The sequence below is a fragment of the Arthrobacter sp. FW305-BF8 genome, from assembly GCF_021789315.1.
In the GTDB taxonomy this organism is placed as follows: Bacteria; Actinomycetota; Actinomycetes; order Actinomycetales; family Micrococcaceae; genus Arthrobacter.
Map to the genome: position 1 here is coordinate 1 of NZ_CP084563.1, position 56,487 is coordinate 56,487.

The following is a 56,487-nucleotide window of genomic DNA, read 5'->3' on the forward strand; positions in this document are numbered from 1 at the left end:
GCAAAGCGTTCGGATGATGTTTGTATTTTGAGCGCTTAGCCGAACAGGACGGCTGCTTCGTCGTAGCGGTTTTGTGGGACGGTCTTGAGCTGGCCCAGGGCCTCCTCGAAGGCGACATGTTGGATGTCTGTTCCCTTCAGGGCGACCATGGTGCCCCAGTAGCCTTCGACCACGGAGTCGATGGCGGCCATGCCCAGCCGGGTGGCAAGGACCCGGTCGAAGGCTGAGGGGACGCCGCCGCGCTGGATGTGGCCAAGGATCGTGGCACGGGTTTCGATGCCGGTGCGGGCTTCCAGCTCCGGGACCAGCTGGTCCGCGATGCCGCCAAGCCGGGGGCGGCCGAAGGCGTCCAGGCCCCGTTCAGAATGGGCCTCATCCATATGCTCGGGAACGAAGCCTTCGGCGACGACCACCAGGGGTGCGCGGCCGCGGTGGTGGGCTTCCTTTACCCACTGGGTGATTTGCTCGATGCTGACTTTTTGTTCCGGGATCAGGATGGCGTGGGCGCCTGCGGCCATGCCGGCGTGCAGCGCGATCCAGCCCACGTGGCGGCCCATCACTTCGGCGATCATGCAGCGGTGGTGGGATTCGCCGGTGGTGCGGAGCCTGTCGATGGCCTCCGTGGCGATCTGCACGGCGGTGTCGAAACCGAAGGTGTAGTCCGTAGCGTCCAGGTCGTTGTCAACGGTCTTGGGAACACCGACGATCTTCAGCCCGGCATCCGTAAGGCGCTTGGCGGCCGCCAGCGTGCCCTCACCGCCGATTGCGATGATGGCGTCGATGCCCAGGCGGTCCATGTGGGCTTTGATGACCTCCGGGCCGCCGCCGTTGTCGAAGGGGTTGGTGCGGGACGTGCCAAGGATGGTGCCGCCCTGCTTGGCGATACCGCGGACCATGGTGCGGGGGATGTCGATGATGTCGCCCTCCACCACGCCGCGCCAGCCGTCGAGGAAACCCACGAATTCGTGGCCGTGGATGGCGATGCCCTTGAGTACGGCGCCGCGGATGACCGCGTTCAGTCCGGGGCAGTCACCACCGCTGGTGAGGATTCCAATTTTCATGCGTGATTCCTAGGTTCAGTTGCCATGTTGGAAAGGGGCCATCAGAAAAGCCCAAGACAGGCATGAGGCTGATTTCGCCTATCGCCTTCGTGTACTACCAGGTTGTTCGTTCGTAGCTCATGCCGTAGGGAACATTTGGGTCAAGGCTTACGATGACCGTTCCCGGAGCCGTCCGGGTTACCAGAATTCCCTGCTTCCGGTACCTCGCACGAGCAGAGAGTTGTTGGACGGGCGGCCTCCACGGCGGCCTCCAAGTGGGATCGCGTGTGGACGTGGATGGTGATGGAATCGTGCTGCGTGGGTACATGCTCGTGGAAGTCGGTGCAGGTGGAATTCTCTGTCTGCATTTATCCACTGCTCCTATTGTTCATTCGGGGTTGGATATATAGCCTTGGGGGTTGTTCTTTTGCCAGCGCCAGTGGTCTTTGCACATTTGGTCCACGGTCTTGGTGGTGGACCAGCTGAGGTCGGCCAGCGCGGAGGTGGCGTCGGCCCAGAAGGCAGGGAGGTCTCCGGCGCGGCGGCCGGTGATGTCGTAGGGGATGGGCTTGCCCACGGCCTTCTCAAAGGAGCGCAGGACCTCTAGGACGGAGGAGCCCTTGCCGGAGCCGAGGTTCCAGCGGAACACGCCGGTGGTGTCCGCGATATGGTTCAGGGCCGCTATGTGCCCTTCCGCGAGGTCCACCACGTGGATGTAGTCGCGCAGGCAGGTGCCGTCGGGGGTGTCGTAGTCGCCCCCGAAGACTATGAGCTTGTCGCGGCGGCCCACGGCCACTTGGGCGATGAACGGCACCAGATTGTTGGGGATACCCTGCGGGTCCTCGCCAATCCGTCCGGATGGGTGTGCACCCACCGGGTTGAAATAGCGCAGCAGGGCTATGTGCCAGCGCGGGTCGGCAGCGCCGAGGTCGGAGAGGATGTCCTCGATCTGTTCCTTGGTGCGCCCGTAGGGGTTGTTGGCCCCGATCTCCATCTTTTCCACATAGGGGATGGGGTTGCGTTCGCCGTAGACGGTGGCGGAGGAGCTGAAGACGATGGAGCGGACGTCATGCCTGTCCATGACGCGGATCAGGTTCAGAGTGCCTACAAGGTTGTTGTAGTAGTACTTCAACGGCTCCCGCACAGATTTGCCCACCGCTTTGAGGCCAGCGAAGTGGATGACGGCGTCGATGGCTGCGCCGGCAAAGACCTTGTCGATGGCTGCCTCGTTCACGAGGTCGACGTGGTGGAACTCTGCGGTCTTGCCGCTGAGTTCCGCTACGCGGCGCAGCGATTCCTCGCTGGAGTTGACCAGGTTGTCGATGACGACCACGTCGTGGCCGGCTTCCTGCAGGGAAAGAACGGTGTGGGAACCGATGTAGCCCGTGCCCCCTGTGACCAGGATTTTCATGAGCGGGTGTGGGTTGGGTTGGCTGGTATCGCTTCGATGTTCCAGCTCGCGGTATGACTCTGCCCCGGGAGGAGGACTATGAGGTCTGTCCTGGTGTTGAAGGCATTAGGCGGACAGGTCATTGGTTCTACTGCCAGGCCGGCTCTGCTGGATTCCGCATCTGGGAGGTCGGCTGTGTGTATCTGCACCCAGGGGCAGTCCCGACCCCATGTCATCGAAGTTCCGGACCCGTCCCATGTAGTCAGGCGTGCGGTTGAGTAACCTTCGTTGTCACGTACGAGATCAGTGAAGGCATGGTCGAGTGTTATGGAACCGATGGGGCGGGGGGCAACAAAGTCGTAGTGTCGGTCCTCTGAAACGTCGCTAACTCCTGTAGGTATCAAAAGGTCCGGGGTGACTTGCTGCACTTTTCGTGCGGGCAGCTCGAGAATCCAGTCGTCGACCCGGCCCTCCCCGGCGACCAAGTATGGGTGCCCGGCGGCCCCGTAAGGTGCTGAGCCGGGGCCGGTGTTGGTGGCTGTAACAGTGGTGTGCAGCCCGGAAAAGTCCAGCTGGTAGGACACCTGTACGTCCAGGCGGAAGGGGTAACCGCTCCTCGCTTGAACGACGGTGGACAGAATGGCCGAGGACTCGTCGGATTTAACCGGGCACCAGTCTTCCCAGGCCAATAGGCCATGAAGTGCGTGGCCCCGGCTCGGTTCGTTGATACCGAGCTGGTATTCCACGCCTTCGAATTCATACCGTCCCGCGATAACCCTGTTAGGCCAAGGCACCAATACTGCCCCTCGGTAGGCGGGGCGGACCTGATGTTCCGAAAAGGGGAGAATCAGGTCCCTGCCGTTGTAGCGCAAGGAGCGTAACGATGCACCGACGCTGGCTATTTCGGCGGTGTAGGGGCCGCAGCGCAGCGTGGTCTGCCTACCTGAGATCGGAACGGTATCGGCGCTCATCCTGGACATCACGAGGCTGGTCATTCGGAGGCCGCCAGGCGGAAGGTGAGCGTCCGCGCCTCCGGCGCCAAGGCGGACTCGGGCCAGACATCCGGGCCACACGAGCGAGTGCCGAGCCCGTGCTGGGCCGCGTCGAGGTATAACCATGAACGCGTGGCCGCGGGCAGCTCATGCGGGTGCCGGGCCGCGGCGAGCTCCTGGGCCGTGTACCGGCTCAGGGTGAAGCCCGGCAGGCGGCCCCGCGAGTCCGCGAACGCGTCTACCCGTACCCACGGCTCCGAGCCCCGGAGCAGGTCGAGGGAGCGCATACCTCCGCGGTGACCGGTCTCCTGCGGGCACGCATACGGCACGGCGAGCTGATCGATCCCGGCTGCGTACCGTCCCACAAGCGCGGCTTCGAGGCTGTCAGGGTAGGACTCGTGCGGTCCCAGCCCGAACCATGACGCCGCGTCCACGTCGGCGGGCAGCCCGAACCGCACACCGACACGGGGCCACACACCGTCCCAATCGGAGGATGGCAGAATGTCCACCCGCAGCCACAAACCTTCGGGGTCGAGAATCCATTGCTCCTCGACGGTGACGGTGCGCACCTGGTCCGCCGCGGCGTACCGGGTGCGCACGCGGAGGGCACGGTCATCGAGCACTTCGACTGCCTCAACACGCCCGTGCAGCCGGTCCAGACCGGCCGCGTGCCAACGCGCTGCCGACGAAGGCCCGGGAGCTCCTACACCCGGGATGCCGTCTGCGTCTGGTGCCCAAGGGTCGGTGTCGATGTATCCGCCCCGGGATTCGCCGCGGTCATTGTCCGTGGGCGCCCGGAACAGCTCAAGCCGGGGCCCATCCACAGGGAGGCCAGCGAGTGTAACGAGCCGCCCTTCATCGAAGACTGCCGGCCCGAGCTCCAGGAGCCCGGCGCCTTCTCCCGGCCGCCAATTTCCGCCCAGGAGCCCGGCTGCAAACGGCAGCGGGCGCCTCGCGGGCGACGCGAGGCGGCCCTGCGCTGAGGCGACTTCGTGCCCGGAATGCGCCCACCCGGCATCCTGCTCGAGGACCGCCTCGACGGTCACCCATACCTCTCCAGTGCATCCCTCGGCGGACACCGGAAGGGGGACCGCGGCCGAGGCGCCAGGGGTGAGTGGGCCGCCGTCGAGCCCATCGACGGCGAGCTCACCGGAGGCGACTGGTTCGCCGTCGTCCTCGATCCGCCAGCGAAAGACCATGTCTCCCAGATCCGCGCTGTGTCGCAGGTTGGTCACCCGTATAAAGGGCTTGCCGCCCGGCTCGAGCCCGTCAAAGGCAAGTCTCACGGGCGCCACGACGGTCTTGAACTCATATAGTCCCGGCGAGGGCGTGGAGTCGGAGAGGATGAGGCCGTCGAGCACGAAGTTGCCGTCATGGATTTCCTCGCCGAAGTCGCCGCCGTAGGCGAAGTATTCGGTGCCGTCCGCGGTACGGGCGGCGATACCGTGGTCGCGCCACTCCCAGACGAACCCGCCGTGCAGCCGCGGGTATTTCGCGATGAGGTCCTCGTACAGCGATATGTTCCCGGGCCCGTTGCCCATTGCGTGGACGTACTCGCACAGAATAAACGGCTTGGTCCGCTGCCGCGCCCCCTCGGCAGGGGAGCAGCCCAGCAGCGGTGTGGTGTCGCCGTCGCGGCCGATTGTCTCCACCTCGGGCAGTGTCGCGTACATGCGGGAGTACACGTCGGTGTACGCGCCGGCGTAGTCGTTCTCGTAGTGGACTGGTCTGCCCGCATCCCGTGCATGCACCCACGCGGACATAGCGGCGAGATTCTGTCCTGTGCCGGACTCGTTGCCGAGGGACCACATGACGATCGAGGGACGGTTCTTGTCCCGCTCCACGGTCCGTTCGATCCGGTCAAGGAGCGCCTCGCGCCACATCGGCTCGTCGCTCGGGTTCCGGGCCCAGCCGTGCCGCTCGAACCCGTGCGTTTCGAGGTCGCACTCGAGGATTACCCAGAAGCCCATCTCGTCCGCGAGCTCGAGCAGTCGCGGGTGGGGCGGGTAGTGGCTGGTACGGATTGCGTTGACGTTGGAGCGCTTCATGAGCGCGAGGTCCTCGCGGGCGAAGTCCTCGTCGAAGACGCGGCCGAGCGTGGGGTGGGTCTCGTGGCGATTGACACCGTGGAACACCACTTTGCGTCCGTTGACCAGAAATTGGTCTCCCACGATTTCTACGGTGCGGAAGCCGATCCGCAGTGACACCGTCTCGGCCTTGCTGGCCACGGTCGCATCGTAGAGCCGCGGGGTTTCGGCGGTCCAGGGCTCGACGGCAGAAACAGGTACCGGTGCAACATCACCGGGATTGGCCCACTCGACGTCGATGCCGAGCTCGGGTACGCGGAGGCGAACAGGGTACGACGATGCCGGCGCTTTCACTTCCGGTTCCAGGGTCCCCGCCCCGTCGTTGTAGCCGGTCCGGAGCCACACGTCCTCGATGCCATCGGCCGGGCGGGACAAGAGGGTCACCGATCGGAAAATTCCCGGCAGCCACCACTGGTCTTGGTCTTCGAGGTAGCTGGAAGCGGACCATTGATGGACGCGGACTGCGATGGTGTTGGTACCTGTGCTGACGGCGTCGGTGACGTCGAACTCCTGGGCGAGGCGACTTCCGGCGCCCCATCCGATCTCTGTGCCGTTGACCCATACCTTGTACCGGGATTCGACGCCGTCAAAGCGCAGGACGACGCGGCTCTCGCCGCCTGTGTCGTCGGCCTTCCAGCCGTCGGGCAGCTCGAACGTACGGCGATAGTCCCCGGTGGGGTTTTCGTCGGGGACGAACGGCGGGTCGATTGGGAACGGGAACTGCACGTTCGTGTAGATCGGGCGGCCGTACGATCCGTCGCCCTGGAGCACCCAGTGGGAGGGTACGGTCAGCGACGCCCACGAAGAGTCGTCGTACTCCGCAGCGGCCATCGCCTCCGCGGCCTCCCCCGGGGACAGCACCCCACGCCCGCCGGGTGTTCCGGGGACTCCCTTGAGGAGTCGGAATCGCCATTGCCCGTCGAGGGACAGGGACGGGGCGTCGGTGTGAAGCCAGGAACGGGCCGGTTCTCGCCGTCCTTCTCCCGGGCCCGGGTCGGTGACGTAGGCGGTGGAGGCTGTGGCCTCCGCTGGACGGGGGCTCATTTGACGGCTCCTTCTGTGAGGCCTCCACGCCAGAAGCGCTGAAGGACGATCATGGCGATGGCGAGCGGGATGACAGACAGCAGTACGCCGCCGGTGGTCAGCTGGTAGAACTCCGGGAGCCGGTCTGCCTGGCTAAGCCAGTTATTCAGACCTACCGTGATGGGGAACAGCTTCGAGTCGGAGAGCATCACCAGCGGCAGGAAGTAGTTGTTCCAGATGCCCACGAGCTGGAACAAGAACACCGTCACCAGGGCGGGAGTGAGAACCCGCAGCCCCACGGAGTGGAAGATGCGAAGTTCGCCCGCGCCGTCGATTCGCGCAGCCTCCAACAGCGCCGGATCCACTGTTGCCTGCGCATAAACCCGACACAGAAACAGGCCAAACGGCGAGACGAGTGAGGGCAACAGGACGCTCCAGTACGTGTTGGCGATGCCGAGCTGGCTGAAGAACAGAAACAGGGGCAGGGCTGTGGCGGTGCCGGGGACGAGGACGCCTCCGAGGACGAGCCCGAAGATGAGACTGTTGCCCCGGAAGTTGTACTTGGCCAAGGCGTAGCCGCCAGCAGCGGCGAAGTACGTCGCGGCCAATGCGCCAACCCCTGCATACAGAATTGAGTTGAGGAACCAGCGCACAAAGACGCCGTCCCCGTAGGAGAGGACGTTCGCCAGGTTGTCCCATAGGACGAAATTAGGCGCGAACAAGAAACCGTTGGTCGCGAACAGGTCTCCGCTGGTCTTGGTCGCAGCGACCACCACCCAATAGACCGGGACCAGGAAGTAGAGCGCGGCTACGACAAGCAGCCCCGTGACAAGAATCGTTGTGGAGCCCGGGCGTCGGCGCCGCGTCACAGGTGGCTCCCCGGCGACGCTCTGGGGCCGGCTAAGGGTGGGAGTGGCAGTCATGAGGACTTCCTGTTCGTGAACCGGAGGAAGGTGAAGGAGAGGATGAAGGCCGCGAGGGCAATGAGCACGGCCTGGGCTGCGGCGACGTTGTAGTCGTTGTATGCAAAGGCAGTGGTGTAGGCGGAGAGGTTCGGGGTGTATTGGCTGTCGACGGCCGGAGCCACAGTCTGAAGGACTTGCGCCTCGGCGAAAAGTTGAAGCGTGCCGATGATCGAGAACACCGTTGTGAGCACGAGAGCGGGCCGGATAAGCGGCAGCTGAATGGTCCACGCGACACGGAAGGGCCCGGCACCGTCCACGCGCGCAGCTTCATATATCTCGCCGGGGATCGACTTAAGCTGGGCTATGACGATGAGCATGTTGTAGCCCGTGTAGCTCCACGTAACGATGTTGGCGATGGACCACAGCACGGTGTCCGGGCCGAGGAAGTTCACGGTGAGGCCTACGGACGTGGCAGCGTCCACGAGCGGGCTCAGGCCCGGGACGTAGAGAAAAGACCAGAGAATGGTCGCGATGACACCCGGCACGCCGTACGGCATGAAGTAGGCCGCGCGGAAGAACCCGGGCCACTTAGCCGAGGCCGACTCCAGCAGGAGCGCAAGGACTGTACATAGGGCGATCATGACAGGAACCTGGACCACGCCGAAGAGCAGTACGCGGCCGATCGAGGCGAGGAAGCTACCGTCCCCGAGGGCGCGGGCATAGTTCTCGAACCCCGCAAACCCGGAGTGGACGCCCGTCTCGCCGAAGAGGCCACTGCGGGTCACTTTCGTAAAGCTCGAACCGACAGCAGCGATGATCGGGAAGATGAACGTGAGGGCAAAGAGCGCCAGGAAGGGCGCGAGCAGTATCCAGGGTGCACGGGTGACGACGCGGCGCTGCTGCCTTGCCCGTCCGTGCCCCTCCCGCTGGACTGCTGACGGATGTGCTTGTGCGGTATCTGCCGTGGCGCTCATGCCTGCTCCTTCCTAATCGTCAGACCTTTGTTCCTGAAGGCGGTCATGATCTGCTGCTCGGCGGCTGCTACGGTGTCGACTAGGCTCGTGCCCGATGCCTTACGGCGGAACCCGTCGCCCAGGATGTTGAAAGACTGCGTGGTGACGGGCCACCAAGACCAGTCCATGTTCTGCGACTTACTCGCCGGCACGATCACGTCCTGGTTGTAGTTCTGCCCCCCGAAAAAGTCGGAGGGCCTCTCGCGCTTTGCACCGATGATGCCCGGCACGGGCGACCATCCGATGCCACTGTTGGCGATCTCGGCGTCGATGCCGGCCTGCGTGGACGTCATCCAGACAGCGAACTCGAGGGCCTCGCGGGGGTGCTTGCTGTTAGCCAGGACCGCCGCGGTGGAGCCGCCGAGGTAGCTTGAGCCATACCCTCTGGGGTCCCAAATGGGCATGGGCGCCACGCGCCACTTGCCCGCTCCGCCGCTGACGCTCTGCACAAGGGCATCGGCCCAGCTGCCGCTCGTGAGCGACGCGAGCTCCCCCTTCGCAGCCGCCGCGTACCAGCCGGGGGTGAAGGGTCCATAGGCGGTGGTGACGATGCCGTCGTCGATTGCCCGGTCAAAGAAACGCGCGACGTTCAGCGTTGAGTCGTCGGTCATGTTGATGACCCATCCGTCCTCGGCTGGGCGCAGCCAGGAAGCGCCAGCCTGTGCGGCGAAAGAGACGAAGTAGGAGGTGTCCGCGAGAGAAAAGCAGTCGATGTAGGCGTTGGCACCGCGGAGTTCCTTCCCAACGGCTGCCCACTCCTCCCAAGTCACCGGTGCCGCCGCGCCTACCTTGGCCAGGACGTCGGGGCGGTAGAACGTGGCCATCGGCCCCGAGTCCTGGGGGATGCCGTAGACGCCCCCGGAGAAGCTCACCTGGCTCCAAAGTGCGGGGTCATAAAGGTGTGCGTATTCACGGGCACCGTAGCGCGAGAGATCCACGAGCCCGTTGACGAGCATGAACTCAGGAACGGTACGCATTTCAACCTGCGCTAGGTCAGGGCCGCCGCCCGCCGCTAGCGCGGCGTAAAGCTTGGAGTACCCACCACGGTTGCCGCTGGGGATCCAGACCGTCTCAACCTGGACATTGGGGTGGCTCGCGTTCCAGATATCGGCGACCTTCTGAACATTCTTGAGCCAAGACCAGTACGTGAGTGTCACCTTCTCACCGGTACTGGCCGCAGGAATGGCAGGTGCGGCATTGACGGAAACAGTGCCCGGAGTGGCGCATCCGGTGAGAAGGGCAAAGGCGGAGGCGCCGAGTCCACCGCAAAGGAGTTGTCGTCGTGTCAGAGATGGCATGAGTCCCACTTCGTTATGGTCAGCGCCGCGGACACGGCGCCGGGGCCGTGCGGCCCGACGTGACAAGGCTAACACAAAAGCTGAGTGGATGCTCAGTTTTTAATGAAACTAGACTGGATTCCATGACTAAGAAGGCGAACGCACGCTCAGGCCCGCGCGGCCCCTACGCCAAGACCGCTGAGCGCCAACGGCAAATTCTTGAAGCCGCCGTAGAGGTCTTCGGGTCACGGGGCTACAACGGCGGCAGCATCCAGGACGTCGCGGACCGGGCAGGGATCAACCAGACCACGCTCCTCCACCATTTCCCCACCAAGGCTCAGCTGCTCGTGGCGGTGCTCGAGTACCGCGACCGGATCTCCACGAGCACCCCGGGCACACGGGCGCGGTTTGCCGAAACCATCGTGCGGCAGGCGAAACACAATGAGCGGATTCCCCACCTCGTAGAGCTCTACTCCGTCCTCTCCGGAGAAGCCACGACTGAGGACCACCCGGCCCGTAACTACTTCGTCCAACGCTTCGCCCGGCTTCGGAAGGAATACAGTGGGGAGCTGCGGTACCTCGCGAGCATTGGCCGGCTTCGGCCGGGCGTCGACCCAGATGTCGCGGGCCCTACCATCGTGGCTCTATGGGAAGGAATTCAAACCGAGTGGCTCCTCAATCCTGACACCGTGGACGTGCCCGGCATCCTCAAGGGCTACCTCGACCTGATCCTTGTGCCGGAAGAAAATGCAGGGTGGTCATCTGGTACCGAGACCCCCGTGGAAGCGCTGAATACACTTTGAAGACGATGCTTCACTAATCGGTTCCCGATAGAGGCGGCCGCCGTTCCCCGCCACGGGGCCACGGCAACGCCGAGAATGGATATTCGGTCAAGTAGCTATCGGGTAATGCCACGAAGCAGGAGCCGTGTGAGGGTTCCCGCACGCCTTGCCCGTAAAAGTTTCTCTGAGGTCGCCTCGCCCTAGAGCAGCGTTGGACAGGGTGACGGGGAGCGCGGGCAAGTTGCGGCGCCGGTCTGGCGTCAGAATAGCGCGAAATTCCGCATTGTTGACGGTGGCTCATGATGTTCTCAGATCCCACCCTGACAGTTGGAGGGGCAGGAAACCGAGCTGCGGTAGCCCGAGAACTATCAAAATAGTCCGAAGAATCAGGTCTTGATGGAAGTCGCTTAGCGAAGGGGCGGGTGATGTCACCTCCTGCGGTTCGTCAGGTGTCTGAGAACCAGGCCGGAGCTCCACCTACGGGGCAAGTCTTCCCACGTCAGGCGCCCCGACGTCAGGTTGGGGTGTGCCCCAATTGGACAAAAACTCCTGGCCCAGATCTGGGGCACCGGATCCCTGCTTCCGGTTTGAAATCCCGGGAACCTAGATTTTCACCTCGTTCATGGGGATGCGGACGCCGCGTTCCTTGGCGACGTCGAGGGCGCGGTCGTAGCCGGCGTCGGCGTGGCGGATGACGCCCATGCCGGGGTCGTTGGTGAGGAGGCGCTCGAGTTTCTGGGCTGCGAGGTCGGTTCCGTCGGCGACGGAGACCTGGCCGGCGTGGATGGACCGGCCGATGCCCACGCCGCCGCCGTGGTGCAGCGACACCCAGGTGGCACCGGAGGCGGTGTTCAGCAGGGCGTTCAGCATGGGCCAGTCGGCGATGGCATCCGAACCATCTGCCATGGCCTCGGTTTCCCGGTACGGGGATGCGACGGAGCCGGAATCAAGGTGGTCCCGGCCGATGACGATGGGCGCTTTGACCTTGCCGTCCTTGACCAGCTGGTTGAACAGCAGCCCGGCCTTGGCGCGTTCACCGTAGCCAAGCCAGCAGATGCGTGCCGGCAGGCCTTCGAACTCAACCCGCTCCTGCGCCGCGTCGATCCACCGGTGCAGGTGCTTGTTCTCCGGAAAGAGTTCCTTGATGGCTTCGTCCGTGACGCGGATATCCTCGGGGTCACCGGAGAGGGCCACCCAGCGGAACGGGCCCAGGCCCTCGCAGAACAGCGGCCGGATATAGGCCGGGACGAAGCCGGGGAACTCGAAGGCCCGGGTGTAGCCGCCCTTGCGGGCCTCGTCGCGGATGGAGTTGCCGTAGTCGAACACCTCGGCGCCGGCGTCCTGGAATTCCACCATGGCCTGGACGTGCCGTGCCATGGACGCCTGGGCCTTCTTGGTGAACCCTTCCGGGTCCGCCTCGGCCTCCCGGCGCCACTCCTCCACCGCAATACCTTCGGGCAGGTAGGACAGCGGATCGTGCGCGCTGGTCTGGTCCGTGACGATGTCCACGGTCAGTTCGCCGGCCTTGTGGCGGCGGAGGATTTCGGGGAACACCTCGGCGGCGTTGCCCACATACCCGACGGACCAGCCGCGCCGTTCCTCCTTGGCCTTGAGTACTTTGGCGATGGCGGCGTCGAGGTCTGTTTCCACCTCGTCCAGGTAGCGCTTGCCGGCGCGGCGGCGCAGGCGGGTCTCGTCGACGTCGACAATCAGGCACGCGCCGTCGTTCAGGGTGACGGCCAGCGGCTGGGCGCCGCCCATGCCGCCGCAGCCGCCGGTGAGGGTGAGGGTTCCCGCCAGGATGCCGGTCTCGTCCCCGGTGAGCTTGCGGGCGATGGCGGCGAAGGTCTCGAAGGTGCCCTGCAGGATGCCCTGGGTGCCGATGTAGATCCAGGATCCGGCGGTCATCTGGCCGTACATCATCAGGCCCTCGGCCTCGAGCCGGCGGAATTCGGGCCAGGTGGCCCAGTCGCCCACCAGGTTGGAGTTGGCCAGCAGGACCCGCGGCGCCCACTCGTTGGTGCGGAACACGCCCACGGGCTTGCCGGACTGGACCAGCAGGGTTTCGTCCTTTTCCATGGTTTCCAAGGTGCTGGTGATGGCGTCGAACGCGGCCCAGGACCGGACGGCGCGGCCGGTGCCGCCGTAGACCACCAGGTCATCCGGGCGCTCGGCCACCTCGGGGTCAAGGTTATTCATGAGCATGCGCAGCGGGGCTTCCGTCTGCCAGGACTTCGCGGTGAGATCGATGCCGCGGGCAGCTTTGACCGGGCGGGCACCGGTGGTGAAATCGGCGGGTGCCATGGTGGCTCCTTAGGGGAATTGAAGTGAATGAATTCGCGGCTTTTTGGTTTCGGACACGGGGGATTGAACCGCCTTCACAAGGTGTGACGACAAGGACTCAGTGAAGGTGCACGAGTGCTAAGCCAACGGCACTCCACCCGGAGAGTGAACCTATTCCTCCATGTCGGGGAACAGCGCACCGTCATAGCTGGTTGGGACAAGGTCCTGTGTCGTGGGAAGCGTCTCCTGCCCACGCCTGCCCCTGGAAGAGGCGGACGTGCTGGCAGGCAGTGGTTCAGTTCGCTGCTTCATTGTGGTTCACCTGATTGTCGGATTTGTTGGTGATAGCGGAACCAAGAGGGATGGCGTTTAGGAGTTTTAGCTGCCGCTGCGGAAGCGTCTGAAACTGGAGAATGGAAAAGTTACCGTGACGAGGCGCTGGAGTTTGCGATCTCCGCGGTGGTGCGACTGGGCGTCCTCCCGCACGGAGCTTTTTAGAAAGCGCTGGGGGACGTCTGCACGTCCCCCAGCGCTTCTGAAGTCAGGCTAGAGGATGTTTATGCCCCGCGGACGAGGCTGTTGTTTTTGGTTTCGCGCATCAGGATGCCGGTGAGCAGGGTGATGGCGGCGACTCCTACGAGGTAGAAGAGGAACCAGTCCTGGTGGCCTGCCTGTCCCAGGGCTGTGTTCACGTAGGGCGCGGTCCCTCCGAATATGGCTGTGGCGAATGAGAGAGGGCCTGCGACTCCTGCGGCGCGGACTTTGGTGGGGAACACTTCTGCCCAGACTGCCCCGTTGACTCCGAAGAGCAGGGCCATGGCTGTCAGGGATGCGAGCATGGCCAGGAGCAGGGTTGCGAAGGTGCCGTCAACAAGGTTGTAGATGGGGATGGTCAGGAGGACGAATGCTGCGCCGAAGGCTATAACCAGGGGTTTGCGTCCGATACGGTCTCCGAGCCATCCTGCGCCGAGGACGGCTCCGAGGAAGAAGACCTGGGCGATGAGGCTGGCGACGAGTGCGCTGGAAGCTTCCTGCTTGTAGTGGACCTGGGCGTAGGTGGGCATGTAGATCAGCCAGGTGTAGAACATGACTGAGCCGCCTGCTGACAGGCCGAAGACGATGAGGATTGACCGCCAGTAGTGCAGCAGCCCTCGTTTTGCAGGAAGGGCGGAGACGTGTTGGGTGGGCTGATCTTGGGCGGCTGCAGGCTGGGGTTCCTCTGTGTGGGTGGCTTGTTTGAAGGCGTCGGTTTCAGTGAGGCGTCGACGCAGGTAGAGGGCGTAGAGGCCGAGGACGCCGCCGATGCCGAAGGCGATGCGCCAGCCCCAGGCTTTCATGTCCTCGGAGGGAAGGCTTGATGTCAGGAGGAGGCCGGTGATGGTGGCGAGGATGGTTCCGAGGACGACGCTGACCCAGGATGTGCTGCCGAACAGTGCGCGGCGGCCGTTTGGGGCGCGTTCGACCAGGTAGGTCACGGAGGTACCCATTTCGCCGCCGTGTGCCAGGCCCTGCAGGAGTCGGGCGGTGAGCAGGAGGACGGATGCGAGGACACCGACCGAGCCGTAGGTGGGGGCGATGGCGATGGCAATACTGCCAAAGGCCGTGAGCATCATGGCGACGGTGAGGCTCTTGCGGCGGCCTGCCCGGTCTGCGTATGCGCCGAACAGGAAGCCGCCCAGGGGTCGGGTGACGAACCCTACGGCGAAGACGGCCAGGGTCGAGAGGAGCGCGGACATCGGGTTGTCCGGCTTGAAGAACTGGACGGCGAAGTAGGGGGCGAAGATCGAGTAGATGGTCCAGTCGTACCACTCCAGGGTGTTGCCGAAGTTGACTGCGATGAGGTCCCGGATCCTCTTGCCCCTGTCCGCGGCGGGGCTTTCGGCTGCGGCCACGGCGGTCGTTGCGGCGGCGTGGTGGTTGCTCATGCTGCTCGTCCTTCCAGACCCATCTGGGCGTCTTCGTCGGCGCCAGGAACCCGCATTTCAAATGTCTCACGCACGACGGTGTAATCGAAGTAGCCAAGTCGTGCGATGGGTTCGATCTTCTTAATGTCCAGCCGGCCGTCGACGGTGATGACTTCGTCATCGATATGCACTGTCTCCACGGTCGCAAAGATGATGTCCACAGTCCCCACTGCAGAGGCCCCGGGAATGCGGTGCGTGGAATGGTACTTGCATTCGAACTTGACCGGGCTTTCCTGCACCATCGGTACCGGGAAGTTCTCAGCGTAGGTGCGCGTGAGTCCCAGATGCTCAAATTCACTTTCCTCAGGGCCCAGCGCCATCGCGCTCTTGTTCACAGCTTCGCGCAGCGGGTAAGTAGCCATGTTCCAGACGAACCAGCCTGTGGATTCGGCGTTGATGACGGTGTCCTTCCGGCGCCCGTCCGGGTACTGGTTCGCTGAGAACATCACCATCGGCGGGTCAAAGGTCAGGTTCTGCCACTGGCTGTAGGGGGCGATGTTTTCCACCCCGCTGGTGCTCACGCTGGAAAGCCAGCCGATGGGGCGGGGGACGGTGCAGCTTTTAAAGGGGGAGTAGGGCAAGGGGCTGGGCTCGGTTGCTGGGTTGTACTTCACGACATTCTCCATGTGGTGGGGGTCACTGCTACAACCTCAGCGTAGGGCATATATTCCGAATATATCAAGAGTATGCGAGCATCTATTGTGTAGCCTGTAGTCGAAGGGAAGTGGAATGACGAAGGCTGACGAGGCGTATCTGTTACTCGCCGACATGATTGAAACGGGCCGCCTGGAGCCGGGGACCTTTCATACCGAGGTTGGCCTCGTTGAGGAGGTGGGGCTCGGCAGGACGCCGCTGCGGGAAGCCGTCCAGCGCCTGGACCGTGATCACCTGGTCCGCATCAGGCCCGGACGGGGGATCGAAATCCCCTCAAACTCTGTGGATGAACAACTGCGGCGGCTCGAAGTGCGGCGGGCAATGGAGGCTCTTGCTGTGGCTTTGGCATGTGAACGGGCGACATCAGCGCAGCTCGCCGGCATCCAGGCCCTAACTGAGGAGCTGGACGACATCCACGAACTGGAGGACTACGCCCGGGTGGTGCGCGAAACCCACGGCATGCTCTGCCAAGCAGCACACAACGAGTATTTAGCGGATGCGATGACACCGCTACAGGGCTTATCCCGCCGCTTCTGGCTGGCTCACGTTGTTGACGGTCCCGAAGAAGTGCTGTCAGGAAAGCGACTGCACCTGCAGATGCTACGGTCCATTTTGGCTCGCGATGCAGAGGCCGCCCAACAGGCATCCCTCCAGCTCAACGACTACTTGGTCCGGTTCGCACTCAGCGTCGCGACCCGCAACGCAAGAGTGGGTCGCCTGGGGGCACCGCAGTACTAGGAGGCAAGCATTCATCGGGATCTCCTGTTCCTGCTTCTTGGGAGGCGGGGTGCGGTGCTGCAGCTACTTCTAGTACCGTGCTTTAGAACGCCGATAACGGATATTCCGTCAAGCTGCACATGTTTGAGAAGCCGCCGCGTGTGCCCCGCAGCGGCTACCAGGGGACCCGAGCGGCCCATGGCGGGGGTCAATTCGGGTTTTCCACGGCTGGAAAATGGGAGTCGTTGAGGTAGCTCCCTGACTTCTTCTCGTTATGGCGGTCAGGTGCGGCTAATCAGTTGAACTCGAAGGTTCGGTAGCTGCTGCGAACGTTGAAGCGTTTCCCTTCTTTGCGACGCTGTACGTAGCTCACGATGGTGTCCACATCCTTTGGCCGCATTCCGAGCTCACGGCACTTGGTTTGCACCTCATGGGCCGTGACGGCTTTCCACCGGTCCGGGCGATTCATCATGTCGGCCTTGAGTTTGTCTTCTTCGTTCCATTTCATGCCGGATGAGTAGCCTGCCGCCATGCTTGCGACATGCTTCAGGATTGAGTCGATACCGTTGGGAAGTTCCTCGCTTACTTGGGAAGCTATCGAGTCCACGACGGGGTGGACGGTTCGATCGCGATATAGCTGTATGGTCCTCGCGTCCTCGATCCACTCGGCGGTGTGGGCCTCGTTCCATTCGATGACGGCGATCGCGTCGGCGCCGCTCCCCCACAAATCGTTAAGGTGTTCTCGGTCCGGCCATGCGTAGAGCACCCGCGTCCCGCCGAGTGATCCTGCGGAGAAGCCGCGCCATGTCATGTGGGCGACGTCGGGTCTTGCGACCAGCCGCTTCATGCTCTCGCCGGAAAAGTCTTTTCGTGGCGTAACCACGACTAAGGGTCCGCCCTCCTGGGCAAGTAGCCATTTGATCGCCCGAAGGTTTTGCGGCTCGCGTGACTGCTCACCTTCGCTCAGGCGGGAGATAGCGACGTTGTTCGGGTACGGGGCAGATGGCATGTTGGTCTCCGGTTAGTAGCGAATGCGCTGACCGTAGCATCGGCCCCCGACAAGCTCTCCCGTCATCCTTAGAGCCGTGGTCCTCGGCGTCCTGCCTCGGGTCCGGTCGCGGGTCCGCTCTGTTGTGCCCGCCGCTTGGCGGCAGCGGCTTCCTGAGCTTCCTGGGCTTGGCGGATCTTCTCGGCGGCGCTCGGTGTCTGGCCCAACGTGGCCTCGGTTTCCTGCCGTACCCGGGCCAGCCGGTCGCGCAGAGATTCTGCCGGCGCTGAGGGTTGGGTGTCTTTCTCAGCGCGCCGGCGTTCGGCGATGTCCTTCATGGCTTCAGTGACTGATTCCGGGGTTGGTTCAGCCGTGGACGTCTTGCTGGTGCCTCTGATGCGGCGTGCCATCGCGGCGATGCGTTCTGCTCGTTCCTGTTCCGGGGTCAGGGTAGTGTCCTGGGCCCGTTCCTCGCGCAGCTGGTCCACTACCTGCTCGGCGGGTGTGGGTGTTTCGGCCACTGCCGCTTCCACGTCCGCAGCCTCTGCCATGAGTGCTGCATCAGCCCCGGCCAGGGGCTCCTTGGCGGTCTGCGCAGAGTATTTGTGCACGGCGGTGACGCGGGCCCTCAGTTCGGCACCAGTGCCCTGCTGGGTGTACTGGTCCGGGATCACGGTGGTGTCGGATTCCGGGATCCGGTAGGTGTCGCGGAAGGTCTTTACCTCCACTGCCAGGTCCCGCCATTGTTGCTGCTTGGCGGTATCGGAGGGGACGGGGCCAAGGGCCGCGGCCCAGGCCGGCGGTTCGGCCGCGAGCTGGGACCCGAGACGGTTCACTTCCAGTGCCATGGCCTCGCGGCGCTCCTGCAGCTCGGTCCTCCACGGTGCGGGGGTGTCCTTATGGGTGATGACGTCCGCAGGCGCCATCCATGAGGCAAGGCCGTCCGGGGCGGGTGTTGCGACCACGGGCTCGGGTAGGCGGCGGCGGAGGTTTTGCTCGGCTTCGACGCGGCGAAGGATCTCTTCTGCTGCGCGGACGCGTGGAGCGTTTTCGTCGCGGGCGTAGTTGGTCGCCGCGCCACGTTCGTATGCTTCATCTGCACGGACGGGTTCTGGCATCAGCTCACGCAAGGCCTTCTCCTTTTGGAGGGAACCGGCAAGCCAGTTGGCTTTCGCGGCAGCGGGAGAGTCGTTGACCGTTTCATCGGTCCTCAGTGTTTCCTTGGCCCGGCGGATCCGGGTATCGAGGTCATCATCAGTGAGGTGTCCGTGGAGCCGGGACTGCCACGGGGTTTCCTTGTTTTCCTTCAACCAGTTCCGGCTCAGTTCCCGGCGGTCCGGGGCGGAGGCGGGTTTCGCGCCGGAGTCAGCGCGGGCGCGCATAAGGTCCCCGGCGGCGCGACGGGCGAGGCGTTCCAGTGCCTGATCGCTGACGGCTTCAAGAGGACGGCGGGCAGGGGCTTCGGCGCGGGTGCGCCAGTACTCCAGTTTGTCCTCGACCCGCCATGCCAGGACAGCCCCGGGGTCCTGGGATTCTTCAAACGGTGTCCCGGTGGCGTCGGTGAGAAGGTTGGCGATATTGAAGCCTTCGGATTCCGCGTGGCGCAGATGGGTCGCAACAGCTCCCCACGCGTTAGAGGCGATGAACGGCTCCGCGGTTCGTTCGCCCAGGATGCTTCGGGCAGTGTTGGCCATCCGCAGCTCGTTGGCCTGGTCATCAATGTCTTTGTAGACGGTGACCATCTCCGGCAGGGACCGGGCAGCTGCCCGCGCGGCGTCGATCTGTTCGTGTGCGGTGAGGTTCCCGTCGTGGTTTCCTGCCACGGACCTCAGCACATCAGTGAGGGTTTCGCCGTCGGCGAGGACGCCGTAAAGATGGTTCGATTCCCGGCCGCGGGACGCTGCGACGTAGGCGAGGGCGCGGGAGAGGCCTGAGCCGATCATCGCGTGGGTGGTATCGCACGTCATGCCCTGGGTGCGGTGGATCGTTGCTGCATAGCCGAGCATCGCGTTGTCCCGCACGTAGTCGGCGGGCAGGGTGATGGTTCCGTTGTGGTCCTGGTTGCGGACGGTCATGGCACCGTCAGGGTGAACTTCCCGCACGGTCCATACATCGTTGTTTTTCACGAAGTCTTTGCCGTGGTTCACGCTCAGGCGACGGTCGTTCTTCCGGGTTACGACGATGTCGCCGGCGCGGGCGGCGAGCCCGTCACGCAACGCAGCGGCCGGCCCGTCAGCCAATGCACCAGTTCCCAGGCGGTAGGCCTGGGCGCGCGCGTTCAAGTCGGTGACAGTGGCATTGTCGAAGGCCATCATCACCGAGTGCTTACCGGCTGCGGTGTCCTTTTCCCAGGCTGCGTACACCTGTGAAGTCATCGTTTCGACGTCCCCGCCGACCACGCGACGGTTCTGCCGGTAGAACTCCCACGGGTCATCTTCCCCAACGGCCGGCGGTTCACGGAGCGCCAGCGTAGCAGCGGCCTCTGCGGAGTTCGGCGTTCCGTCCGCGTTGCGGAACCGGTGGAGGTCTTCGAGGTACACGGCACCAACGGTGTTCTTCAGGTAGCGCATCGCACCGCCGGAGGCGACGGCGGAGAGCTGCTGGTCATCTCCCAGGGCCCGGACGAGAGCGCCGTGCTGCTCGGCGATGGTGACCGCGGACGCGAACAGTTCGGTGCCGACCATGCCGGCCTCATCGATGAACAGGACGTCCCCCGGATTCAACGGGATCCGGTTCGGGCTGTGGTTCCGGTGCCCGAGGACAAAGGAATCGATGGTGGTCGCATTGGCTCCCAGCTCCTTGCCCATCACGGCGGCAGCGGCCGCCGTGGGTGCCAGGCCAATAACGTTTCCACGGGCCGCTCGGATCGCGTCCGCGGAGAGCTTCAGCGCAGTGGTTTTACCCGCACCGGCAGGGCCAACACCGATGACCAACAGCTTGTCGCTGCACGCGAATTCGCTGGCCATGCGCAGCTGCCCGGCATCGAAAGTCTTCTCCTGGGACGCAGCGGCAGTGTCGAAAAATTCGGTAGTCGCTGCAGGGATGACAGTCCGCTGCGCGGCTGTCAGCAACCGGTCCTCACTGTGCAGGACACCGGACGAGGTGTAGAGCGTGGAGTGGACTTTCCCGTACCGGCTGGCACCGTTGCGAAGGCGCAGGGCCTCCGGCCCGGCGGCTGGAACGTCGGTGGTGATGCGGAGGGAGAACTGGTCAATGGCGCGGGCCTTGACCTGTTCAATGAGTTCCTTTGGGATGGTCAGTTCCGCGAACCTGGACCCGAGCTGGCGGCGCGTTTCGGCGTCGATGTGGTGCTCTCCCCACGTACCGCGGGACCGTTCCAGGGTGCGGATGACCTGGGCGGCTTCAACGGCAGGGTCTACCTCATCGGCGTGCGTGACCAGCGGTGTGTTGTTCCGGTCCGCGGCGTTCCGGGCGTCGTAGCGGTGCGCACGGGCAGCTTCAACGGCGTCCGGCCCGACGAGCACGCCGGGGATCTGCGCGAATTCCTGCTGCCATTGAGTGACCAGTTCCGAAAGGCGGCGGGCCGACTTCTTCGCCGGCCTAGTGGCCAGGGTGGCCTGCTGGGCCAGGCCGATCATTTGCTTCTGGTTAGGGGCATATCCGTGCTTCTCGGTGAACTCCTCGACGAGGTTATCCAGGGCAGGTTTGATATCGCCGCTGCGTGAAGATCCGGCTTCAATGGCCGCGACATTGACCCCGGCGATTTCGATGACAGGCCGGTCCCCATTGACCTTGCGGGCGGTGACACCGACTCCCAGACGGGCGCATACCTTCTCCATTACCGTCCGGTTGTAGTGCTCGGACGCGGCAACCCCGTACTGGTAGAGAAGCCTGCCATCCAGGCTGGACCACTTCCCGTCAGCACCCATAACCTTGTTTGCCACCACGATGTGATCGTGAAGCTGGGGGTCACCGTTGCGGGAGTCGTAGTGCCTGAAAGCGGTATAAACGAGTCCGCCTTTAACGTCTTCCTGCCGGACGCCGTTACGTCCCCGGCGGGTGAACGTCGCTTCCTTTTCCAGAAACTCCATCGTCTCTTTGATGGCTTCGTGGTGGGCCGCTTCGATCTGCCGGCGCGCTTCGTCCCCGCCGGTGGCCCACAGAATGGACACTGATTTAGCGGGCGCAAATACAAGGTCATAACCTGCGACAGCCTGCGCTGCTGGCTTGGTTTGAGCCGTGATGAACTTGCCCAGTTCTTCCTTATCGGCCGGGTTACGCCCGTTGAGCTCGCGGAAGTATTGGGCACCTTCCTTGGTGCGGATAAGCCGCCTGTTATCCGCATCAGGAGCGGAATGGTTCATGCGCGTGTAGTCACCGATGCCACGGTCTATGCGTGACTGAAGCTCGTTGTCGGTCTGCGAGAACCGCTTGTACCGCTGCCCCAAGGCAACTTTCGCGGTGGGGTCCTTCGCAAGAATCGTGGCCGCATCCGGGTGCAGCCCTTCCCCGTAAAGCGCGCTCATCTGCGCCTCGCTGACCTCCCCTGAGACCTTCAGGAGGGCAGCTCCACCGCCGCCCCACTGACCAGGAGGGTTGCCGTCCACGGTGTAGTAATCACCCAGCGAACGGTTCCCTGCGCGCAGCTCATCACCGGTAGCGACTTCACGCGTGTAGTACGTGTATCCGTCGCCGGCACTGAGCTTGTGCACGGTCATCATGGACCCAGCATACCGTCAAAGGAACCTCACTTATTGATGATGCAAGAGGTGTGACAGATTCAGCGGGGTATGCCTTTCGACAGGGGAGAAGTACAGAAGGCAGATTCCGCTGCTTTTGGCCATCAAGACTTTGATGCGGTTCTGCACATGAGAATGGGCGGTGGGTAACATGCTTTTCGTTATCCACGGTTCGTTCGATTGTGTTGAACCGCAACGGATTGCATTGTCCACAGGTGGGCAGGGTAGAGACACGTTTCCTCTCGGAGCTGTCCCCGTGTGGACAATTCAATCCCAGGCGACAATCCGAGCGCAGCGAGGTCAGATCCTGTAGGTTTGTCACGAGTGGATTCCACCGGGGGATAACCCCAGCGGCCACGTCCGGACATGGACCAGACACGGCGCTAGCCGTTAGGTCTGCTCCATGGATCAGTCCAAGGGGAGGGACCCGAAACATGGCAGCACCACGAAAGTCCGCAACGCAGGTGGCGGCCCGCGAGAAAGCACGGGTGAAAGCTCAGGAGCTGACAGCCAGGCATGAAAAGCTCATTGACCTCGCTGCGGAGTTCTTTGAACAGCAGGAACAGGCCGAACAGGTCCGTGCGGATGCGCAGACCAAGGCGGAGGCGATCCTTGCCAAGGCTGAGGAAGAAGCAGCAGCAGCAACCGCCGGCGCCGCCGGTACTGTTGCCGCGATGGTCGCCGCAGGCGAACCGAAGGCATCCGTTGCCGCCCGCCTGGGCATCACCGGAGCTGAGCTGAAAAAGCTTCTCGACCAGGCACCGGCTGCCGCCGGCCCGGCAGTAGCTGTAGGCGATGTAGCGTCCGAGAATGACGAGGGAACTGCGGCTGAGGCCGCATAATCCAACTAATCCAACTGTGGTCCCGGCGATTCGCCGGGACCACAGTTCTTTAACAACTCTGACGTTCAGAAAAGCGTTGGTGCATCCGGGTCAGCCCCGTGAAGAAGTGCCCGGATGCGCTCCCCGCGTTCCCAGCCGTGGGCGCGTACTTCATCGCGAAGGGTTCGGGAGCGTTGGGCGAAGAGAGCGCGGGAAAGTCCTCGCCATCTGAACAGGGATCCATTGGATTCCCGACCTTTGGCGAGCCGGTCAGCCATGTTCTCCCTGTTTGATCCCGGGTGCAGATGAGTGTCGTCTCCGATGGTCGCGCGGACACAGATCGGAACATCGCATCGGTGCATCAGATCCCCAAAGGCGTTCAGCCCGATCCCGTGTGCGAGATGGAACGCGTAGCGGTGAGGCCGCACAGCCTTGGTGCGGCCGCCGGAGTTTAAGGTGTACCGCCCATACCCGTCATCGGATACGGCGCCGGCCCACAACCAACAGTCACCAGGCCGGGGCCCCTTGATGACTTTGGACCAGAAACGGTCCTCCGGTAGGCGGGTCACCTTCGCGTCACCAGGTGCGCCAGCGCAGTTCGAGCTTATTGGCCACGAAGAAGAGGCCTGCCATGAACAGGAAGCCGGGAATGGCGTGGGCAAAACCTTGGCTGATCCAAAGGCCGAGGGCCGACATCAAGGCAATCACACCGGCGGCCTTGCACAGAAAAATCAGGATGCCCTGGCTGGCCAGGACTGGATGCGTGAGTGCGTAGATGATCCAGCCCGCCAGGGCAATGGCTGCGAAAGCTGCGAGGAAGATGACGATGAACATGGTCAGGTCCTAACGGTCGAGTGCGGCTAGTGATGGGCAGGCTTGCAATCGAGGATTGGTCTCGTTGCCTTTCCACATCTGCTTCAAACGGATTCTGCTGTGTCCTCCGCGGCTGCCTCGCCCTCGGTTACCTGGCCCGACGCAATCCGTTCCGCCGTCTTCTCGTAAGCGGCATCAATGTATGAGGCCAGGTCATCTTCCCGGACCCTCCAAATGCCCCGGGGCCCGAATTGCGCCGCCTTAATTTCTCCGCTTCTCAGCAGCGCGTACACCATTGGTTTACCGAGGTTCAGGATCTCCTGGACATCGTCCATCGTCAGCATCTTCGGGAACGGCAGGGACGTCCGGGCGCCGGCCTTGTCCATGTCTTCAGTCCACTGACCCATCTCTACATGCCCTCTTTTCGGTGCTGCATTTCATCCGTCGTTCTCTGCCCTCGCCGCAGCTCGCCGGCCGGCACCGGAGGCCACGGTTTGCCGCCGTTGTACTTGCGCTGCAGGCGCTTCGCCTCACGCATGCTGGCCCGGACAATGAAGTCCGAAACGCTCGCGTCACCCTCTTCAGGCTTGCCGGCGTTCACGAAAGCGGCACGGACCTCCTCGGCCTGCTCCTCCGTGTAGTAGGGCGTGAACGCCGCAATCTTCTTGGGCTTCGCCATCACGACACCCCGGGCCTACTTGACCGCACGCAGCACCGGCGGCCACGGGTGCAGGCTGTCCAGGTAACCCTTCCCCAGCGACATGGAACCGTCCTCGTTGAAGCGGACATCCGAGTGCTGGTGGCTGCCGCCGGCGTGCGCAATGGCAGCCAGCACCAGGTCAAGGTTTTCCCGGTCAAGACCCGGCACCAGGTCACCCAGAACCACAGGAATATCCTCCGCCAGCGACGCGGCCAATAGCAGGAACCGACGCTCCCCACCAGAGAGCGCGCCCGTCTCATCCGGGATGGCTGCGAAGTCGATCCAGGCACTCACCTGACCGGGTCCCTGCGGCTCGGCACTTGTATGAACCCACGGGTTACCAGGGGCGGCAAACTTCCCTCCAAAGGCCCGGATCAGCAGCTCCGTGGCTGCCTCGATCGTGTACATGCCTTTGGCCCAGACCCGGAGGTCATCTATGTGCGTCATCGTTGTGCCTTTCGGTTGTTGCCCAGCTTTGGCTCCGCTACGTCAAGATATTTTCCGAAAGCTTGCGCGGAAACTTCCGCATCGGACAGCTTCCCGCCGTTGGATCTACGGACCTCGTCGGTCACCTCAACATACTTCCTGAAGTTGCGGTTATCCCGCCGCGCATCCGTCCACTTGGCCGCCAGCCAGATCACCAAACACAGGACGGCCAGCCCCGCCACCATGAGGGGCAGGATGCCCAGGATACGACCTGTCATGCCCTCAAAATCCGCTGGTAGTCCGCCGTTCATGGCATTCATGAAGCAATTCCTTTCTTCTGCGCGTCAGCCAGATGCTGGCCGCTGCTGTCTTTTGTGCGCTTTGCGGAGAAGCTTGTCGGGGTCAGCGTATTGGCCAGCCCCGACAGGCGCAGCGGTTAGAACGGGGGTTCGGAGTCGGGTCCGTTGCCCCAGCCGCCGCCGGCGTTGCTGGTCGCCGGGATGTCCCAAGGGTCATTCTGCGGGGCTGACTGCGTGCCCTGGTTACTGTTTCCCTGTCCGCCGAATCCACCGCCGGCCTGTGCACCCTGGTTGCTGCGCTGGGTGCGGTTGACTTTGGCGTTCGAATACCGGAGGGAGGGTCCGATCTCGTCCACTTCCAGCTCTATCACGGTGCGCTTCTCGCCTTCCTTGGTTTCGTAGGAACGGGACTTCAGCCGGCCGGTCACGATCACGCGCATGCCCTTGGTCAGCGACTCGGCCACATTCTCCGCCGCTTCCCTCCACACGCCGGCCCGGAGGAAAAGCGTCTCCCCGTCCTTCCACTCGTTGGACTGTCGGTCGAAAGTCCTGGGCGTTGAAGCGATGGTGAAGTTCGCTACGGCCGACCCGCTCGGGGTAAACCGCAGCTCAGGGTCGCTGGTGAGGTTGCCGATGACTGTGATGGTGGTTTCGCCGGCCATGATGGTTCCTTTTCCTCGTGTGCTGGTGATGTTCTCGGTATGTGTTGTGGGTTCGTTCTGAGGTTCGGTCCCACCCGGTTCGTCGTAGGTGAGGTCGTTGGGCTGGTACTGGTTCGCAGTGTGTGCGTCCCAGAGCCCGCCCTCCCCGAGCGAGGCGCGGTTGATCGCCTCAAAGTACCGGTCATCCCCTCCCTGGTCCGGGATGGCGTAGCCGTCGTACAGGTCCTCACTGAGGGGGTCCACAATGGCGGGTTCCACAACGTAGGGGTCCACAATGTCGGCGGGAATCCTGCCGCTGGGGTTGACCTGCCGGAACAGGTCCACCTCCAACGGGATCCGTGGGCTGAGATTGAACCCGACAACCGGGCGCGGGGAGCTCACGGTCCTCACGCCGCCTTGTGAGTCATGCCCGCCTGGACGAGCTTGTCGCGGCGCAGGCCGGACCAGCGATCCTGGTCATCGGAGTTGTTCACGACAACGGGCGCCTGGGAGTAGCCGAGTTCGGCGGTGATGTACTCCAGCGCTGCCGGCACTTCGATAATGTCCACGGCCGTATAGGTGACGCCCTTGGAATCGAAGTAGTCCTTCGTCTTCTCACAGTTGGGGCAGTCCGGCTTAGTGTAAACCGTGTAAGCGGTGGGCGAAGCAGTCATTTTCAGCACCTGGTTTCGTATCAAGATTAGTTTCGTTCGTCTGGCTGACTTGCTACTTCAATTCTACCAATCATTCAACTGAATGAATAGGCACTTTGCCGCTGATCCTAGGGATTTTTATTCCACTACTCAGCGGCCTAACACGCTCGCCTGGTCGCTGCTTCGGGTGTCGTTCCGGAGTCGTCTGGACGGACCGTCAGAAGTCCTCCGCACAAGGCCACCCGCGGGCCAGAATGTGTTGGTCAGGAGTTGCGCAGGAACCAGGACCGGCCTCGCCGTAGGGCAGCATGCAGACGGTCAACGGCGTGTCCTGCAGCTGCATAACCCACGTCCCTGAATGAGCCCATGCCGCCGCGATACAGGTTGAGGCCCTGGGCTGAGGCCTCGCGCAGACCACGCCGATCAGAGACGCCGGCGAACAACCCGTCGAGCCAGTCGGCGGTATGGGCTCGCTGCTCATCCCGGCCCAACCGCGCGGCTGCGCGGACCTCGGCAATCGCGGAAAGGATCTCAGTCCGAACGGCTTCGACGGTGCGCGGTTTACTGCTCATAGGGCAATTCTAGAGACGACACTCTATGCAACCGGGGCAGCGCCTTCCCGAACAGCAGGTTGCGCTCGACATCGCGAACGGTCGGTGAGTTTCGCCGCCGACGACTGTGGTCATCCCCGCTGGTTGGCCACGGCGGCAGCCCCCATGTGCCTGAAAGCCGGTCCCGGGGCCGTTGGGCGAGATGCCCTGGAAAGTCCACTCCCCCAGTGAATTGGCGTCGTCCCTGCTGAAAGAAGGCTAGCCCCGGAAATAGATGCGTCGGCAGCGCTGGAATTGGACCATGGGGAACTTGGCCCGAAGGGTGTAATCCAGCGGTATCAGGCGCGGCAACTTGAAAAGTAAGCATGCTTTCTATTAGTTTGGTGTCATCTTCTCCGCCTGGCCCCCATCAGGCGGAGTGGTTGCCAGGGAGGCCCCGCCACTTCATTTGTGTTGCGGGGCTTTTCGCTACCCGCGCTTTGCAGCGGGTGTCAGTATCCGGAACGGCAGAGGGAGTGTGCAGTGGCTCAGGGTGACGTCGAGACGTATTACGAAGATGGCCAGTGGAAGAACAAGCGCGAGGGCACTACCCGGGCGTTTGGCGCCGGCTACGGCACCAAGGACGAAGCAGAAGCTGCAGGCCGGGAAGCGGCCCAGGCGGACAAGGTCGAGCACGTCATTAAGAACCAGGATGGTCAGATCGGCTCGAAGAACAGCTACGGCAACGATCCCCGGAACGTCCCGGGCTGAGTCAACGCGGGGCTTCGGCTCCCCGGTTAACCCGGAAAGGAGCCGGCATGTGTGCCGGCTCCTTTCGGGTTTCTCTGCAAGAAATCTATGGGTCAGTTTAGCTGACGTGATGGCCGCGTTCTTTTCCAGCCTCATTGCTGGAGCGCGGCTCCTGTTCTATGTTCCTGGTTCCTGGCGCAGGACGGCGGTCCGCCGCTGGTGAGTGGTTGCTGTGGTTCGCCCTGGGCGGCGGACCGCCCGAATTCTGGAAGGTTCCTGGCCTTCCTGCGGTGATTGGGTCTGTGCCGGGCGGGGTTCGGGATCCTCCGCCCGGCACAGGAGCCGTTATTCGGCTGTCTTAGCCTTTTCGCCGCTGTCGATGATGATCTTTTCGACCTCGCTTGCCATGTAGCCCCAGAGGACCAGCTGGTTCAGGTAGTCCCGGTGGGTTTGGCTGGGTGAGCGCCACGAGTCCTTTTGGATGGTCTTTTCGTACCCGGCGCAGATCAGCGCGATCAGGGAGAATTCCGGCCGTGTGGTGGTCTTGGCGACGTGGTCCCTGAGCGGGTTCCATGCCCACTGGTTGGATTCTTCGAACTTCGCCCCGGCCATCTCAGCGGCTACCTTTCCCTCGTAGCCGCTGGCGGTTTCGGAGTGGTGGGTGATCGCGTGGACGGTGAAGTATTGCCAGCCCTTGGGGGCCTGCTTCTTTGCCAGCAGGTTTTTGACCCATTCACGCCTGACCACAGTTGCGGACTGCATCAGCTTGTTGTTCTCGATCAGGGTTTTCCGTTCGGCCTTCTGCTCATCGGTCATCGGTCCTTTCGGGGCCGATGACGTGCCGTAGCCGCTGTAGTAGCGGAGGGTGAAGCCCAGGTCTTTCCAGCCGGTGACGACGGCGACGGCGGAGTGTTCGCCGCGATAGTCCGTCTCGATGTAGACGGCGTTTCCGTCTTCGTCTGTGGCCGGTTCGCCGTCCGCCCTTTTCAGGGACGTGACCCGGAGGGTTTCGCTGTCCTCCCCGTACCCGCATTCCGGGACAACAGTCGTTCCGTCCGATTCCAGCTCTGCGGTGAGTGCGGCCAGCGCGGCGGCGCGGTCGCGCTTGTCGCGCAGCTGCTGGGTGACGTGCAGGAGCATGTCGGGTTCGTCCATGATGACGGACTCGAGCTCGGCGGTGGCTTCCTCGTCTGACTCAAATTCCGCGAGTACCAAAGCCTCTTCGATGGTGTATCCCTTGCCCAGGGCGGCGGCTCCGGTCTCGGTGGACTTGGCTTTAAGGGCGGACTCGACGGTGGTCTTGGTCCGTCCGGTCTTCTTGGCGATCGCGGCGGCCGAGACGCCGATCAGGGACAGCTGGTGGTAGGCGTCGGCCTCGTCGGCTTCGGTCAGTTCGGCCCGCTGGATGTTCTCCACAACCTGCGTGACGATACGTTCGGCTTCTTCGGGGCTTTCGATGATCATTACCGGGATGCTGTCCCGCCCTGCTTGGACGGCGGCGCGGGTCCGGCGCTGGCCCATCAGGACGTGCACGGTTCCGTCGTCCTTGCGGTGGGCGATCACTGGTTCCATCACGCCATGTTCCTTGATGCTGGCAATGAAATCGGCGGTCAGGGCGGCGTCCTTCCGGACGTTGATATCGACGGTCAGGGTGGCCGGATCGAGCATTTCGAGTGTGGGTGTTGCGTTCATGGTTTTTGTCCTTGCAGAGACGTGGGGGGTGTGGGGCGATCAGGTGACCGGCCAGCTTCCCTCTCCCCCCGTTGTTTTTTGGCTGCTGGCGAAGCTTGCGGAGCTGTGCCCGTGCAGGCCCGTCTACCCGCAGGGCAAGACCCGGAAAATCTTCGGAGGAAATAAGCGACGAAGGAGCGCCGGAGAAGACTTTTGCGGGCCGCAGGCCCCGGAGGAACGGAGGGGCTAGAGGGGCCGGAACGGGCACGTACAATCCGAAGGACAGCAGCCAAAAAACGTCGTAGACACACCAGGGCCAGGGGGTCCGGAGCTCTGCGACGGCACGCACTGGACCCAACAGCCGGCCGCGAAGCGGACGCCCATCAACTGGTTGAAGCGCAGCGGAAACCAGGATCTCTGGCGGTAAGCTGGGAGTGCCCCCGTCACCGGCTATTCCCCCCAGTTGGCCGGTGACGGCTGGGCCCGAAACTCCGAAGCAAGTCCGCCGATGTGTCATGCTCGAAGGTGTAAGCAGCAGGATGTTTACAAGCAGCGGGTCCGCATTCTTAGAATGCGGGCCCGCTGCTCACTGTCGCAGCCGGTCGAGGGTAGGCCGTCAACCCCGAAGAGCGCACGGGCAGGTCCGCGAACTAAGGGAGCGCAGCGACCGCGTGGGTCTGGACGGGAGTGTGGGTTGACGGGTCGGGCCCCCGGACGGCTACGATCAGTGGCCTTGTACGGAGAACAACCCAGCCACTTGTAAGGCAAAAACGCGCCTTTATAGGCCGGAGCGCAGCGCAGGACCGGCTCCTGGGTGGAGCGCAGCGGAGACCAGGGCGAGCCCTGCGAGTCTGCCTTTTGTTCCTGGCCCCACTCGAAATGCCCAGGGCTGAACCAGCTCGGGCTTGCCGCACGCGCCAGGTGAGCACTGCCGGCGGTTGCGGGAACGGCGGTCCGTCGCCGGCAACCATCCGCCCGGGTCAGCCACCTGCGGCGGACCGCCCGCCCACTCAAGGCGAACAGCCCGCCGGCACCTATCTGGCGCTGTCGATCATTGCTAGGATCGCGCGGGTGGTTTCTTCCGTCTGTCGGTGCAGCTCTTTGATTTCCTGGTCGGCCGGGGCGGCTTCGCTCTTTTCGAGCTGGACCTGCCATGTGTCCAGCGCTGAGAGCAGTTCGGGCGTAAACGTCGAGTTTGCCCCGCCCTGCAGGCCGAAGTAGTAGATGGCATCCGTCATTCCCGGGTGACCGATCCATGCGGCGGTGTCGGCCGCTTTCTCGCGTTGGCCTGCCTCGTAGTGCGCTTCATAGTCGAAGTCGCCGTCAGCATCCCAAAAGTCCGTCATGGTCCTGTTCCCTTCGTCAAAAGCTGGGCGGCGGCCGGGACGCGGGTCCCGGCCACCGGTCTACTTAGCTGGCGAGCAGTTCGGTCAGTTCGTCCGCGTCGGTGACCAGCGCCGCGCCTCCTTCTTTCAGGAGCCGGTGGCATCCTGCGGAGTTTGCGCTGTGGACGCTCCCGGGGACAGCGGCGACGTGCCGGGCGATGGTTTCGGCGTGGTGGGCGGTGTTCAGCGCACCGGAGCGCCAGCGGGCTTCCACGACACAGGTCACACCGGCCAGGGCCGCGATGATGCGGTTCCTCTGCAGAAAGCGGTACCGGGTGGGGGCGGATCCTGGGGGCAGCTCGGAGAGTGTGAGTCCGTTGGCGCGGATCGCGGCCGCGAGGTCGGCGTTCCCGGACGGGTAGTCCCGGTCCAGTCCCCCGGCCAGGACGGCGATGGTGGCCGGGGCGTTGCCGGCGCTTCCGGCCAGTGCGGCGCGGTGGGCGTGGGCGTCGATGCCGTAGGCGAGTCCGGCGATCACGCAGATTCCGCGCTGAGCCAGGCTGTAGGCGATATCGCCGGTGACGGCCGCGCCGTAGCTGGTGCAGTCACGTGATCCGGCCAGCGCAGCGCAGTTGGACGGGTCGGGGATTCCGTTGCCGATGTTGCCCCGGTACCAGAGGCCCAGCGGCGCGTCCGGGAGGTCGTCCAGACCGGTGGGCCAGTGCTCGTCGCCGGGGATCAGAAACCCTCCGCCCAGGCGTTCGATGGTGGCCAGGTCCTTTTCCGGGTCCAGATCCGGCACGCGGGGTGCCCAGCGATTCAGTGCGTCTGCCAGTTCCTCGGGTGTCACGTCCGGGAGGGTGTGGGCCGGTTGGGCACCGGTGGCGAGCCGCAGCGCGGCGTACGCGCCGAGCCTGCCCACAAGGGTCCGCCCTACCGTGTCGTTTGGTTCGAACAGGCGGGTCAGGGCTGCGCGTGCAATGCGATCGTTCATGGTTTTTGTCCTTGCAGAGACGTGGGGGGTGTGGGGCGATCAGGTGACCGGCCAGCTTCCCCTTTCCCCCCGTTGTTTTTTGGCTGCTGGCGAAGCTTGCGGAGCTGTGCCCGTGCAGGCCCGTCTACCCGCAGGGCAAGACCCGGAAAATCTTCGGAGGAAATAAGCGACGAAGGAGCGCCGGAGAAGACTTTTGCGGGCCGCAGGCCCCGGAGGAACGGAGGGGCTAGAGGGGCCGGAACGGGCACGTACAATCCGAAGGACAGCAGCCAAAAAACGTCGTAGACACACCAGGGCCAGGGGGTCCGGAGCTCTGCGACGGCACGCACTGGACCCAACAGCCGGCCGCGAAGCGGACGCCCTCCAACTGGTTGAAGCGCAGCGCAAACCAGGGCGAGCCCAGCGAGCCTGCCCTTGTCCCTGGCGAGTCGGCTGATGAAGGGAAACATTGGCAATTGTGGAGGGTTGATACCCGCTGCTTGAAGACTGATCTTCAATAGCCGTGTGAATAAGCCGATGACATATCTCGAAGGACTTCTCTAGAGCCTCTATCTGTGGACTCTTATACGTTCTCGAATACGAAGAGAACCTAAAAAATGGATTCCTTTTTATGGAAGACCATAAAAAAAGTCTTAGTTTTTACTCGCGCAGAGTGTTCCCTAACGTTCCTTTGGGATAGTCTATGGAAGTCATCACCGCGCGGGACACCGCGTATGCGGGCATATGCACGCATACTTGGCACACCCAACAAGTGGTGGCTTAAACAAGTGATGGCCCAGCTGCGAACTGGACCACCACCTGCTGTGAGGCTAGCTATGCCAGCCAAACAGCGCCCTTGCAAGAACTACGAACGCCGTGCATACGCCTACGATCTGCCTTACTAGCAGTAAGCGTTGCGCGGCGTCTTGCGTTTGCGCGGACACCTTGCGTTTGACTCGTTTAGTCATTGCCCCACCCCCTCTCCTGGAGTCAGGAGCTGCACGGTCGGACCGGCAGCCCTTCCAAGCCGTAAAGGCGGAACAAACCCATCTTAGTTGTACGGGACCCGAATTCCCGAGTTTCCCGGACAGCAAATTTGTGAATACACAGAATTCCCGAAGTAATCCACAGAGGTTGCACAAATCGGTTTAGTAGGCTAGTTCCTTTTCCAGCCCTGCCCGGGATGACGGGTCCACTATAAGCGCTTACAAATTTGGCTGACCTAGGGCCCAAGCCCCACCCGTCGCCGGGTGCAGGAACCCGTCACGCCGCCCGCCACTCGATCAGCTCGATGACTCTTTGGCGCAATATATACAGCGAGAGCCGGCACTTGGTGCCGGCTCTCGCTGCTTCCTCTGCAAGGGAATCTATAGGCGCAGCAGTTTGGCTGCGCCGGGTTTAGAAGTTGTGGTGTTCCTGGGCGTGCGCCGTGTCCAGTGGACCGGTCTTTTCGCCGGCCGTGAGCAGCTGCAGCTCGATGATGTCCTCGGCCAGGCTCGCGTCAGCGGCCGGCCTGTCGTCGTCGGTCAAGATGTATTCGGTGCCCACAGCGTCCCTCCCGTTTGTGGCGTCTTTGCCTACTGTAGTCCGGGATCCTGCATGCTGACTGGGTGGGTGGCTGCGCCCGCGTCAGCGTGACTCGGCGGCCGGAGGAGCGCCAGCGGGGGAGGCCGCCCCGCCACGGGAAGGCCGGGACGGATACCTCGAAGGTGATCCGTCCCGGCCTCGGCTGTCCTAGATCAGGTGGCGCTGGTAGGAAGTGCCCTCGTCTCGGGCGACGTCTGCGACGGCTCCGCGGTTGATGAGTTCCCGCAGGAGCACGGCGAGCCGGAAGTCCGAAACGTCCTCGGCCGCAAGTTTCAGGTAGCGGTCTGCCTGGGTTCCTCGGCCTTTGAGCCATTCCAGCCAGCCCATCAGGGCCAGCATGGGGGCGCGCTGCCCGGTGGGTACGACCTTCATCAGGTCGAAGGCAATAGCCTCCGCGCGGTCCACTCGCGTCCAGTCGGGGCGGGCGGTGAACTTGCCGGTCAGGGTGTCACCGAAGTTGCCGTTATGCGTGGTGATGGTGTCCCGAAATAGGTAGTCACGGATGTGGCGGTGCTGGAATGCTGCGGCCAGCTGGCGCGCCGTTTCCGTGTCCGGCGTACCTTCGCCGTCCAGCACGGCTGCCCATGCCCCGCACGCGGTTTCCAGGTCCTGATCCGTGCCTTCCGGTGCCTGCACCGGAAGGGCCCGCGCGCCCAACAGTTCGGGGTTGTAGACGTCGATATCGGGGGCGGATCCGAAATAGGTCAAGGTGACGTTGGCGTTGCTGTCGCGGATTTCATCCAGCGAGTTCCTCTCTGGAGTGCCGTAGGTTGCCCAGTAGGTGCCCGTCACGAGGAAGACGCTTTTTACGGGCATCCGTGCAGTGGCCAGCTCGGTGCTGAGTGCGAGCACGTGGGCGGCGTAGGGGAAGCCGTAGGCCGGTTTCTCGTCCGTGTAAACGATCACGAAGCTGCCCGTGGCCTTCTCGTCGTTGGCGGCGTAGGTCGCCATCATTTGGGCGTAATCCAGTGGTGCGGCCTCTGCCGGTGCGTCCATGCGGAGGGTTGCTCCAAGGGTGCCGAAGCGGGAGGTCAGCACGACAAACGACTCCTTGGGCTGGTTGCCCAGCAGGTGCGGGACGGCGGCGAGCAGGTCAGCGGAACCGGAGATGGTCAGTTTTTCGGTCATGGTTTTTGTCCTTGCAGAGACGTGGGGGGTGTGGGGCGGCCTAGGTGACCGGCCAGCTTCCCTTCCCCCGTTGTTTTTTGGCTGCTGGCGAAGCTTGCGGAGCTGTGCCCGAACCGGCCCGACTACCCGCAGGGCAAGGGCCGAAAAATCTTGCGGGATCGGCGCGGAGCGTTGATCCCTGGCTGAAGAATTTTCGGGACGCAGGCCCCGACGAAGGAGGGGCTAGCCGGGTTGGGGCGGGCACGTACAATCCGAAGGACAGCAGCCAAAAAACGTCGTAGACACACAGGGCCAGGGGGTCCGGAGCTCTGCGACGGCGCGCCCTGGACCCAACAGCCGGCCGCGCCAGCGGACGCCCGTCAACTGGTTGGAGCGCAGCGGAAACCAGGGCGAGCCCCGCGAGCCTGCCTTTCGCTCCGGGCCATGGACAACCCCAGGGTCATTGCCACGAAGGGCTTGCCGCCGGCGGCCGCCGCCCGGCACCTGGTTACGGCGGGATCGGCGGTCCGCCGCAGGCGACCACCAGCACAAGCCGTCCACCTGCGGCGGACCGCCCGCGGTGACCGGCCCCGAAAGACCGGCCACCCTCGGCCCTATTCGCGGCGGTCGTGCAGCGGGACGGCTCCGTAGTGTCCGGCTGCGCGTCGGAATCTCGCGTCACTGCTGAAGATGAACGTTCCGCCGAACATGTACCACGGGGCGGGTTCATCGGCCGGGGTGACCGGCTCGGCGTGGATCACGGTTTCGCGGTGGAAGTGCTCGTTTTTGACGAGTCGGACGGCGGGCCGTTCCTCGGTGGCCTCGAATACCGGGTCGATGCCCTCGCCAATGACGGTTACTTCCATGACGCGGGCGGAGATGCCCCGGTTTGAGAAGTCCGTGCCCAGGGAGTCACGGTAGATCAGGGCGGTGATGCCCTTTGCGGCGGTGGTGTCGTTGCTCATGTGCTGGCTCCTTTGAAGTCGGTTGGGGTGCTGTACTGCCCGGCTCCGGCCGGGCAGTACAGCGGTTGTCAGTGCTGGTTAGGCGGCGTCCAGCACGGCGTAGGGCATCCGGTACCGGCTGGGCAGTTCTGCGGCGGCTTCCGGCAGGTCTGCCGGGCCTTGAGCCTGCCCGTTCTTCCAGTGGAAGAATGCTTGCTCGGTGATCGCGTCCCACAGGCGGGCTTTCGTCCGGTAGTAGGTGCACGTCACGTCGCCCTCGCAGTAGGTGGCGATGCCAAACAGGTTGCCGATGCTGTCAGCGGTGCGGGTAACGGCGACCATGACGTAGGGCCACTGGCCAAGGTCCCAGCCGTCACAGCCCCAGCTGGAGAGCACGGCCCAGCCGTGCTCTTCGATCAACTCCATCCAGTCGTAGCCACCGTTCATGTGGTAATCACCCAGCACGGTCACGCCGTCGATGGTTTCCTCCGTGTCCGCGAGGGTCACGGTCTTTTTGCTTACTGCGTTCATGGTTTTTGTCCTTGCAGAGACGTGGGGGGTGTCGGGCGGCTCAGGTGACCGGCCAGCTTCCCTCTCCCCCCGTTGTTTTTTGGCTGCTGGCGAAGCTTGCGGAGCTGTGCCCGTGCAGTCCCGTCTACCCGCAGGGCAAGACCCGGAAAATCTTCGGAGGAAATCAGCGACGAAGGAGCGCCGGAGAAGACTTTTGCGGGCCGCAGGCCCCGGAGGAACGATAGGGGCTAGAGGGGCCGGAACGGGCACGTACAATCCGAAGGACAGCAGCCAAAAAACGTCGTAGACACACAGGGCCAGGGACGGCGGAGCTCTGCGGAGCCGGCACTGGACCCAACAGCCGGCCGCGCCAGCGGACGCCCCTCAACTGGTTGAAGCGCAGCGGAAACCAGGGCGAGCCCAGCGAGCCTGCCCTTCACCCCTGACCCGTTCCCACATCCGGTGTCGGTCTCTCTGGTACCTTGCGGGGCATGGACTTGAAGTCGTGCGGGTATTGCAAGGAAGTGGTCGATCTTAGCGCTGGGTCTCACATCCATGACCCTAAGAAGTGCAAACGGTGCGGAGAGATGCTGCCGGCAGAGGCCTTCGGCCGGTGGCCATCCAGCGCTGACGGCCGCCGGCACGTTTGCAGCGAGTGCGTATCCGGTGAATCCGGGAAAGCTAGGGTCCAGCGGGTGGTCGCAAAGGACAAGCAGTTCCGGGACGATAAGGAAAAGCTGAAAGAGCATGGTTACCGTTGGGTGCGACGGGTCGTTCAGCCTGGCGCGGATCCTGTTTTTCGTTGGGCATTGCTGGATCCTCAGGGGCAAGAGGTGTCAAAGGAAAAAGCCCTGGGGGATGTTGAGCTTGCTGAGGACCCAGTGCTTGACGACTTGGACTACCCGATTTACTAAGAGGAGATATGGCTTTTCGACTGCGAGACTTTATTGGCCGGCGCCGGACACCAACTGCAGCACTTGGGCCCTTCGCTGTGCCACCAGCCGTGGAGACTGAACGCCGGCCCTGACGCCGGCACAGGTGACGGACCTGGAAGTGGCTTGGTCCGAGCTTCGAGAGGCCGCCCAGGAAGCCGGCGTTAGGTCGTTCAGTGCTTGCACGCGTGATGGGAGCCGCTGGGAGGAAAACCCTGACTCTGTGCGGGCCATGACGCGCATGATCAAGGGCACGCAGGAGTACACAGCCGATCGCCCGCAGGACGTATAGCGACTGCGGGCGGGCTCGCGCGGTGGCGGCAGTGGACACTCGGGGGCGCCAGGAGAGCAGACTAAGGCTTATCAACCTCTGGCCTGCCTCTCCAGCGGTCATCCCATCGGCTTGACCTGGGCCTCGATAAAGTCGATTTCGTCGGCGTCGAGCCCGTACTTGGAGTACAGCTGCTGGTCGATCTGCGGGATCGGTTTGGTCCAGTCGATGTCGGATCCTGATGTGAAGTCCTGCAGCGGGACGTACTTCCAGGCCTTTGCGGGATTGTGCTGAGTGATCTTCAGAACGCCTAGAAGGGCTCGGGCGAACTTGGAGTGGACGTACTTGAGGCATGCGGCAGCGGCCGCCTCATCGTTGAAGCATCCGATCGTGATGAAGGTCTGAGTGACCGCCACCTGCGGGCCAGCGACGAGTGGAGTCGACAGGACCTCACCCAAGGTGCCCGAACCGTTTGCAGCCGGGAGCACGACCTTGTACGCCCCGAGACTCTCCGGTCCCGTGAGGTACTCAGTGAGGATCCAGCGGTATCCCCGGCCTCGCCCATCCAATCCAAGGATCCTTGACCATGTCTCCGGTCCGTCAGGGCGCTCGGAGAAGAGTACCTCTTCGAACTGGGCGAACGTATTGGTGCTGATCAGATACTCGTTCCCCTTCGGGCGAAGCTTCCGGAGCGCTGGGTGGGCAACGTACAACTCCTCGGTGTACCGAAACGAGCGCGAACTTGTGATCTCCGGCTCCATCGACCGATGGTGCGAGTCAATGACCCTGAGGAGGATCGAGTTCAACTCCGGGTACTTTGCAAAGATCCCAATCGGATCGTGTTCCTTGTCCTCGTCGCGGTAGGTGACCGCGATACCGCCCTTAATGTCGGTGCCGGGGAAGAGTTCATCACTGTTGGGGACGTAGTGCGGAACGCTCAAGTGCTTGTCCGCGAGCATCTTCTCGTTCCATGCCTTGGGCGTGAAACCCGCGTTGAACAGGAAGCGTGCTGGGGTGATGAGTACGGCCTTCTTGCCGACTTCGTAGGCCGCCTCCATGAACAGGTGGTAGACGGGGGTGTCTCGGGTACCCGCGCCCTGAGCTTCCTCCTGGTAGGGCGGGTTACCGATGACAACATCGAATTTCTTAGTCATGGTCAGTGCCCTTCCGTAGCATGTCGTCGACCATCTTCTGCCGCTCATTCGGGGTCATCCGGGCCAGGTTTCCAACACGGAAGTGACCGGAGCCTTCGATCCACGCCTTGCGCTCGGGTACACCGCCGGAGACCGCCTCGATGGTGATTCGGTGGAGAATCTCGTTGTGGCTCATCTCGAAGATCTGTGAGGTCAAGATGTGCCGCAGTCTCTCCTCCTGGTCCGGGAACACTTCAGTGAGGCCGGTGTCGAGACGTCGCACGAGTTCCATCAAGAACAACCCTGCAGTTGAGAACAGGTCGGCGAAGGTCCTGTCAGGGTCGGTGAAGATCCCCGGATCCTCCTCTGCCAAGGTGTCGACCATGGTCTTAACCACTGGTGGAGGGGTGAAAACCAAGGACGTCTTCTGCTGCGGGATGTACGCGAAAATGTTCTCGGTCTGCGCGTCGTCGAAGTAATCGGCGAGAGTTTCCTTCTTGTCCAGGAACTCCTGGATGGCTTGGTCGAAGACCGTCTCGTCGAAAAGGCCAGGGATCATCGTCACGTTGCCGTTCTCCTCCGCGACTTCCTGGCCGTCACGCAGCAGACGGAACTCAGCCTCGCTGATGCCCGTGATCTCCTCGAACACAGGGCCGGGCGTGTAGTCGTCGAAGTTGGATAACCGGATGCCGCGATTCCCATATGCCATGAGGAACATGGGGATCGTGCGGGCAAATCCGCGAAGGTGGGAGCGAGCGTCGTCCATTGTCTGGTCTGCCCGCCCCTGCTCCTTTTTGGTCTCCTCGCGAGTGACCACCTCGGGTACGATCTCGGCCATCGTCTTGTCTACGATGGCCAGGACGTTGGCCTTGAACGCTTCGTCTTGCTCTGCCTTCTTGGCCTCAACAGCCTGGGCATCGGCCTCCGTGGCCGCATTCTTTAGCTCGTCCTCGATGTGCTTACTGGCGATGTTGTGCTCGGTATATGCGCGCTCGACCTGGTGCTTCACGGCCTGCTCGGTGCGCTTGACGTCACGCTGGGCCTGCGCCGCGGTGAGCCCGTATGCCTTCGTCAACTCTTCGCGCTTGGAGCGCGTTTGCTCGGTAACCGCCTTGGCGATGGCTGTCGCCGTCGTAGACGCCGGGGCATCGGGCTCGGGCGTAGGGATCTCCTCGAGGCTGTAGACGGGCTTGCCGAGCTCGGCGACCTTGGGGTTGATAACCGTCTCCACGTCGACCTTGACGTTGCCGTCGAGGTCTGTGGTGGGCGGCGGCTGTGGAAACTCGATGGACTCCCCAGTGTTGACCTTGCCCTGCTTCGCCGTGGGCAGCTTCTCCAGGATCTCCTTAAAGTGCTCGGAATACCGGAAGATGCCTGCCACGTTCGCGAACAACAAATTCGACAGGAAGCCACGGCGCACAACCTCGCGAGCCTTGAACACCTGCGGGAATGTCAGGACCTGGGAGGCATTGAGCTCTATCATCCGGCCCTCAGCGTCTTCACCCAACACCGGGAAGAAGTTCAGCAGCCGGCCGATATTGTCCTGTCGTGCCCGCTGGTCGCCCGGGGGGTATGGGTGCAGGTTGTTTGCGAAGGCGTCGAATATGGTCAGCGTACGCTCGGGTGCGAAATCGAAGATGTATGCGTTCTGCTTCTGGAACACGCGCCCACCGCGCTCGAACGTGCAGGGATTCTGCGCCCGGAACGCCGCCTGCATGTACTGGGCAGGTGAGGACAGGTTCGACAGCATGATGACCGCGGTCCACTCCGGCACGGTGACGCCTGTGGTTAGCTGCCCGACAGACAGCGTTATTGTCCTGCCGTCCGACTTCTCGGCCTCGGCAATAGCCATGCGCACCTTGTCGAGGGACTTGCCTACTGCGACCGGGTCGGTCTCATCCGAGCGTCCGTCGCCGGCCGCCAAGATGATGGTGTAGTCCTTGAAGACGTCGTGCCTCTTAAGGAGCTTCTCCAGCGCCTTGGCCGAGGCCACGCGGTTGAGCAGCCAGAAGGAGTGGCGAACCTCATCGCGCAGCTCGGGCGTGGAGAACGGGTACTTCTCATTGGCCACGAGGCAGTCGAGAAATTTGATGACCTCGAGCTCATGTTCGAAGAAGCCGTTGTCTTTCGTCGCGAAGAACTCGTTGAGGTCGAACGTGTAGTCGATGTTCTCCTCATCTTCTTTGATGGCGACGCCCTCGGCCAGACGGTCCGTGATCATCCGCGAGATCTGGTAGGTCAACAGGTTCAGCGTCGGCAGCTCCGCGTACGGGTTCTCCTGGCCGTTGTTCTCCCATTGCTGACGGGCTGTCTGCTCGTCCTCATAGGTCCAGTTGAAGATTTGGTCCTGGTCGAACTTTCCGTCCGCCAGTGCCTTAAACGGCGTGCCCGACAGGTGCAGTGTCCACTTGCGCTTGATCTGTTCGAACGCGACACCGGTCTTGATGGTGTCGATGCCCTCATGGGCCTCATCGATCACCAGCAGATCCCAGTCGAACCGTGTAATGTGCTTGAGCTTGTCGTACGTACCGCCGAAGTACTGTGACCCCTTGAGGTCCTGCAGCGACAGGAACTCCACGATCCGCGGGTCCTCATCCTGATGGTCGCCCGAGAAGGCCCGCCACTGCTCGCGTGTCATAGGCACAGGGCCCGCCAGCGAAGGGGACTCCGAGACAAACTTGAACGTCGTTTGGTGACCGATGAAGCGGACGAAGTCATCGTGCCAGGAGTTCGCGACTGCGGGGCGGTTAGTGACAATCAGGACCCGCCGGACGTCCAGGGTCCGCATCAGGTCGTATGTCGTCAGTGTCTTGCCGAACCGCGGCTTGGCATTCCAAAGGACCTCGCTCTGCCCTGACTGCTGGAAAGCAGCCACTGCCTGGTCGACGGCTGCCTGCTGCTCGGGGCGCAGGACGTAGTCCTCTTCCACCCCTGTGCTCAACAAATCAGAGAAATCTTGGCCCGCGAAGTCATTGAAGTAATCTAGTGACCTCTTCGGAGCAACCTTAAAGTGATGCCATTCCGTGCGCTTGGGCTGGGTCTCGCGATCGACGCCTTGCTGGTGAAGATAGGCGTGGAAGTCCTTGTCGGTAAAACGCCCGCCGGTTTCAGACGTGAACAAGGCTCGGCGTGCCCACAGTTTCTTCTTCTCGACGGACAGCTGGGATGCCTGCTGTGCAATACGGGCGTCGGCGGTCTGCTGTTCCGTGTACCCGATTTTCTCCCAGCCGTCGTACTTGGGGATGTCGGACGTCGTCCATGAGTAGATCAGCGGCGTGATTTCGCGGAACGTGCTGATGTTCGGACTAGGCACCGGCCCTCACTTTCTTGTGGACCTTGTCGATCCGGCACACTTGATAGCTGTCGTAGAAGGTGAAATCGAAGCCGCCGTCGTCGCGTAACGAGGCGAGTGTGAACGGCTCACGCTGCACCATGCCTGGGGCTCCTTCAACCCGGTTCCACCACGAGAACTGGATGTCCTGGCCCTCCGAGTTCTGGCCGGTTAGGGTGTTCCCGCGGGCGATGTTCGTGTCGATGAGAAACACTGCCGCCCGGCGTAGGTCGGTGTTCGGGCCGCAGGGAGTGCCGTGGGTTTGGTGGAAGCCCAGGAACTCGGCGAGCATGATCGCCTTCGCGTCCTGGTGGTTGTCCTCAAGCAGCTCGATGCCGTAGATAGAGGCCAGTGCGAACAACGACTCTTCCGGCCACTCCTCGACCGGGTACCGCTTCTCGATCGCGTTAAGCTTGCGACGCAGGATCGCGACCAGGAAGTTGCCGTCCCCCGCTGCAGGTTCAAGGAAGGTCTTGTCGACGAAGTCGCGGCCGGCCTCCAACTCATCGCGGACCAAGTCGAGCATCCGGTTGACCATGTGACGTGGGGTGAAGACCTCCCCATAGCTCTTGACCCGATGGCGCGACTTCACGACCAGCTCCTCAATGAAAGTCTCTGTCACCGTCACTGGCGCCACCCGTGCCTCAATGTATGAACGGAGCCCGTGGCGTAGGGGTCGTCGGTCGCTGACCGGTCATCTCGTGATGGCGACACATGCACTCCAATTCTGCAAGCCGAGTCTTCGGGCAATGATCGGCTGGGGCCCCAACCGGAAGGCGTTGCGAGCAAAGCGCCAACCCTGCCTAACATTACCTGCGAGATCTCGAGGTCCTTGGCTGCCGACTCATGGCTTCTGCAGGAACTTCGCCTGGGGTCGCCATCCCGGCCCCTGACGCTACTCTGGTATCGGTCAGCAGGGGCCGTCAGCGGCCGCTGCGGTGGGCAGCAGCCCCTCCTCCGTAAGGTCCACAAGCATCTGTTGGTTGCTCTGTCCTAGCCAGGGGCTACCATTGAATCTTATCGAACAGATATTCGAATAAGGTGTGTTGTGGGCGTGATTATTGGTCCCCGCATGATAGATGCGGGCGCTTCGTTGTTGTCGGTGCTGGTCTCTCCGGTGCCGGTGGCGGCGGGGTTCCCGTCGCCGGCGCAGGACTACTTTGATGGCCGGCTCGACCTGAACGCGCACCTGATTAAAGACGTCACGAGCACCTATGTGGTGCGGGTCTCCGGAGAGTCGATGACCGGCGCCGGGATCAGCGACGGGGATGAGCTGATCGTGAACCGTGCCCTGGAGCCGCACGACGGGGCCGTGGTCGTGGCCGTACTGGACGGGGAGCTGACCATCAAGCGTCTGCGGATCACACCCACCGGTGTGGTGCTTCAAGCGGAAAACCCGGCGTACCCGGACATCGAGGTCCCTGCCCTCTCGGACCTGACCATCTGGGGTGTAGCGACCAGGTGCTTACATCATGTCTAACGCGCGCTTTTCCATTAAGCGGGAACGAAATGCCTCTTCTGCGGTGCTGGATGTCTAAGCCGGCATTGATGCGGCACATGCCCCAGATCGCGCACGTTGACGTGAACTGCTTCTACGCCTCCGCGGAGCGGGCGTTCAACCCTTCCCTGGAGGGCAAGCCCGTGATCGTGCTGTCCAACAATGACGGGTGCGCTGTTACCCGCTCCCCCGAAGCCAAAGCCTTGGGCATCGGCATGGGCGATCCCTGGTTCAAGCTCGCCCCGCGGGCGAAGGAATGGGGCCTGGTCGCGTTGTCCAGCAATTACGAGCTGTACGGGGACATCAGTGCCAGGGTGATGGACTTGCTGGGCCGGTACTCGGCTTGGCTGGAGGTCTACAGCATCGACGAAGCCTTCCTCGGCGTCAAAGGCACTCCCGACGAACTGGCCGCGATGGGCCGGTCCATGAAGGCGGCCGTCCGGCGGAACGTCGGAGTGCCGGTCTGTGTCGGGATCGCACCGACGAAGACGCTGGCAAAGTTGGCCAACAAGTGGGCGAAGAACAACAAAGCCTTCGCCGGGGTGTGCCACTGGGACTCCGTTCCCGCTGCCGAGCGGGAGGCCCTGCTGGGCCGGCTGTCCGTCGAGGAAGTGTGGGGCATCGCCGGCCGGCTGACCCGGCGGCTGAACGTAATGGGCATCTTCACCATCGCCGACCTGGTCCGGGCCGACCCGGTCACGATCCGGGACAAGTTCAACGTGGTCATGATGCGCACCGTCTTGGAACTGCAGGGCACTCCCTGCATCCCCATGGAGGAAGAACGGATCGGTCGGGACCAGCTGATCTTCTCCCGCTCCTTCGCCAAACCCATCACCACGGCCGCGGGGATCCGGCAGGTCATGAGCGTCTACGGACAGCAAGCCTCAGCGCGGCTGGCCAAACACAGGCTGCAGGCCAAGGTCCTGACCGCGTTTGCCGGCACCTCGCACTTCAACCCCAACGACACCTCGTACCCCTCGGTGTGCGTTCCGTTGCCGATGCCCACGGCCGACCCGGTGATCCTGACAAAGGCCGGCCACGCTCTCCTGCCCCGGATTGTCGAGGGCGTCCGGTACGCCCGGGCAGGGATCATGGTCACCGACCTGCGCCCCACCGGCAACCAGGCGCCGCTGTCACTGTTCGAGAACCCGCACGAGGAACGCCACATCGGAACCCTGCTGGAGGACGTCACCCGCCGGTACGGGCGCGGTTCCATCGGCCTGGGCCACGGCGGGATCAGGGGCGGGCCGGACTGGACCATGAAACGCGACATGCTCTCCCCCAGATACACCACCCACTGGGACGAACTCCCCCTCGTCAAAGCCGCCTAACCACACCCCAGCACCACCAAGGAACTAAACCTCATGACCGTCACCACAGAAGCCCCCACCCTCAACGCATCAGTGGACGTCCGCTTCACCACCGCAGGCACTCCCCTGGCCGTCCGCTACGACGGCCGCATCTGGGCCGTCACCGAAGAACCTGTCCACTGGTTCACCAGGGACTCATGGTGGGAGACCCGCCGAAGTGTCCCCGTAGGCGTAGGAAACGTCGTCGACATCGAACACTGGCGTGTCCAGGTTCGTCTCGGCGGGTCCGACTCGCAGCTGCGGACCTTTGAACTGCGCCGCGAACCCCTTGCGGAACAGTGGCTGCTGGAGGCCATCACTGATTGCTGAACCCGATCATGCGTAGCGTACGGCCATGGGAATCGGCGCTGCGGCACGTTCGAGCTGCGCCGCGGTGCGCGTCGAAGGGTCTACCAGGCACCTCGGGCAGATGGGGCTGCACTTGAGTGTGGCCAGGGTGGCCCATGGATGCTAGTCGATGATTTGGACCTTGACATCCGTTTGATGGTCAACACCTGCATAGTTCAAATATCCACGAAGCTTGGGAGATACACCGAGGTCGTCGAGAGGTTCGGAAGGAAGGGGTGTGTGAATCACCCGCGCGTCGTCACCAACAGGTACGTATTCGAAGTTTTCCTGTCGGACTGCGTTGTGATCGAACACAAAGTTTGCGATGCACTCACCGTCTAAAAACTTAACACCGAGCTGGCGGATTGTTCGGTCGTCCCTGCTTGCTCCGTGAATGCCGATCAGGAATGTGTCCGACTGGGGCACAGGTCCGCTCAGTTCATATTTCACAATGAAGGACCCGTTGCCTGGGTACAGGGAAACAGAAGTGAGTGAAGGCACTGTGGTTGTCATTCACACAGCCTACTGTGCACCGAATGCGGCCCAGCCCCGATCCCTAAATGCTCCCCACGCCGCGAGCGGATCGCAACCAGGTCATTCGTCCGGGCCACCAGGCCCTCGCCGGGGGGTGGTTCGGCCTTCTGGCACGACGACCGCTGGTTCATCGTCGGCTGTCACAGCCCCTACTAAAATTTGAAGAGATCGCAACAGGACGGACGGACCCAACATGCGTTACACGAATGAAGGCCAAATCAAGCAGGAGCTTGGAATCGAGTCCTGGAGGAATCTCTCCAAAGCGAAAATGATCAAGTTCGCCATGATGATGCCCGACATGGATGCGGAACTGGCGCTGAAGATCGTTGAACAGTTCCCCGTGTTCGCAGATTTTGCCACTGGCGTCGTAGGTGCAATGAAGAAGATGCACAAGACAACGCTGTTCGCCAATAAGGAGAGCCAGGATCGTTTCCACGAATCCTGCCAACAGACGCGAGACATAATTCAAAGGCAGCTCAATCAGGATGGGCTGAGCTTCGAGGAAAGGAAGTACTACCTCGAACAGATCATGGAAATTCTAAAGCTAGAGTCCCAAAAAGATAGCGAGAATAAGCAGTTCCTGCATGCAGGCCTCAAGAATATGCTGGGCTTCGCTATGGCGGGGATCGCGTTTGGCGTAGTTGTTCTCGGCGGTAAAGCAACAATCGAACGCAAAGACAGTCCTGAAGGCAAAGACAGCACCGAAAGCTTCCTAGAGTCTTAACCTCTTGCCCAGGCTACGTCACCGACCTGGGTCCTTAGACCATTGGAAGGACCTGGCACCGCTCCTGGATTGAACGTGTTGGCCATACCCAGAGCCGGTCTAGGTGCCGGTTTCCTTCACCAAAACGCCGCTTCGCTCTATCCACCACACCTCAATTTGAGCTGCGTCCAAAGATCCCTTTGTCTGTGCATACAACTCAAGGTAGCGAGGGACCATCGGAAGTACGATTACGCTCACCCACTCCGGTTCAGCACATCGCAGCTTCATGGCCGCAAGGATCGCCTTGGCATACCAATTGCCCGCCTGCCCCCGCGGATTTGCTTTCTTCTTTTCCCCTGCCCGCCTTGGATCCGCATACCCGACTGTGGGATAACCTTTGACCTCAGCTCCCAGTATTTGTCCATCGAAGTCAGCGATGACGTCAATGCCACTTTCACGCAAGGCAGTATTCTTCGCGGACTGGATCCGCCACCCGCGGTTAACTAGTGCGCTAACCAAGGCCTTCTGCACGTTCGCTTCCGTATGCCACGGATCCGATTGCTCCAGGGAGTCAAACAGTTCTGTCACTCGCCGTCCACCAACTCAGGAATGTCTATCCACTCCGACCTCCAAGCGCAGCCGGCGCAAACATTGGACTCCTTATAGGCCTCTCTTTCAGCATCGTGCTGGATCTCATTGTGTAGCCGATAAGAGTCACAACGTGGGCAACGGTCAGGTTCGCCAACTTCTTGCCGCCGAATCAGCTTCCCAAAAGTAGCGATGAGATGAGAAGTGGCCTCCAGCACGAGGTCAGCGTCCATCGCGGTCGCGTTCGAGTCATGCTGCAACCAGACCGTAAGATCCCAAGTCTTGTCCACCAAGGCTTTGAGATATCTCCTCAATCGTCCGTCAGTAAGAGAATCAGCGAAGATGTTAGCCCAGCCTTTAAAATCGGCTGCCTTTGGTGGATCTAATACTTCCCCCAACCAGGGTGCTGATTGATGACTCTTCGCCAAAGCAATCAGCGAGTCCCGGCATTTGATACCCACAGATTGAAAGTCTTCTGCCTCCGACGCCTCATTCATGGTTTCCAGAGCATCACGGAACCGTCTCCACGCAGCGGAAACGTGCTCTTCCTGCCCTTTCTCCATGTCGCCGCGCATACGCTCGGCTAGGAAAGTCCCTAGACCAATATGAAAGATGAGTGCTTGCTCAGCGTCGGGAAAGTCAGTTTGGAGGTAAAGATTGGTCGGCTCCGTGATTACCCACCACCTTGTCTCTGTGCAGTGCACGTCAAAGACATCATGTGTCCGACCCAAGATTCGGTGGGATCGTACCCTCTGGACAAGGGTCACTTGGTCGTCGTCCGGTGACTCGAGATTGACGTAATCGCGGATGGCGCGGGCCTCCGGTCCAAGTACATCATCAATCATCAAATACATCCCTCTCGCAACTGCCCACCACTATTGATCATGTTCGTCTGAGCTTAAGTCACGCTAGGTGTGTACCACTTCCTTGTTGTTGGGACGCTGTTAGTGGCACGCTCCTCCACCGGATCTGCCTTTCAAATGGCAAGTAACTTGGCTGTCCCGTAAGTTGTCCCATAACTCTCGAGTCGAGCTCCCGTAGCAAGGGTGACTTTTGGGACGGTGCGCACTGGATGGAGGCAGGTCGACGCTGACCGAGTCCTGCTCGTCAGCCCACGCGGACGCCGTTGTCAGCGATGAACTCGCGGGCACGGCCTATCTGGCGGTCGGTGGAGAACGTGTACCACTCCTCATTGAGGTTCTCGCCATGGACGAGGTCGCGGAACCGGGAGAATGCACCCTTGCCCTCGAGGACCCGCTCCAGCCGCCCTCGGAGGGCCTCATCATGCTGCCGCTCGGCAAAGGCGGCCATGTCCCGCCAGGCATGCCGCGAGCCGGTGCGGTTGACTCTAAGCCAACGGTCCGGCTCCTCCTCCACATTGATGGCGGCGCCCTCCCCGACCATCATCGGGTCAGTGGCGCTGTCGTCGTACACCTGACCAGTACGCAGGTCAACGTAGCCACCCGTCGATAGGTCCAAGTCCCCTTCCAGCAGGGTACTGAGCATTTCCAGGTCAACCGGCACGACCTGCCCAGTCAGCGGCTCTCCGCGCAGAATGGCCAACAGGTCCTCCGCCAGCAGCCGGTCACCAGCGCCCCCACGCAAAGTCAGCCGGTTGATTATCGACAACGCCACCGGCTCAGCTTCCTGACGTCTGTGCTCCAGCGCCATCGGCACGCCGGCCCCCACTTGTTGGAGAGCATCATCGATGTCGTGCCCTGTCACAGCGGCGAGGAACCGAGCGGCATCTCCTGCCCCGATTGATGCACGCAACTCGGACAGGTCAATCCTCGGTGCCTGCGCATGTCGCGGCCACCCGTGGTGCAGCATGGGGTGCGGCAGACTCGGGGTTCCTGAGGTCTCGGTCTCCCCGTCGTCGGTCTCCCATCGGCGCCCATACTGATCCGGGATGCTGCCCCAACCCCAGTACGGCACGGGAACCTCAGGACGGACGCCTAATACCTCTAGCGGGTCAACCTTCACCTCCCCGACCACGCATCGGTGGATCCAGGCGTCACCGAGGTCGAACGTGTACTGAAACTCGGCCCCCGGCTCCACGGTCCGCACAACCTTGGCCATGTCGATGTCGATTGGTGGGGCCATGAGTGGGCCACCGACCGATACGGCCATCTCGGCCCCCGTCTCTTCATCAGTGACCACCCGGCCGTCAGCAAGGGTGAACAATGACAGGTGCGAGCGGTCCCACCGGGCGAAGGCACCGTTGATGGCATTGGCGAGATCCATGAAGGTGTGAGACGGTCCCACAGCAAAGATTCGCCCAGGCCACGGCCACAGTTCCTCACCACGACCGCCGAGAAGCTCCACCGTCACCGATAACCAGGTTCGTGCCATATCCCAAGGATGGCACGGGCCGTGCGACGCGTGTTGCTCTCCTATGGGCAGCGCGGAAGGGGAATCGGGAAGAAGCGGGCCTCTCGCCTTTGAGGTCCACCATGCTAAAAAAACCGACCCGAGGATTGCCGCGCCATACCCCTTTCAAGAGTCGGCTTTCAGTACGGTTAGGAAGGGAAATGCTGAGGTCCACGGCGGGGTCGCTGGTTGCATTGCCGGCCTGAAGAAGGGCCGGTTGATTGGGGGACGTTGGTGGAAGGTATCCATCGATACGATGCTGTCTTTGCCGAAGCTGTTTTTACGTTCCTCGAGGTGTGCAGGCAGCGTGGCTATGCGCCAGAACTGATCCTCCGTGCTGACTTGGGCAGGGTTCCTGACGCTTATACCGGGGAGGCAGGCTTGGGGTGGGCGTTCCGGCTACAGCAGACCGACGAGCTGCACGCCCTCGCTGAAGACGGGAAGTTGTACAGGGCGACCCGGACATGGAATTTGATGCGTCAGCCCTTGTGGTTGCAGAAGATGGCGGAAACTTCTTTCCTGGTCGCCACGGCCGAGGTCCATATCGAAGAGTCTCCTCAACTGCGCAGGGAGATCATGAATAGCCTCCTGCTGTGGTTGACCGTGCGAGAGCAAAAGGACAGAGCCGCCGCCGGCTCCTGACTCATGATCGGGCTGCTACCTCATATTCGGTGCGATTGAGTTAAAGACGACTACCCCGTGCGCGCGAGATGTCAGCCCGCGTCCTGTGCGTCATGTTGGCGAGGGCACCAGGGCTAACCGTTCTGGCGGGTCAGAGCCCGTGTCAGTGATGAAACGCTCACGCTAAGCCGCTCGGCTGTTTCCTTTAACGTCTTTCCTTCGTGGCGCAGCTGCCGGGCCGTTTCCAGTTTCCCTGGCGTCATCGACCGCGGGCGGCCGCCGAGCCGGCCGCGAGCTTTGGCTGCGGCCAGTCCAGCCTTCGTTCTTTCCGACAGCCGTGATCGTTCGTATTCCGCGAGGGAAGCGAACATGTCAAAGATGAGCTTGCCGTGGGCACTGCTCGTATCCAGCCAAGGTTCAGCCAGCGAACGGAAGCCTATCCCCCGCTGACCCAGCACCGTGACGATGTCCGCAAGGTCTGAAGTACTACGGCCAAGCCTGGTCAGGTCCGCAACCAACAGCACATTGCCCGGCTGCAGATAATCCAAGCAGTCCTTCCACCGAACCCTCGCCTGGGTAGCACCTGACGCGTACTCCTGAAAGACGCGCACCGCTCCAGCCGCTACCAACGCGTCCACCTGCGAATTGAGCGACTGACCACGAGTACTGACCCTCGCATAGCCAACTATGTTCCTGGACACGTCAAAAACCCTTCCACCAACCTTTTGACCGGCTTTCTTTTCGGCAACCAGTTTTGACTAAGAGTAGAAGTACATTTTCGATCTTCTACGAAGGCTTGCGGGTGGCAGGTCAGAAACGGTCGTTTCTGACCTAACCCTTTCGATGCTAGGAAGCCCCGCCTATCCCCTAAACGGGGTTTCCTTTCTTGCTTTACTTGCTTCACTTGTGAAACAAGTAAAGCAAGTAAAAACCCTAACCCCTCATCGCAGGGCTTTCCTTTCCGGGAGCGCCCATGAGGACTCCCCGCGTCAGCTCTCCTTGAGGCGCCGGCCGCCGGGAAGTTTCTCTCCCCATTCCGGATACATCTCGCCCTGGTTGTGTTCAGCTTCGCGTCGGCGGGTCTCTGCTTCTATCGCTTTAGCTATGAAATGCGCCCAGGTGTTATCTCCTTCGGCGTAGCTGGTTGCCTTGTATGCGGCTCTAGCACGATTGCGAAGGGCGGTGGGGATGCTTACTGTCATGGGCGAACTGTGGGCATCCTTGGGTTCTTCCGTCTTCGCCGGCGCCTCTTGGCGGCGACCGGGGAGCATCCGGGCCAACGGTGCATCCGTAGTTGGGGGGGCTGCGCTGGGCCGCGGCGGCAGCCCGAGCGCGGGCCGACTGGAGTTTTGCGCGGTGCTCATGCGCTAACCTCCTGGGATTCTGTAGCCGCGACGCGCCGCGTTACTTCCATGGCGACTGCATGCAAGTCTTCAGCAACGCTGGATGCGGATTTGGGTCCTGCGTTCGTGGCTTTGGCTTCTCCGCGGAGAACTTCCCACCATTTGGGAGCTTTGCTGAGTTCGCGTTCGAGTTCGTGCGCCAGTATCCCCCGTTCCCTGCAGGCCTGGGCAGTTGCTTCTGCGTGTCGGATGGTCATTGGGAACAGCACTTCGTCGGTGCCGAAATCAGCGATGAGGTGGTCGCGGGTGACTTTGTGGACCTGTTTTGAGTTGGTTCCGGTTCCAACTAGGACAACACCCAGGAGATCCAGTAACGGATTGAGTCCCACGACGCTGTCCATGCGTGCTGCGACCGCAGCCACGCCTTTGCGGCTGGACATGTCTGTCTTCAGCGGTACCAGTGCGTACCGTGCGGCCGCGACGGCTGCTGCCTGGAGGGGCTCGTTTCCGGGCGGGCAGTCAAGGAGGACGAGGTCGTACTCCCCCGCGATGGTTGCGAGCATCTTTGCCAGGGCTAGGTGGGCTGCATCGCGGTCCTTTTGGGCTTTGGCTCCGAGAAACGCTGCTGCATCGTCGAGTTCGGGTCCGCCGGCAATGACGTCCAGGTTGGGTCGGATACTTGTGAGCAGGGACGGCTCTGCACCGAAGCAGAGAGCGGCTGCCAAGCTCCTGCCGCCGTCCCCCTGGTCGGAATAACCTAGGTCTTCCGCAAGGTTGCCCTGCGGGTCCAAATCCACGAGGAGTACGCGTGAGCCAGCCTCCGCGAGGAGTCCACCGACGTTGGCTACCAAGCTGGTCTTGAAGACCCCGCCTTTGCCGTTGATTACCGCGATTACCCTGCTGAGCGCACCGCGGTCCAGATCGTGTTTCATCGAACCTTCCTTTCACAAGTGTTACCAGCGTAAACAGCGCTACTTGTTTCACTTGTGAAGCTGGCTTGCGTGTCTCTACTTTTTTCACAAGTCAAAAAAGTAGAGCTGTTATTAACAGTTTCACTTCTAAAGAAAGTTTCACTTGCTTTGCTGTATACGCTTCGTTCGCAAGCGGATAACCAGCATGAAGAAGCCCTTAGGTAGTGACCGGAAAAATGCGTGCAGGCACCCGGGCATCGCTGCAGCCCGGTTCGTCACCTATGCGGCGTTCCAGATCGCAGCATCCCCAGGAGGCAGCCAATACTCCTCCCGTTCCTGGTCGTACAGTGCCCCTTCATCAACCTCAACGATCCGGAAACGGTCCAGGTATGCATGCCAGCGGGCACGTTCGAACCGGTTACGGCTTATGTGGGCCTGGTAGTCCTCCAACACGCCCAGCCTTGCCGCCAGATTGGTGAGATTAACTGCCGTTCTCTTCCAGTGACCGTGGTCGCGGTAAATCATACCCAGGGCCTCCATCTCGGTCAGCGCGGTCGATACGGCGTTGCGGCTGATGCTCGTGAAGCGGACAATCTCCGCGGTGGTGGGGGAGTGCCTAGCTCGTTCGATGGATTCGTAGACAAGGGCAGCCACGTCTCCCAGGCTTCGGAACACGGGTCGCACGGCATGGATGCGTCCTTTGCGCCACGTCAGCTCCCTAGCTAGTTGCTGATAGTGCGGAGGCAACTGAATGAGGTAGATGTCTGCTGTCTTGTGGCGAGCATCCGCGACTTTGGTGAGGATTCCATCGGAGGCCTGGGCCAGAACGGGAAGTAACCGGGCAATGGTGACATGGTGCTTTCCCAGCGCGACCGCAAGCGTACGACAGCCGACATCGAGAAGATCCGATTCTTTCGCCCTCATGTAGCCCAGCAGGCCGCGGACCAAGAGGCGGAGGCTGAGTCCTTCGCGGCCCCTGACTGCCAAGCGGTGGTCTAGGACGGCGTACAGGACATTTTCCAAGTCGTTTACGAGTTGGTGGATTGACGCGGAGCTGCGGTTGAGTGCCCCCCCTGTGGGTTCAGTAGGGCTTGTGTTGTTAATAAGGGCATTGATTTTCCCGGTTTCACGGGACTTAGGTTTTTGGGTGCTGCCTGCGTTGGTGAAGGCCTGGGCGTTGGCCCATTCGCTGGAAAGGAGTCGCGCCTGTTTGGCTTGCGTGCCGTAGAGGGCTGCCAGGCCCGGGAACTGGCCGGTGAGTTCGTTCCGTACGTCTTCCAGGGTCCATCCGCACGCAGCGAAGTGGTTCAGCACACCCATGCGGGCCTCTGAGGCACTGGCGTACTTGGCCGTGTCGTAAAGGCCAGTGCGTGCAATCCGGCGCAGTGGGGTTTCGCTGCCAGCGACGGGCAGCTGTCCAGCAGTGGTCCGTACTGTTGTTGCTGCTTTGGCTTGGCGTTCTTGGATGGCCTTGTTGCGGGCCAGCTCCGGGGCCAGTGCGGCGCGCAATGCTGCTATGGCACGCGCTGAGTTGCGGACGCGGAGGGTGGCGTAGGCCTGGGATAGGGGAGTGATGAGGGTTTGGTGGCCGCCAGCCTTGTGCCTTGAGCCCGGGACGCGGATGCAGCCGTCGGTGATGTTCTGGTGGGGGCTCGGGTCCAGGCTTGCGGCGAGAAGGCCGAGGGCTTCGACAAGCTCGCGGGCTTTGGCGGCGGTGAGGCGTTGTTGAAGGGGAATGTAGATGTGCCTGCCGCCGCTGGGGGAGAAGTCCTCCACGTAGCTGACGTTGGCTTCGCCCAGAAGCTTCCTGAGCCGGGCTGCGTCTGAGTCCACGACGCTCTTCAGTGCCTTGGATGTATCCAGGTCGATGCAGAGAGTGGCTACGGAACCGTCCGTACCGTGGATCATGACTGCTGCGGGGTGCTCGGGCAGAGACGTCGTAATGGTGGGCGGAGTTGCCGGCCGGGGGTATTGGAACCTGGTGCCCATCCATCGGCCTAGGCGGTAGGACGCTTGGCCGGCGATCAGGGGTGCAAGGATCCACGCCTGCTGAGGGCTAGGTTGGCCCGCGACACCCTTACGTGCGTGCGTTGACGCGGAATTGACTTCCGGTACCATAGACAGCAGTTACTCCTTCGGGGGGAACGACAAAATCCACCCACTGGGTGGGTGTTGGACAAAAGTTCAGATCGACATCCCGCCAAGAACGAGATCTGAACTAAATACTTAACGAAGGCCCGCCATGTGCGGGCCTTCAGTTATTAACTGGCCTTCGGTATAGGCAATGTCTCCTGATTGCGCAGTTCTTCAAGGTCGATGGAATCTATATGCTTGGCAACCAGCGGTGTCAGGTAATCAACTGCGTTCGTGCCAAGAATTTCCATAATGGCCCGCAGCTTTTCGGCTCGCGCAAGATCGGGCTTGACCACGAACGTGTGCCGAGGCCCCTTGGACGGGCGGCCTCCCTGAGCAAGCTTCTGAATTGCCATAGTGCTATCTAAGCGGTTTTGATAAACGAAACCCTGCACGTCGCCGCGGCGTGTCGCTCTTTTTGAAAGAGTCATCGCGTGGGGTGTGACTCGCCCAGCAAGCTCGTGACAGATTCCGGATTGCATGATTCCAATATGTCATAAAACCCAGAATTTTGGGATTTGGGACCCTTTGAAGGTTACTTCTTCCACGCTCTTCGGACTATGGCTTCCACGGACTCGCCGGCAGGATCAGTTGCCGGATTGGCAGCCATGGCATCCCGGAACAAGGTCCTGGTCGCTCTCAAAGACCGAAAGTAGCGTCCCTGGCGGTCGATACGCCACCGCGAGACTCCCAAGTAGGCGGCAGCTGCCCGCCGCTCCATGCCAGCTGCCAGGCACACCTTCACTGCCTGATAGATGACGCGATAGGCAGCCTCATGCTCCCGCGGTACTTCCGTTAAGACGCTTTTGACTGCTTCCTGCGCTTGTTGAGGGGTAGTCATGTCTCCCGGCCTTCCTAATCGAGTGAGAGGGCGGATCCCAGCTCGGTTTTCACTTTTCTGTTCCTGCGCGCGTAAGCAAACAGCGCGAGCCCCACGACCACGAGGGCAGTGGAAGCGTAGGAGATGAGCATGTACAGGTAAACCACGTTCCCGGTACCAAACCACTCGACGGGGTACGCGCCGGCGCGCAAGAGGGAGAGGGCGAACCCGCCGGCAATCATGCCTGAAGCCATCCGGCCTGTCCGGAGAGGGTTCTTCTTGGAGTCGAGGTATGCCGGCCGCACCAGGGGAAGGACAATGTAGGCCACGTAGAACAGCACTAACCAGGTGTTTATGCGAACGCTGGGCTGTGTGGCGAAGTCGAGCATCTGGGGGGATGAATACGGGGCGTCTGTGGCCACGACAGTCCATAGCAGGCCAGCGGACACGAGGCCCAGCACAACGGTTCCGGGAGCGCCCACTGTCCAACGACGGGCAAAGGGGGATCCGTAGGCGACACTAAGGTGCCCGCCTAGAAAGGCGACGGCTACCAGTGCGCAGTACTTGGAGATGAGGTCGGTAGCGTTGGTGATCGGCATGATCGAATCCAGCGCGTAGTACACGGGCGGTACCAGCAGCAGATAAGCGGTGGTGAGAAAGATGCCCGACAAAGCGATTCTGCTCGCCTTTCCCCGCAGGGCGTGCTCAAACCCGGATGCGGGTGTATTTATACGCTTGAACGTAAGACTGCCTAGAAGGATGAGCATGAGCGTCACCGGGACGACACCTAGTGGATTCATCCCAGAAGCTCCGTCATCTTTTCCGCATACTCCTGGGCTTCCTTACGTTGTTTGACCCGCCGCTGTAGCAGGTTTATGCGGCCGGAAATTAGCTCAACAAGGGAATCGTCCGTGATTTCAAGCAGCTCATCCTCCCTGGCGCGTGGTTGCCAGCCTGCCTCGGCCGGAAGCACGAGGCCTACAACCACCAGACCTGATGCGAAGGAAGTGCCTGCTGCCCTGGAGGCTGCTACCGCAAGCGGTGCGGTCAGTTTGTTTTCGGTGAGCTGCGTAAAGATGTATGTCAGGGCCATGCCAGTCTCTTCTGCCATGCGGTGCCGGATGTCGCCGGAGTCGATGGCGTCAATCCACGCCCGGTTGGATCCCTCGTGCGGGAAGTCTATGAGCGGAATGTGTTTCCGCAGATCCCGCGGGTAGTACTTCTTCGAGGTGCGGAACTGTAGCTCGGCCATCAGGTCTGCGTGGTGTACCTGGCTGAGCACTTCTGCCGGCGTGGGCTCAATCTGTCTGGTGTACATATCCCTGTACGGGTCAAAGGCGGCAAGGGACTCCAGCACGTTCGCTCCGGACGCGCGCGCGACGGCAACGACCGTCGATTCTGCAACGTTTCCACGCCGCAGCTGGTTGCCCAACGTGCCTCGGTGCAGCCCCGTCAGAGCGCTCAGAGCGGCAGGGGAAGTGCTGATGGACTGAGCGTCCAGCCAGCTCTTGAACTCTGAGGCTGAGACAGGCACAAACACTCCTTGGATGGGGCAAACACGACAAGACGCGCACGATTGATTCTGCTAGAATGATCCCAATAGTTAAGCATTCGCAAATACTTAACCGTTGGTTTCAAATCCATCCTAGCCTTACGGCTGAGTTTAGCCGGGATGGTTTTTCCGTCCGGGGACAAGCCCCGGAATAGCCCAGGGGAGGGGCGACATCATGCGAGTCACTATGCGGTGCAGGGGCGGGACTTACCTGTTCATCGGCTGCTGGTTTCGCGCCGACAGAATCAGGCGGTCGTCCTAATGGGTGTCGCTGCTGCTGGGGCAGCAACAGCCGTTGCAGGTAAGGCGTTTCGAAAAGTCGTCGTTCCTGTTGCCGCCGCTACCACCCTCGCCCTGGGCTTCGTTGTTGTGGTTCTTGACGATGGCGGAACACCGGCTCAGGCCGCTTCTGCCTGTGCAGCACCTGGCACGTCAGCTGTATCCGCAGCATCAGCGGTCCCTGGCAGCACAGTGGCCGGGTTCGA

51 protein-coding genes are annotated in these 56,487 nt (G+C 62.2%); 10 read left to right on the forward strand and 41 right to left on the reverse strand.

Features of this window, described 5'->3' with window-relative positions; all coding sequences use genetic code 11:
• Window positions 1-35: 35 nt before the first annotated feature.
• The 7 genes from LFT45_RS22910 to LFT45_RS22940 all read right to left on the reverse strand — a co-directional run bounded on the left by LFT45_RS22910 (window position 36) and on the right by LFT45_RS22940 (window position 9,748).
• Window positions 36-1,061: an ATP-dependent 6-phosphofructokinase gene (locus LFT45_RS22910; RefSeq protein ID WP_028271809.1), complete on the reverse strand. Its 1,026-nt coding sequence runs from the start codon at window positions 1,059-1,061 to the stop codon at window positions 36-38.
• A gap of 367 nt (window positions 1,062-1,428) precedes the next feature.
• Window positions 1,429-2,451: a UDP-glucose 4-epimerase GalE gene (galE, locus tag LFT45_RS22915; RefSeq protein WP_028271808.1), complete on the reverse strand. Its 1,023-nt coding sequence runs from the start codon at window positions 2,449-2,451 to the stop codon at window positions 1,429-1,431.
• The gene (locus LFT45_RS22920; protein WP_321201500.1) at window positions 2,448-3,425 is read right to left on the reverse strand and encodes an aldose 1-epimerase family protein; all 978 of its coding nucleotides are present in this window, start codon (window positions 3,423-3,425) and stop codon (window positions 2,448-2,450) included. Before LFT45_RS22920 ends, galE begins: the two co-directional genes overlap by 4 nt.
• Complete coding sequence (locus tag LFT45_RS22925) at window positions 3,422-6,553, reverse strand: glycoside hydrolase family 2 TIM barrel-domain containing protein (protein WP_174182142.1); 3,132 nt, start codon at window positions 6,551-6,553, stop codon at window positions 3,422-3,424. The genes LFT45_RS22920 and LFT45_RS22925 overlap by 4 nt, the downstream gene beginning before the upstream one ends.
• Window positions 6,550-7,455, reverse strand: a complete 906-nt coding sequence (locus tag LFT45_RS22930; protein ID WP_028271805.1) for a carbohydrate ABC transporter permease — start codon at window positions 7,453-7,455, stop codon at window positions 6,550-6,552. Before LFT45_RS22930 ends, LFT45_RS22925 begins: the two co-directional genes overlap by 4 nt.
• Entirely contained in the window at window positions 7,452-8,411 is a 960-nt protein-coding gene (locus LFT45_RS22935; RefSeq protein ID WP_028271804.1) for a carbohydrate ABC transporter permease, read from the reverse strand. The genes LFT45_RS22930 and LFT45_RS22935 overlap by 4 nt, the downstream gene beginning before the upstream one ends.
• A complete protein-coding gene (locus LFT45_RS22940) occupies window positions 8,408-9,748 on the reverse strand; it encodes an ABC transporter substrate-binding protein (RefSeq protein WP_028271803.1) in 1,341 nt (446 codons plus the stop codon). The genes LFT45_RS22935 and LFT45_RS22940 overlap by 4 nt, the downstream gene beginning before the upstream one ends.
• Before the next feature lie 122 nt (window positions 9,749-9,870).
• Here LFT45_RS22940 and LFT45_RS22945 point away from each other — a divergent pair, with 122 nt between their 5' ends.
• Window positions 9,871-10,530, forward strand: coding sequence for a TetR/AcrR family transcriptional regulator (locus LFT45_RS22945; RefSeq protein WP_236809736.1), 660 nt, complete (start codon window positions 9,871-9,873; stop codon window positions 10,528-10,530).
• A gap of 582 nt (window positions 10,531-11,112) precedes the next feature.
• On the opposite strand, the gene hutU is transcribed toward LFT45_RS22945, so the two are convergent.
• The 3 genes from hutU to LFT45_RS22960 form a co-directional block, all read right to left on the reverse strand.
• Complete coding sequence (gene hutU / locus LFT45_RS22950) at window positions 11,113-12,813, reverse strand: urocanate hydratase (RefSeq protein WP_236809737.1); 1,701 nt, start codon at window positions 12,811-12,813, stop codon at window positions 11,113-11,115.
• Window positions 12,814-13,349: 536 nt separating this feature from the next.
• A complete protein-coding gene (locus LFT45_RS22955; RefSeq protein WP_236809738.1) occupies window positions 13,350-14,717 on the reverse strand; it encodes an MFS transporter in 1,368 nt (455 codons plus the stop codon).
• Complete coding sequence (locus LFT45_RS22960; RefSeq protein ID WP_236809739.1) at window positions 14,714-15,370, reverse strand: flavin reductase family protein; 657 nt, start codon at window positions 15,368-15,370, stop codon at window positions 14,714-14,716. The genes LFT45_RS22955 and LFT45_RS22960 overlap by 4 nt, the downstream gene beginning before the upstream one ends.
• 115 nt (window positions 15,371-15,485) lie before the next feature.
• Here LFT45_RS22960 and LFT45_RS22965 point away from each other — a divergent pair, with 115 nt between their 5' ends.
• The gene (locus tag LFT45_RS22965; RefSeq protein WP_236809741.1) at window positions 15,486-16,148 is read left to right on the forward strand and encodes a GntR family transcriptional regulator; all 663 of its coding nucleotides are present in this window, start codon (window positions 15,486-15,488) and stop codon (window positions 16,146-16,148) included.
• Between the two features lie 274 nt (window positions 16,149-16,422).
• Here the strand turns inward: LFT45_RS22965 and LFT45_RS22970 are convergent, their stop codons facing one another.
• The gene (locus tag LFT45_RS22970) at window positions 16,423-17,136 is read right to left on the reverse strand and encodes a hypothetical protein (RefSeq protein WP_236809743.1); all 714 of its coding nucleotides are present in this window, start codon (window positions 17,134-17,136) and stop codon (window positions 16,423-16,425) included.
• Between the two features lie 68 nt (window positions 17,137-17,204).
• Window positions 17,205-21,797 carry a MobF family relaxase gene (mobF, locus tag LFT45_RS22975; RefSeq protein WP_236809746.1) on the reverse strand — a complete coding sequence of 1,531 codons (4,593 nt, stop codon included), beginning with the start codon at window positions 21,795-21,797 and terminating at the stop codon, window positions 17,205-17,207.
• 452 nt (window positions 21,798-22,249) lie between these two features.
• On the opposite strand from mobF, the gene LFT45_RS22980 reads away from it, so the two are divergent.
• Complete coding sequence (locus LFT45_RS22980; RefSeq protein ID WP_236809748.1) at window positions 22,250-22,657, forward strand: hypothetical protein; 408 nt, start codon at window positions 22,250-22,252, stop codon at window positions 22,655-22,657.
• Between the two features lie 555 nt (window positions 22,658-23,212).
• Here LFT45_RS22980 and LFT45_RS22985 read toward each other — a convergent pair.
• From LFT45_RS22985 to LFT45_RS23020, 8 genes are all read right to left on the reverse strand, one after another.
• Window positions 23,213-23,470 (reverse strand): chemotaxis protein, encoded by a 258-nt coding sequence (locus LFT45_RS22985; RefSeq protein ID WP_236809750.1) that lies wholly within the window; start codon window positions 23,468-23,470, stop codon window positions 23,213-23,215.
• An 83-nt stretch (window positions 23,471-23,553) separates the two neighbouring features.
• Window positions 23,554-23,856 carry a helix-turn-helix domain-containing protein gene (locus LFT45_RS22990; protein WP_236809751.1) on the reverse strand — a complete coding sequence of 101 codons (303 nt, stop codon included), beginning with the start codon at window positions 23,854-23,856 and terminating at the stop codon, window positions 23,554-23,556.
• Between the two features lie 2 nt (window positions 23,857-23,858).
• Entirely contained in the window at window positions 23,859-24,128 is a 270-nt protein-coding gene (locus tag LFT45_RS22995) for a ParB family protein (protein ID WP_236809752.1), read from the reverse strand.
• A gap of 15 nt (window positions 24,129-24,143) precedes the next feature.
• On the reverse strand, window positions 24,144-24,596 hold the full coding sequence (locus LFT45_RS23000) for a hypothetical protein (protein WP_236809754.1): 453 nt from the start codon (window positions 24,594-24,596) through the stop codon (window positions 24,144-24,146).
• The gene (locus LFT45_RS23005; RefSeq protein ID WP_236809755.1) at window positions 24,593-24,895 is read right to left on the reverse strand and encodes a hypothetical protein; all 303 of its coding nucleotides are present in this window, start codon (window positions 24,893-24,895) and stop codon (window positions 24,593-24,595) included. The genes LFT45_RS23000 and LFT45_RS23005 overlap by 4 nt, the downstream gene beginning before the upstream one ends.
• Before the next feature lie 116 nt (window positions 24,896-25,011).
• Window positions 25,012-25,917 (reverse strand): single-stranded DNA-binding protein, encoded by a 906-nt coding sequence (locus tag LFT45_RS23010; protein ID WP_236809757.1) that lies wholly within the window; start codon window positions 25,915-25,917, stop codon window positions 25,012-25,014.
• 5 nt (window positions 25,918-25,922) lie between these two features.
• Window positions 25,923-26,189: a glutaredoxin family protein gene (locus tag LFT45_RS23015; RefSeq protein ID WP_236809759.1), complete on the reverse strand. Its 267-nt coding sequence runs from the start codon at window positions 26,187-26,189 to the stop codon at window positions 25,923-25,925.
• Window positions 26,190-26,431: 242 nt separating this feature from the next.
• Window positions 26,432-26,740, reverse strand: a complete 309-nt coding sequence (locus tag LFT45_RS23020; protein WP_236809761.1) for a DUF6966 domain-containing protein — start codon at window positions 26,738-26,740, stop codon at window positions 26,432-26,434.
• A gap of 501 nt (window positions 26,741-27,241) precedes the next feature.
• On the opposite strand from LFT45_RS23020, the gene LFT45_RS23025 reads away from it, so the two are divergent.
• Window positions 27,242-27,469, forward strand: a complete 228-nt coding sequence (locus LFT45_RS23025; RefSeq protein ID WP_236809763.1) for a DUF2188 domain-containing protein — start codon at window positions 27,242-27,244, stop codon at window positions 27,467-27,469.
• Between the two features lie 324 nt (window positions 27,470-27,793).
• On the opposite strand, the gene LFT45_RS23030 is transcribed toward LFT45_RS23025, so the two are convergent.
• From LFT45_RS23030 to LFT45_RS23060, 7 genes are all read right to left on the reverse strand, one after another.
• On the reverse strand, window positions 27,794-29,140 hold the full coding sequence (locus LFT45_RS23030; protein WP_236809764.1) for a ParB/RepB/Spo0J family partition protein: 1,347 nt from the start codon (window positions 29,138-29,140) through the stop codon (window positions 27,794-27,796).
• A 1,013-nt stretch (window positions 29,141-30,153) separates the two neighbouring features.
• On the reverse strand, window positions 30,154-30,465 hold the full coding sequence (locus tag LFT45_RS23035; protein ID WP_236809767.1) for a hypothetical protein: 312 nt from the start codon (window positions 30,463-30,465) through the stop codon (window positions 30,154-30,156).
• A gap of 64 nt (window positions 30,466-30,529) precedes the next feature.
• Entirely contained in the window at window positions 30,530-31,438 is a 909-nt protein-coding gene (gene dprA, locus LFT45_RS23040) for a DNA-processing protein DprA (RefSeq protein ID WP_236809770.1), read from the reverse strand.
• 1,377 nt (window positions 31,439-32,815) lie between these two features.
• Window positions 32,816-32,965, reverse strand: a complete 150-nt coding sequence (locus LFT45_RS23045; RefSeq protein WP_236809772.1) for a hypothetical protein — start codon at window positions 32,963-32,965, stop codon at window positions 32,816-32,818.
• Window positions 32,966-33,151: 186 nt separating this feature from the next.
• A complete protein-coding gene (locus LFT45_RS23050; protein WP_236809774.1) occupies window positions 33,152-34,132 on the reverse strand; it encodes a DUF4192 family protein in 981 nt (326 codons plus the stop codon).
• A 593-nt stretch (window positions 34,133-34,725) separates the two neighbouring features.
• On the reverse strand, window positions 34,726-35,076 hold the full coding sequence (locus LFT45_RS23055; protein ID WP_236809776.1) for a hypothetical protein: 351 nt from the start codon (window positions 35,074-35,076) through the stop codon (window positions 34,726-34,728).
• A gap of 78 nt (window positions 35,077-35,154) precedes the next feature.
• Window positions 35,155-35,586 carry a hypothetical protein gene (locus LFT45_RS23060; RefSeq protein ID WP_236809778.1) on the reverse strand — a complete coding sequence of 144 codons (432 nt, stop codon included), beginning with the start codon at window positions 35,584-35,586 and terminating at the stop codon, window positions 35,155-35,157.
• A 674-nt stretch (window positions 35,587-36,260) separates the two neighbouring features.
• Here LFT45_RS23060 and LFT45_RS23065 point away from each other — a divergent pair.
• Window positions 36,261-36,479 (forward strand): hypothetical protein, encoded by a 219-nt coding sequence (locus LFT45_RS23065; protein WP_236809780.1) that lies wholly within the window; start codon window positions 36,261-36,263, stop codon window positions 36,477-36,479.
• Between the two features lie 408 nt (window positions 36,480-36,887).
• Here LFT45_RS23065 and LFT45_RS23070 read toward each other — a convergent pair whose 3' ends face one another.
• From LFT45_RS23070 to LFT45_RS23080, 3 genes are read right to left on the reverse strand one after another with little or no spacing between them, the layout of a single operon-like run.
• Complete coding sequence (locus tag LFT45_RS23070) at window positions 36,888-37,922, reverse strand: Eco57I restriction-modification methylase domain-containing protein (protein ID WP_236809782.1); 1,035 nt, start codon at window positions 37,920-37,922, stop codon at window positions 36,888-36,890.
• On the reverse strand, window positions 37,915-41,214 hold the full coding sequence (locus tag LFT45_RS23075) for a DEAD/DEAH box helicase family protein (RefSeq protein WP_236809784.1): 3,300 nt from the start codon (window positions 41,212-41,214) through the stop codon (window positions 37,915-37,917). The genes LFT45_RS23070 and LFT45_RS23075 overlap by 8 nt, the downstream gene beginning before the upstream one ends.
• Entirely contained in the window at window positions 41,207-41,824 is a 618-nt protein-coding gene (locus tag LFT45_RS23080; protein ID WP_236809786.1) for a hypothetical protein, read from the reverse strand. Before LFT45_RS23080 ends, LFT45_RS23075 begins: the two co-directional genes overlap by 8 nt.
• A gap of 456 nt (window positions 41,825-42,280) precedes the next feature.
• Between LFT45_RS23080 and LFT45_RS23085 the strand changes: the two genes are divergently transcribed.
• The 3 genes from LFT45_RS23085 to LFT45_RS23095 all read left to right on the forward strand — a co-directional run bounded on the left by LFT45_RS23085 (window position 42,281) and on the right by LFT45_RS23095 (window position 44,409).
• The gene (locus LFT45_RS23085) at window positions 42,281-42,712 is read left to right on the forward strand and encodes a LexA family protein (RefSeq protein ID WP_236809787.1); all 432 of its coding nucleotides are present in this window, start codon (window positions 42,281-42,283) and stop codon (window positions 42,710-42,712) included.
• 68 nt (window positions 42,713-42,780) lie between these two features.
• On the forward strand, window positions 42,781-44,061 hold the full coding sequence (locus LFT45_RS23090) for a Y-family DNA polymerase (protein WP_236809788.1): 1,281 nt from the start codon (window positions 42,781-42,783) through the stop codon (window positions 44,059-44,061).
• Between the two features lie 33 nt (window positions 44,062-44,094).
• Complete coding sequence (locus LFT45_RS23095; protein WP_236809790.1) at window positions 44,095-44,409, forward strand: hypothetical protein; 315 nt, start codon at window positions 44,095-44,097, stop codon at window positions 44,407-44,409.
• Window positions 44,410-44,550: 141 nt separating this feature from the next.
• Here the strand turns inward: LFT45_RS23095 and LFT45_RS23100 are convergent, their stop codons facing one another.
• Window positions 44,551-44,940 carry a hypothetical protein gene (locus tag LFT45_RS23100; RefSeq protein ID WP_236809792.1) on the reverse strand — a complete coding sequence of 130 codons (390 nt, stop codon included), beginning with the start codon at window positions 44,938-44,940 and terminating at the stop codon, window positions 44,551-44,553.
• A 214-nt stretch (window positions 44,941-45,154) separates the two neighbouring features.
• On the opposite strand from LFT45_RS23100, the gene LFT45_RS23105 reads away from it, so the two are divergent.
• Window positions 45,155-45,685 (forward strand): hypothetical protein, encoded by a 531-nt coding sequence (locus LFT45_RS23105; protein ID WP_236809794.1) that lies wholly within the window; start codon window positions 45,155-45,157, stop codon window positions 45,683-45,685.
• 99 nt (window positions 45,686-45,784) lie between these two features.
• Here LFT45_RS23105 and LFT45_RS23110 read toward each other — a convergent pair whose 3' ends face one another.
• The 3 genes from LFT45_RS23110 to LFT45_RS23120 all read right to left on the reverse strand — a co-directional run bounded on the left by LFT45_RS23110 (window position 45,785) and on the right by LFT45_RS23120 (window position 48,496).
• Window positions 45,785-46,252, reverse strand: coding sequence for a hypothetical protein (locus LFT45_RS23110; RefSeq protein WP_236809796.1), 468 nt, complete (start codon window positions 46,250-46,252; stop codon window positions 45,785-45,787).
• Complete coding sequence (locus tag LFT45_RS23115) at window positions 46,249-47,097, reverse strand: hypothetical protein (RefSeq protein ID WP_236809798.1); 849 nt, start codon at window positions 47,095-47,097, stop codon at window positions 46,249-46,251. Before LFT45_RS23115 ends, LFT45_RS23110 begins: the two co-directional genes overlap by 4 nt.
• Before the next feature lie 262 nt (window positions 47,098-47,359).
• A complete protein-coding gene (locus tag LFT45_RS23120) occupies window positions 47,360-48,496 on the reverse strand; it encodes a UPF0158 family protein (protein WP_272912852.1) in 1,137 nt (378 codons plus the stop codon).
• A 360-nt stretch (window positions 48,497-48,856) separates the two neighbouring features.
• On the opposite strand from LFT45_RS23120, the gene LFT45_RS23125 reads away from it, so the two are divergent.
• Complete coding sequence (locus tag LFT45_RS23125) at window positions 48,857-49,264, forward strand: hypothetical protein (protein WP_236809802.1); 408 nt, start codon at window positions 48,857-48,859, stop codon at window positions 49,262-49,264.
• Between the two features lie 113 nt (window positions 49,265-49,377).
• On the opposite strand, the gene LFT45_RS23130 is transcribed toward LFT45_RS23125, so the two are convergent.
• The 7 genes from LFT45_RS23130 to LFT45_RS23160 all read right to left on the reverse strand — a co-directional run bounded on the left by LFT45_RS23130 (window position 49,378) and on the right by LFT45_RS23160 (window position 55,984).
• Entirely contained in the window at window positions 49,378-49,944 is a 567-nt protein-coding gene (locus LFT45_RS23130; protein WP_236809803.1) for a recombinase family protein, read from the reverse strand.
• 288 nt (window positions 49,945-50,232) lie between these two features.
• The gene (locus LFT45_RS23135; protein WP_236809804.1) at window positions 50,233-50,445 is read right to left on the reverse strand and encodes a ParB family protein; all 213 of its coding nucleotides are present in this window, start codon (window positions 50,443-50,445) and stop codon (window positions 50,233-50,235) included.
• A 158-nt stretch (window positions 50,446-50,603) separates the two neighbouring features.
• Complete coding sequence (locus tag LFT45_RS23140) at window positions 50,604-51,518, reverse strand: ParA family protein (protein WP_236809806.1); 915 nt, start codon at window positions 51,516-51,518, stop codon at window positions 50,604-50,606.
• Window positions 51,519-51,776: 258 nt separating this feature from the next.
• The gene (locus tag LFT45_RS23145) at window positions 51,777-53,486 is read right to left on the reverse strand and encodes a hypothetical protein (protein WP_236809808.1); all 1,710 of its coding nucleotides are present in this window, start codon (window positions 53,484-53,486) and stop codon (window positions 51,777-51,779) included.
• 272 nt (window positions 53,487-53,758) lie between these two features.
• On the reverse strand, window positions 53,759-54,112 hold the full coding sequence (locus LFT45_RS23150; RefSeq protein WP_236809810.1) for a hypothetical protein: 354 nt from the start codon (window positions 54,110-54,112) through the stop codon (window positions 53,759-53,761).
• A gap of 373 nt (window positions 54,113-54,485) precedes the next feature.
• On the reverse strand, window positions 54,486-55,121 hold the full coding sequence (locus LFT45_RS23155; protein WP_236809813.1) for a hypothetical protein: 636 nt from the start codon (window positions 55,119-55,121) through the stop codon (window positions 54,486-54,488).
• Window positions 55,122-55,246: 125 nt separating this feature from the next.
• Window positions 55,247-55,984, reverse strand: coding sequence for a hypothetical protein (locus LFT45_RS23160; protein WP_236809815.1), 738 nt, complete (start codon window positions 55,982-55,984; stop codon window positions 55,247-55,249).
• Window positions 55,985-56,487 lie beyond the last annotated feature (503 nt).

What these genes read in the sequence shown, in the direction of transcription:
- LFT45_RS23150 (WP_236809810.1), bottom strand. Translation starts at nt 54,112, where the DNA reads ATGCAATCCGGAATCTGTCACGAGCTTGCTGGGCGAGTCACACCCCAC.
- LFT45_RS23035 (WP_236809767.1), bottom strand. Translation starts at nt 30,465, where the DNA reads ATGACGGACTTTTGGGATGCTGACGGCGACTTCGACTATGAAGCGCAC.
- LFT45_RS23090 (WP_236809788.1), top strand. Translation starts at nt 42,781, where the DNA reads ATGCGGCACATGCCCCAGATCGCGCACGTTGACGTGAACTGCTTCTAC.
- LFT45_RS22930 (WP_028271805.1), bottom strand. Translation starts at nt 7,455, where the DNA reads ATGACTGCCACTCCCACCCTTAGCCGGCCCCAGAGCGTCGCCGGGGAG.
- LFT45_RS23105 (WP_236809794.1), top strand. Translation starts at nt 45,155, where the DNA reads ATGCGTTACACGAATGAAGGCCAAATCAAGCAGGAGCTTGGAATCGAG.
- LFT45_RS23070 (WP_236809782.1), bottom strand. Translation starts at nt 37,922, where the DNA reads ATGACTAAGAAATTCGATGTTGTCATCGGTAACCCGCCCTACCAGGAG.
- LFT45_RS23120 (WP_272912852.1), bottom strand. Translation starts at nt 48,496, where the DNA reads ATGGATCTCGCCAATGCCATCAACGGTGCCTTCGCCCGGTGGGACCGC.
- LFT45_RS22935 (WP_028271804.1), bottom strand. Translation starts at nt 8,411, where the DNA reads ATGAGCGCCACGGCAGATACCGCACAAGCACATCCGTCAGCAGTCCAG.
- LFT45_RS23140 (WP_236809806.1), bottom strand. Translation starts at nt 51,518, where the DNA reads ATGAAACACGATCTGGACCGCGGTGCGCTCAGCAGGGTAATCGCGGTA.
- LFT45_RS22910 (WP_028271809.1), bottom strand. Translation starts at nt 1,061, where the DNA reads ATGAAAATTGGAATCCTCACCAGCGGTGGTGACTGCCCCGGACTGAAC.
- LFT45_RS23095 (WP_236809790.1), top strand. Translation starts at nt 44,095, where the DNA reads ATGACCGTCACCACAGAAGCCCCCACCCTCAACGCATCAGTGGACGTC.
- LFT45_RS23015 (WP_236809759.1), bottom strand. Translation starts at nt 26,189, where the DNA reads ATGACTGCTTCGCCCACCGCTTACACGGTTTACACTAAGCCGGACTGC.
- LFT45_RS22995 (WP_236809752.1), bottom strand. Translation starts at nt 24,128, where the DNA reads ATGGCGAAGCCCAAGAAGATTGCGGCGTTCACGCCCTACTACACGGAG.
- LFT45_RS22990 (WP_236809751.1), bottom strand. Translation starts at nt 23,856, where the DNA reads ATGGGTCAGTGGACTGAAGACATGGACAAGGCCGGCGCCCGGACGTCC.
- LFT45_RS22945 (WP_236809736.1), top strand. Translation starts at nt 9,871, where the DNA reads ATGACTAAGAAGGCGAACGCACGCTCAGGCCCGCGCGGCCCCTACGCC.
- LFT45_RS22965 (WP_236809741.1), top strand. Translation starts at nt 15,486, where the DNA reads ATGACGAAGGCTGACGAGGCGTATCTGTTACTCGCCGACATGATTGAA.
- LFT45_RS23060 (WP_236809778.1), bottom strand. Translation starts at nt 35,586, where the DNA reads ATGAACGCAGTAAGCAAAAAGACCGTGACCCTCGCGGACACGGAGGAA.
- LFT45_RS23115 (WP_236809798.1), bottom strand. Translation starts at nt 47,097, where the DNA reads ATGATTGATGATGTACTTGGACCGGAGGCCCGCGCCATCCGCGATTAC.
- LFT45_RS22970 (WP_236809743.1), bottom strand. Translation starts at nt 17,136, where the DNA reads ATGCCATCTGCCCCGTACCCGAACAACGTCGCTATCTCCCGCCTGAGC.
- LFT45_RS23135 (WP_236809804.1), bottom strand. Translation starts at nt 50,445, where the DNA reads ATGACAGTAAGCATCCCCACCGCCCTTCGCAATCGTGCTAGAGCCGCA.
- LFT45_RS22925 (WP_174182142.1), bottom strand. Translation starts at nt 6,553, where the DNA reads ATGAGCCCCCGTCCAGCGGAGGCCACAGCCTCCACCGCCTACGTCACC.
- hutU (WP_236809737.1), bottom strand. Translation starts at nt 12,813, where the DNA reads ATGGCACCCGCCGATTTCACCACCGGTGCCCGCCCGGTCAAAGCTGCC.
- LFT45_RS23000 (WP_236809754.1), bottom strand. Translation starts at nt 24,596, where the DNA reads ATGACGCACATAGATGACCTCCGGGTCTGGGCCAAAGGCATGTACACG.
- dprA (WP_236809770.1), bottom strand. Translation starts at nt 31,438, where the DNA reads ATGAACGATCGCATTGCACGCGCAGCCCTGACCCGCCTGTTCGAACCA.
- LFT45_RS22920 (WP_321201500.1), bottom strand. Translation starts at nt 3,425, where the DNA reads ATGACCAGCCTCGTGATGTCCAGGATGAGCGCCGATACCGTTCCGATC.
- LFT45_RS22940 (WP_028271803.1), bottom strand. Translation starts at nt 9,748, where the DNA reads ATGCCATCTCTGACACGACGACAACTCCTTTGCGGTGGACTCGGCGCC.
- LFT45_RS23100 (WP_236809792.1), bottom strand. Translation starts at nt 44,940, where the DNA reads ATGACAACCACAGTGCCTTCACTCACTTCTGTTTCCCTGTACCCAGGC.
- LFT45_RS22955 (WP_236809738.1), bottom strand. Translation starts at nt 14,717, where the DNA reads ATGAGCAACCACCACGCCGCCGCAACGACCGCCGTGGCCGCAGCCGAA.
- galE (WP_028271808.1), bottom strand. Translation starts at nt 2,451, where the DNA reads ATGAAAATCCTGGTCACAGGGGGCACGGGCTACATCGGTTCCCACACC.
- mobF (WP_236809746.1), bottom strand. Translation starts at nt 21,797, where the DNA reads ATGATGACCGTGCACAAGCTCAGTGCCGGCGACGGATACACGTACTAC.
- LFT45_RS23145 (WP_236809808.1), bottom strand. Translation starts at nt 53,486, where the DNA reads ATGGGCACCAGGTTCCAATACCCCCGGCCGGCAACTCCGCCCACCATT.
- LFT45_RS23020 (WP_236809761.1), bottom strand. Translation starts at nt 26,740, where the DNA reads ATGAGCAGTAAACCGCGCACCGTCGAAGCCGTTCGGACTGAGATCCTT.
- LFT45_RS23055 (WP_236809776.1), bottom strand. Translation starts at nt 35,076, where the DNA reads ATGAGCAACGACACCACCGCCGCAAAGGGCATCACCGCCCTGATCTAC.
- LFT45_RS23030 (WP_236809764.1), bottom strand. Translation starts at nt 29,140, where the DNA reads ATGAACGCAACACCCACACTCGAAATGCTCGATCCGGCCACCCTGACC.
- LFT45_RS22980 (WP_236809748.1), top strand. Translation starts at nt 22,250, where the DNA reads ATGGCAGCACCACGAAAGTCCGCAACGCAGGTGGCGGCCCGCGAGAAA.
- LFT45_RS23050 (WP_236809774.1), bottom strand. Translation starts at nt 34,132, where the DNA reads ATGACCGAAAAACTGACCATCTCCGGTTCCGCTGACCTGCTCGCCGCC.
- LFT45_RS22985 (WP_236809750.1), bottom strand. Translation starts at nt 23,470, where the DNA reads ATGTTCATCGTCATCTTCCTCGCAGCTTTCGCAGCCATTGCCCTGGCG.
- LFT45_RS23005 (WP_236809755.1), bottom strand. Translation starts at nt 24,895, where the DNA reads ATGAATGCCATGAACGGCGGACTACCAGCGGATTTTGAGGGCATGACA.